Source organism: Ruegeria sp. BF12, from assembly GCF_056538705.1.
Map to the genome: position 1 here is coordinate 114,822 of NZ_JBQFTP010000003.1, position 56,419 is coordinate 171,240.

At 58.5% G+C, this 56,419-nt stretch carries 55 protein-coding genes (2 of these 55 only partly in view); 32 read left to right on the forward strand and 23 right to left on the reverse strand.

Annotated features, from left to right (window positions below; translation table 11 throughout):
- The 5 genes in view from ACR0J0_RS06165 to xdhA are tightly spaced (at most 39 nt apart) and all read right to left on the reverse strand, a layout consistent with a single transcriptional unit that may run on beyond the window.
- Nucleotides 1-189: the 5' end (the start) of an ABC transporter permease gene (locus ACR0J0_RS06165; protein WP_480662117.1), read on the reverse strand. It extends 894 nt beyond the left edge of the window; only the first 189 of its 1,083 coding nucleotides appear in the window; the start codon lies at nt 187-189; its stop codon lies off the left edge, out of view.
- 39 nt (nt 190-228) lie between these two features.
- Nucleotides 229-1,746 carry an ABC transporter ATP-binding protein gene (locus tag ACR0J0_RS06170; RefSeq protein ID WP_480662119.1) on the reverse strand — a complete coding sequence of 506 codons (1,518 nt, stop codon included), beginning with the start codon at nt 1,744-1,746 and terminating at the stop codon, nt 229-231.
- Nucleotides 1,743-2,678, reverse strand: a complete 936-nt coding sequence (gene xdhC / locus ACR0J0_RS06175; RefSeq protein WP_480662121.1) for a xanthine dehydrogenase accessory protein XdhC — start codon at nt 2,676-2,678, stop codon at nt 1,743-1,745. The genes ACR0J0_RS06170 and xdhC overlap by 4 nt, the downstream gene beginning before the upstream one ends.
- Nucleotides 2,678-5,080: a xanthine dehydrogenase molybdopterin binding subunit gene (gene xdhB, locus ACR0J0_RS06180; RefSeq protein WP_480662123.1), complete on the reverse strand. Its 2,403-nt coding sequence runs from the start codon at nt 5,078-5,080 to the stop codon at nt 2,678-2,680. Before xdhB ends, xdhC begins: the two co-directional genes overlap by 1 nt.
- Nucleotides 5,077-6,438 (reverse strand): xanthine dehydrogenase small subunit, encoded by a 1,362-nt coding sequence (gene xdhA, locus ACR0J0_RS06185; protein ID WP_480662125.1) that lies wholly within the window; start codon nt 6,436-6,438, stop codon nt 5,077-5,079. Before xdhA ends, xdhB begins: the two co-directional genes overlap by 4 nt.
- A gap of 344 nt (nt 6,439-6,782) precedes the next feature.
- Between xdhA and dnaE the strand changes: the two genes are divergently transcribed.
- The 3 genes from dnaE to ACR0J0_RS06200 all read left to right on the forward strand — a co-directional run bounded on the left by dnaE (nt 6,783) and on the right by ACR0J0_RS06200 (nt 10,953).
- Entirely contained in the window at nt 6,783-10,283 is a 3,501-nt protein-coding gene (gene dnaE / locus ACR0J0_RS06190; protein ID WP_480662127.1) for a DNA polymerase III subunit alpha, read from the forward strand.
- An 83-nt stretch (nt 10,284-10,366) separates the two neighbouring features.
- Nucleotides 10,367-10,579, forward strand: a complete 213-nt coding sequence (locus ACR0J0_RS06195; protein WP_480662129.1) for a YMGG-like glycine zipper-containing protein — start codon at nt 10,367-10,369, stop codon at nt 10,577-10,579.
- A 5-nt stretch (nt 10,580-10,584) separates the two neighbouring features.
- Complete coding sequence (locus ACR0J0_RS06200) at nt 10,585-10,953, forward strand: hypothetical protein (protein ID WP_480662131.1); 369 nt, start codon at nt 10,585-10,587, stop codon at nt 10,951-10,953.
- Nucleotides 10,954-10,957: 4 nt separating this feature from the next.
- On the opposite strand, the gene ACR0J0_RS06205 is transcribed toward ACR0J0_RS06200, so the two are convergent.
- On the reverse strand, nt 10,958-11,152 hold the full coding sequence (locus ACR0J0_RS06205) for a SlyX family protein (RefSeq protein ID WP_170573549.1): 195 nt from the start codon (nt 11,150-11,152) through the stop codon (nt 10,958-10,960).
- A 129-nt stretch (nt 11,153-11,281) separates the two neighbouring features.
- Here ACR0J0_RS06205 and hisS point away from each other — a divergent pair, with 129 nt between their 5' ends.
- From hisS to hisG, 3 genes are read left to right on the forward strand one after another with little or no spacing between them, the layout of a single operon-like run.
- Nucleotides 11,282-12,769 carry a histidine--tRNA ligase gene (hisS, locus tag ACR0J0_RS06210; RefSeq protein ID WP_480662133.1) on the forward strand — a complete coding sequence of 496 codons (1,488 nt, stop codon included), beginning with the start codon at nt 11,282-11,284 and terminating at the stop codon, nt 12,767-12,769.
- Nucleotides 12,770-12,772: 3 nt separating this feature from the next.
- A complete protein-coding gene (locus ACR0J0_RS06215) occupies nt 12,773-13,861 on the forward strand; it encodes an ATP phosphoribosyltransferase regulatory subunit (protein ID WP_480662135.1) in 1,089 nt (362 codons plus the stop codon).
- Nucleotides 13,858-14,547, forward strand: a complete 690-nt coding sequence (gene hisG, locus ACR0J0_RS06220) for an ATP phosphoribosyltransferase (protein WP_480662137.1) — start codon at nt 13,858-13,860, stop codon at nt 14,545-14,547. Before ACR0J0_RS06215 ends, hisG begins: the two co-directional genes overlap by 4 nt.
- Here hisG and ACR0J0_RS06225 read toward each other — a convergent pair whose 3' ends face one another.
- Entirely contained in the window at nt 14,548-14,979 is a 432-nt protein-coding gene (locus ACR0J0_RS06225; RefSeq protein ID WP_480662139.1) for a DUF1489 family protein, read from the reverse strand.
- A gap of 129 nt (nt 14,980-15,108) precedes the next feature.
- On the opposite strand from ACR0J0_RS06225, the gene ACR0J0_RS06230 reads away from it, so the two are divergent.
- From ACR0J0_RS06230 to rpsD, 3 genes are all read left to right on the forward strand, one after another.
- The gene (locus ACR0J0_RS06230) at nt 15,109-17,391 is read left to right on the forward strand and encodes an adenosylcobalamin-dependent ribonucleoside-diphosphate reductase (RefSeq protein ID WP_480662140.1); all 2,283 of its coding nucleotides are present in this window, start codon (nt 15,109-15,111) and stop codon (nt 17,389-17,391) included.
- A gap of 367 nt (nt 17,392-17,758) precedes the next feature.
- Entirely contained in the window at nt 17,759-18,079 is a 321-nt protein-coding gene (locus ACR0J0_RS06235) for a hypothetical protein (RefSeq protein ID WP_480662142.1), read from the forward strand.
- Between the two features lie 200 nt (nt 18,080-18,279).
- Nucleotides 18,280-18,900, forward strand: a complete 621-nt coding sequence (gene rpsD, locus ACR0J0_RS06240; RefSeq protein ID WP_170763724.1) for a 30S ribosomal protein S4 — start codon at nt 18,280-18,282, stop codon at nt 18,898-18,900.
- Nucleotides 18,901-18,957: 57 nt separating this feature from the next.
- On the opposite strand, the gene ACR0J0_RS06245 is transcribed toward rpsD, so the two are convergent.
- A complete protein-coding gene (locus tag ACR0J0_RS06245) occupies nt 18,958-19,239 on the reverse strand; it encodes a DUF1330 domain-containing protein (protein ID WP_480662144.1) in 282 nt (93 codons plus the stop codon).
- Between the two features lie 55 nt (nt 19,240-19,294).
- On the opposite strand from ACR0J0_RS06245, the gene ACR0J0_RS06250 reads away from it, so the two are divergent.
- Nucleotides 19,295-20,206 (forward strand): LysR family transcriptional regulator, encoded by a 912-nt coding sequence (locus ACR0J0_RS06250; RefSeq protein WP_480662146.1) that lies wholly within the window; start codon nt 19,295-19,297, stop codon nt 20,204-20,206.
- On the opposite strand, the gene ACR0J0_RS06255 is transcribed toward ACR0J0_RS06250, so the two are convergent.
- Nucleotides 20,207-20,668 (reverse strand): Lrp/AsnC family transcriptional regulator, encoded by a 462-nt coding sequence (locus ACR0J0_RS06255; protein WP_480662148.1) that lies wholly within the window; start codon nt 20,666-20,668, stop codon nt 20,207-20,209.
- Nucleotides 20,669-20,771: 103 nt separating this feature from the next.
- On the opposite strand from ACR0J0_RS06255, the gene ACR0J0_RS06260 reads away from it, so the two are divergent.
- The 4 genes from ACR0J0_RS06260 to ACR0J0_RS06275 all read left to right on the forward strand — a co-directional run bounded on the left by ACR0J0_RS06260 (nt 20,772) and on the right by ACR0J0_RS06275 (nt 25,099).
- The gene (locus ACR0J0_RS06260) at nt 20,772-22,187 is read left to right on the forward strand and encodes an aminotransferase class V-fold PLP-dependent enzyme (protein ID WP_480662150.1); all 1,416 of its coding nucleotides are present in this window, start codon (nt 20,772-20,774) and stop codon (nt 22,185-22,187) included.
- 64 nt (nt 22,188-22,251) lie between these two features.
- Nucleotides 22,252-23,337, forward strand: coding sequence for a histidinol-phosphate transaminase (gene hisC, locus ACR0J0_RS06265; protein WP_480662152.1), 1,086 nt, complete (start codon nt 22,252-22,254; stop codon nt 23,335-23,337).
- On the forward strand, nt 23,334-24,254 hold the full coding sequence (locus ACR0J0_RS06270) for a prephenate/arogenate dehydrogenase family protein (protein ID WP_480662154.1): 921 nt from the start codon (nt 23,334-23,336) through the stop codon (nt 24,252-24,254). The genes hisC and ACR0J0_RS06270 overlap by 4 nt, the downstream gene beginning before the upstream one ends.
- Complete coding sequence (locus ACR0J0_RS06275; protein WP_480662156.1) at nt 24,251-25,099, forward strand: extensin-like domain-containing protein; 849 nt, start codon at nt 24,251-24,253, stop codon at nt 25,097-25,099. Before ACR0J0_RS06270 ends, ACR0J0_RS06275 begins: the two co-directional genes overlap by 4 nt.
- On the opposite strand, the gene ACR0J0_RS06280 is transcribed toward ACR0J0_RS06275, so the two are convergent.
- The gene (locus tag ACR0J0_RS06280; protein ID WP_480662158.1) at nt 25,096-26,097 is read right to left on the reverse strand and encodes a DUF2125 domain-containing protein; all 1,002 of its coding nucleotides are present in this window, start codon (nt 26,095-26,097) and stop codon (nt 25,096-25,098) included. The genes ACR0J0_RS06275 and ACR0J0_RS06280 overlap by 4 nt on opposite strands.
- Before the next feature lie 67 nt (nt 26,098-26,164).
- Between ACR0J0_RS06280 and ACR0J0_RS06285 the strand changes: the two genes are divergently transcribed.
- From ACR0J0_RS06285 to ACR0J0_RS06295, 3 genes are all read left to right on the forward strand, one after another.
- Nucleotides 26,165-26,695: a gamma-glutamylcyclotransferase gene (locus tag ACR0J0_RS06285; protein WP_480662160.1), complete on the forward strand. Its 531-nt coding sequence runs from the start codon at nt 26,165-26,167 to the stop codon at nt 26,693-26,695.
- A gap of 68 nt (nt 26,696-26,763) precedes the next feature.
- Nucleotides 26,764-27,942, forward strand: a complete 1,179-nt coding sequence (locus tag ACR0J0_RS06290) for a biopolymer transporter ExbB (protein WP_480662162.1) — start codon at nt 26,764-26,766, stop codon at nt 27,940-27,942.
- Between the two features lie 3 nt (nt 27,943-27,945).
- Nucleotides 27,946-29,646, forward strand: coding sequence for a peptidoglycan -binding protein (locus ACR0J0_RS06295; protein WP_480662164.1), 1,701 nt, complete (start codon nt 27,946-27,948; stop codon nt 29,644-29,646).
- 31 nt (nt 29,647-29,677) lie between these two features.
- Here the strand turns inward: ACR0J0_RS06295 and ACR0J0_RS06300 are convergent, their stop codons facing one another.
- The 3 genes from ACR0J0_RS06300 to gloB form a co-directional block, all read right to left on the reverse strand.
- Nucleotides 29,678-30,565: a YHYH protein gene (locus ACR0J0_RS06300; RefSeq protein WP_480662165.1), complete on the reverse strand. Its 888-nt coding sequence runs from the start codon at nt 30,563-30,565 to the stop codon at nt 29,678-29,680.
- Between the two features lie 164 nt (nt 30,566-30,729).
- On the reverse strand, nt 30,730-33,054 hold the full coding sequence (clpA, locus tag ACR0J0_RS06305) for an ATP-dependent Clp protease ATP-binding subunit ClpA (RefSeq protein WP_480662167.1): 2,325 nt from the start codon (nt 33,052-33,054) through the stop codon (nt 30,730-30,732).
- 171 nt (nt 33,055-33,225) lie between these two features.
- On the reverse strand, nt 33,226-33,993 hold the full coding sequence (gloB, locus tag ACR0J0_RS06310; RefSeq protein WP_480662169.1) for a hydroxyacylglutathione hydrolase: 768 nt from the start codon (nt 33,991-33,993) through the stop codon (nt 33,226-33,228).
- Nucleotides 33,994-34,054: 61 nt separating this feature from the next.
- Here gloB and ACR0J0_RS06315 point away from each other — a divergent pair, with 61 nt between their 5' ends.
- The 7 genes from ACR0J0_RS06315 to ACR0J0_RS06345 all read left to right on the forward strand — a co-directional run bounded on the left by ACR0J0_RS06315 (nt 34,055) and on the right by ACR0J0_RS06345 (nt 40,423).
- Nucleotides 34,055-34,789, forward strand: coding sequence for a class I SAM-dependent methyltransferase (locus ACR0J0_RS06315; protein ID WP_480662171.1), 735 nt, complete (start codon nt 34,055-34,057; stop codon nt 34,787-34,789).
- A gap of 310 nt (nt 34,790-35,099) precedes the next feature.
- Nucleotides 35,100-35,660, forward strand: coding sequence for a F0F1 ATP synthase subunit delta (locus ACR0J0_RS06320; RefSeq protein ID WP_480662173.1), 561 nt, complete (start codon nt 35,100-35,102; stop codon nt 35,658-35,660).
- Nucleotides 35,661-37,199: a F0F1 ATP synthase subunit alpha gene (gene atpA, locus ACR0J0_RS06325; RefSeq protein WP_480662175.1), complete on the forward strand. Its 1,539-nt coding sequence runs from the start codon at nt 35,661-35,663 to the stop codon at nt 37,197-37,199.
- 12 nt (nt 37,200-37,211) lie between these two features.
- Nucleotides 37,212-38,087, forward strand: a complete 876-nt coding sequence (locus tag ACR0J0_RS06330) for a F0F1 ATP synthase subunit gamma (RefSeq protein WP_480662177.1) — start codon at nt 37,212-37,214, stop codon at nt 38,085-38,087.
- An 18-nt stretch (nt 38,088-38,105) separates the two neighbouring features.
- Nucleotides 38,106-39,530, forward strand: coding sequence for a F0F1 ATP synthase subunit beta (atpD, locus tag ACR0J0_RS06335; RefSeq protein ID WP_480662179.1), 1,425 nt, complete (start codon nt 38,106-38,108; stop codon nt 39,528-39,530).
- Between the two features lie 12 nt (nt 39,531-39,542).
- Nucleotides 39,543-39,953: a F0F1 ATP synthase subunit epsilon gene (locus ACR0J0_RS06340; protein ID WP_480662180.1), complete on the forward strand. Its 411-nt coding sequence runs from the start codon at nt 39,543-39,545 to the stop codon at nt 39,951-39,953.
- 119 nt (nt 39,954-40,072) lie between these two features.
- Complete coding sequence (locus ACR0J0_RS06345) at nt 40,073-40,423, forward strand: H-type lectin domain-containing protein (RefSeq protein WP_480662181.1); 351 nt, start codon at nt 40,073-40,075, stop codon at nt 40,421-40,423.
- A gap of 689 nt (nt 40,424-41,112) precedes the next feature.
- Here the strand turns inward: ACR0J0_RS06345 and rpiB are convergent.
- Both rpiB and ACR0J0_RS06355 read right to left on the reverse strand, forming a co-directional pair.
- Nucleotides 41,113-41,562 (reverse strand): ribose 5-phosphate isomerase B, encoded by a 450-nt coding sequence (gene rpiB / locus ACR0J0_RS06350; protein WP_480662183.1) that lies wholly within the window; start codon nt 41,560-41,562, stop codon nt 41,113-41,115.
- A gap of 60 nt (nt 41,563-41,622) precedes the next feature.
- Nucleotides 41,623-42,642, reverse strand: coding sequence for a ribose-phosphate pyrophosphokinase (locus ACR0J0_RS06355; protein ID WP_480662185.1), 1,020 nt, complete (start codon nt 42,640-42,642; stop codon nt 41,623-41,625).
- Between the two features lie 108 nt (nt 42,643-42,750).
- On the opposite strand from ACR0J0_RS06355, the gene ACR0J0_RS06360 reads away from it, so the two are divergent.
- On the forward strand, nt 42,751-43,353 hold the full coding sequence (locus ACR0J0_RS06360; protein WP_480662186.1) for a DsbA family protein: 603 nt from the start codon (nt 42,751-42,753) through the stop codon (nt 43,351-43,353).
- Nucleotides 43,350-44,171, forward strand: a complete 822-nt coding sequence (locus tag ACR0J0_RS06365; protein WP_480662188.1) for an alpha/beta fold hydrolase — start codon at nt 43,350-43,352, stop codon at nt 44,169-44,171. Before ACR0J0_RS06360 ends, ACR0J0_RS06365 begins: the two co-directional genes overlap by 4 nt.
- 38 nt (nt 44,172-44,209) lie before the next feature.
- Here the strand turns inward: ACR0J0_RS06365 and ACR0J0_RS06370 are convergent, their stop codons facing one another.
- From ACR0J0_RS06370 to ACR0J0_RS06395, 6 genes are all read right to left on the reverse strand, one after another.
- Entirely contained in the window at nt 44,210-45,244 is a 1,035-nt protein-coding gene (locus ACR0J0_RS06370; protein WP_480662190.1) for a threonine aldolase family protein, read from the reverse strand.
- Nucleotides 45,244-45,717 carry a YcgN family cysteine cluster protein gene (locus ACR0J0_RS06375; RefSeq protein ID WP_480662192.1) on the reverse strand — a complete coding sequence of 158 codons (474 nt, stop codon included), beginning with the start codon at nt 45,715-45,717 and terminating at the stop codon, nt 45,244-45,246. Before ACR0J0_RS06375 ends, ACR0J0_RS06370 begins: the two co-directional genes overlap by 1 nt.
- Entirely contained in the window at nt 45,714-46,646 is a 933-nt protein-coding gene (locus ACR0J0_RS06380) for a bifunctional riboflavin kinase/FAD synthetase (RefSeq protein ID WP_480662193.1), read from the reverse strand. The genes ACR0J0_RS06375 and ACR0J0_RS06380 overlap by 4 nt, the downstream gene beginning before the upstream one ends.
- A gap of 171 nt (nt 46,647-46,817) precedes the next feature.
- Nucleotides 46,818-47,261, reverse strand: a complete 444-nt coding sequence (locus ACR0J0_RS06385; RefSeq protein ID WP_480662195.1) for a MaoC family dehydratase — start codon at nt 47,259-47,261, stop codon at nt 46,818-46,820.
- A 100-nt stretch (nt 47,262-47,361) separates the two neighbouring features.
- Nucleotides 47,362-48,237 carry an HAD family hydrolase gene (locus ACR0J0_RS06390; RefSeq protein ID WP_480662197.1) on the reverse strand — a complete coding sequence of 292 codons (876 nt, stop codon included), beginning with the start codon at nt 48,235-48,237 and terminating at the stop codon, nt 47,362-47,364.
- An 80-nt stretch (nt 48,238-48,317) separates the two neighbouring features.
- Complete coding sequence (locus tag ACR0J0_RS06395) at nt 48,318-49,244, reverse strand: GlxA family transcriptional regulator (RefSeq protein WP_480662199.1); 927 nt, start codon at nt 49,242-49,244, stop codon at nt 48,318-48,320.
- 91 nt (nt 49,245-49,335) lie between these two features.
- On the opposite strand from ACR0J0_RS06395, the gene ACR0J0_RS06400 reads away from it, so the two are divergent.
- Entirely contained in the window at nt 49,336-49,746 is a 411-nt protein-coding gene (locus tag ACR0J0_RS06400; RefSeq protein WP_480662201.1) for a GFA family protein, read from the forward strand.
- A gap of 44 nt (nt 49,747-49,790) precedes the next feature.
- Here the strand turns inward: ACR0J0_RS06400 and ACR0J0_RS06405 are convergent, their stop codons facing one another.
- Both ACR0J0_RS06405 and ACR0J0_RS06410 read right to left on the reverse strand, forming a co-directional pair.
- Nucleotides 49,791-50,711, reverse strand: a complete 921-nt coding sequence (locus ACR0J0_RS06405) for a manganese-dependent inorganic pyrophosphatase (RefSeq protein ID WP_480662203.1) — start codon at nt 50,709-50,711, stop codon at nt 49,791-49,793.
- Nucleotides 50,712-50,819: 108 nt separating this feature from the next.
- Nucleotides 50,820-51,800: a TraB/GumN family protein gene (locus ACR0J0_RS06410; RefSeq protein WP_480662205.1), complete on the reverse strand. Its 981-nt coding sequence runs from the start codon at nt 51,798-51,800 to the stop codon at nt 50,820-50,822.
- Nucleotides 51,801-51,915: 115 nt separating this feature from the next.
- Between ACR0J0_RS06410 and ACR0J0_RS06415 the strand changes: the two genes are divergently transcribed.
- The 5 genes from ACR0J0_RS06415 to ACR0J0_RS06435 all read left to right on the forward strand — a co-directional run.
- A complete protein-coding gene (locus ACR0J0_RS06415) occupies nt 51,916-52,590 on the forward strand; it encodes a DUF2161 domain-containing phosphodiesterase (protein WP_480662207.1) in 675 nt (224 codons plus the stop codon).
- Between the two features lie 154 nt (nt 52,591-52,744).
- On the forward strand, nt 52,745-53,032 hold the full coding sequence (locus tag ACR0J0_RS06420) for a co-chaperone GroES (RefSeq protein WP_008757222.1): 288 nt from the start codon (nt 52,745-52,747) through the stop codon (nt 53,030-53,032).
- Between the two features lie 54 nt (nt 53,033-53,086).
- Complete coding sequence (groL, locus tag ACR0J0_RS06425) at nt 53,087-54,727, forward strand: chaperonin GroEL (RefSeq protein WP_480662209.1); 1,641 nt, start codon at nt 53,087-53,089, stop codon at nt 54,725-54,727.
- 189 nt (nt 54,728-54,916) lie between these two features.
- Nucleotides 54,917-55,759: a DMT family transporter gene (locus ACR0J0_RS06430; RefSeq protein ID WP_480662211.1), complete on the forward strand. Its 843-nt coding sequence runs from the start codon at nt 54,917-54,919 to the stop codon at nt 55,757-55,759.
- Nucleotides 55,760-55,797: 38 nt separating this feature from the next.
- A protein-coding gene (locus ACR0J0_RS06435) for an alpha/beta fold hydrolase (RefSeq protein ID WP_480662213.1) crosses the window boundary here: on the forward strand, nt 55,798-56,419 show its 5' portion. 152 nt of this gene lie beyond the right edge of the window; only the first 622 of its 774 coding nucleotides appear in the window; it begins with the start codon at nt 55,798-55,800; its stop codon lies beyond the right edge, outside the window.

Here is a 56,419-nt window from a genome sequence, read left to right on the forward strand (position 1 = left end):
CGGGCGATAGTAGAATGCGAACTCGCCGAACAAAGGCTCCCAGAATATCGTACCGATTGCTTCGACCGGGTTCTTGCCCAGAATGGCGAACAGGATGCCGCCGAAGATCATGGTTGCCAGAACCGCGACCAATGGGGTGGCATAGGACCACGCCTTGGACGGCTGAGGCCGTTTCTCCAACACAATCATCTGCTCATCCCCCTGTTTTCATTTCTTTTTTGATTTGTGTTAGACATGGGCCACCTCCATGCCATGGGCGCCGCCCATCATCAGGCCGATTTCGTCCACGGTCAGACCTGTCGTTGTGCGCGGGGCGCTTAGCCGTCCTTCGTTCAGGGCGGCAAAGCTGTCCGAAATTTCCATAAGCTCGTCCAGGTCCTGGCTGATGCAAATGACTGCGGTGCCTTTTGCAGCCAGATCCAGAATGGCCTGACGGATCGAGGCCGCCGCTGCCGCATCCACGCCCCATGTCGGTTGGTTCACCACCAGAACGTCGGGGTTTTGCAGAACCTCACGCCCGATGACGAATTTCTGCAGGTTGCCCCCTGACAGAGATCGCGCGGCGTTTTCAGGTCCGGGCGTACGTACGTCAAAAGCGCTGATGATCTTTTCGGCAAAACTTTTGGTCTCGGCCCATTTCAGAAAGCCGTTACTCTCCAATCCCTCGCGGACCGAACCGGTCAGCAGCGCGTTTTCAGTCAGGCTCATGTCGGGGGCTGCGGCATGGCCCAGCCGTTCTTCGGGCGCAGTCAGTACGCCCAGCTTGCGACGTGCAGTCGGTCCGAGTTTGCCAATCCGTTGACCGTTGAACTTGATCGCATCGGCGGCTGTGAGGATCTCTCCCGAAAGAACGCCCAGCAACTCGTCTTGACCGTTGCCGGCAACACCGCCGATACCCAGAACCTCGCCCTTGCGGACAGTCATGTGGATGTTTCTCAATGCGGTCCCGAACTCGGACGGTGACGGAACCGACAACCCGCTGACATCCAGCGCCACCTCACCAAACTCGCGCCCCGAACGTTCCGGGGTCTGCAGGGTCGATCCGACCATCATCTCGGCCATGTCGCGGGCTGACGTCTCGGCTGGAACACATTCACCCACGTTCTTGCCCAGTCGCAAGATTGTGGCGTGGTCACACAACGTGCGGATTTCCTCCAGCTTGTGCGAAATATAGAGGATCGATGTGCCTTCCGAGCGCAATTTGTTCAGCGTCTCAAACAGGATGTCTACTTCTTGTGGCGTCAGAACCGAGGTCGGCTCATCCATGATCAGCAGTTTGGGCTCTTGCAGCAGACAGCGGATGATCTCGACGCGCTGACGCTCGCCTGCGGAAAGATCACCGACGATGCGATACGGGTCCAGCGGCAGACCATAGGTTTCTGAAACCTCACGGATACGCGCGGCCAGATCACCCATGGCCGGAGGGTTTTCCATCCCCAGTGCTATGTTCTCGGCCACGTTCAGCGCGTCGAACAGTGAGAAATGCTGGAACACCATCGCAATCCCGTCGGCCCGCGCCGCGCGTGGTTCGGGTGGCGCAAAGGGTTGGCCGCGCAGCAGCATCGTGCCGCTGTCGGGCTTCACCAGCCCGTAAATCATCTTCACCAGTGTGGATTTTCCCGCACCGTTTTCGCCCAGCAGGGCGTGAACTTCGCCTTCACCGATGTCGAAAGACACCTGGTCATTGGCCACGACGCCGGGATAGGCTTTGGTCAGCCCTTGCAAGCTTAGAAGTGGAGTGGTCACGCGCTCAGGTCCTTCTTCAATTCATTCTGCCGGGCAGGGCGCAGGATTTGCGCCGCGACACCAACTGCGATCATCTGCGGGTGTTTGCCCAGGGACGGGTCCCCGATTGGGCAGGTGATCCGGCCAATCCGTTCGGGCGTATGCCCCAATGCGGCCAGCCGGGACCGGAATCGCGCCCATTTCGTAGCCGAGCCAATCAGGCCAGCAAAGCGGAAATCATGCAAAAGCAGCCTGTTGCACAGTTCCAGGTCCAAATTGTGTGAATAAGTAAGCACAAGATGCTCGGCATCGGTCGGTGCGTGACGGACCAACTCGGTCGGTTTGATCGCCGGAACCGGTATTACACCGCTCGGTACGACGTCCGGAAACCGCTCTGGCCCGGTATCAACCCAGGTAATTGCCAGATCGGGCAGGGGCGATAGGACATCGACCAGAGCTCGGCCGACATGACCCGCGCCCCAGATCCAAAGGTTGCGCGTGGGTTCGTGAACCGGCTCGATCATCCATCCTTCGATCAACTGCGGGTCGGGTTTTACACCCTGACCGCGGGCCTGTGCCAGCAAGCGCTTGACCGACAGTGGCATGTCACCGCCCGAGGCTGAACGCGCGATGATCGTGTCATTCAGCTGTTCAACTGCCTTGAGGTCATAGATTTCGCTAAGCAGGGTTACAGCCCCACCGCAGCACTGGCCCATATCAGGTCCAAGCGCATGTTGCGTCTGGCGTGCAGGCGCTGTTTGGGACCGCGCCGCCTCGGCCGCTTGAAACTCCAGGGCACCTCCGCCGATGGTACCTGATTGCCCGTCCTCCCAAACAAGCATCGCGGCTCCGACTTCGCGCGGTGACGACCCCTTGATCCCGGCGATGACCACCCGGATCACCTTGCCGTGGGTTTTGACCGCCTCCCTCAAAGCCTCTCGATCAAATCCCATCAGATGCCTCCCTTTATCCTTTGGACACCGTGCCAGACCTCTTCGGCCGTGGCGGGCGCATCCAGTGCCGGATAGCTGTCCCCACAGGCTGCCACCGCGTTCGAAAGTGCCAGCCAGGCAGAGATACCCAGCATGAACGGCGGTTCTCCCACCGCTTTCGAGCGATAAATCGTATCCTCGCGGTTCTGCCCGTCCCATAAGGCGACATTGAAGATGTCCGGACGGTCCGAGCAGGCCGGGATCTTGTAGGTCGAAGGTGCGTGCGTGCGCAGGTTTCCTTTGTCGTCCCAGACCAATTCCTCGGTCGTAAGCCAGCCAGCGCCTTGCACATAGCCACCTTCGACCTGCCCGATATCCAGTGCCGGGTTCAGCGACGCGCCTGCGTCATGCAGGATATCGGTGCGCAGGATGCGGTTCTCACCGGTCAGCGTATCGACTGCGACCTCGGTAACAGATGCACCGTAGGCGAAGTAAAAGAACGGGCGGCCGCGGCCTTTGATCCGGTCCCACTCGATTTTCGGCGTTTTGTAGAACCCGGTTGCCGACAGGCTGATCCGTCCCTGGTAGGCCAGCGCGGCGGCTTCTGCGAAGGTATAGCGTTCTTCTCCGACCGAGACATGGCCATCCGAGAACGTCACCGTTGATGGATCGGCCTGATGCCTTTCGGCCAGATAATCGGCTATCCGGTCACGGATCGTGTCGCAGGCCGCTTTCACCGCCATGCCGTTCAAGTCACTGCCGGAAGACGCCGCGGTCGCCGAGGTATTGGGTACCTTGGCAGTGTCGGTTGCGGTGATCTTCACCATCTCGAGCGGAATGCCAAAGCGCGAGGCCGCGACCTGCGCAACCTTCTGGAACAGGCCCTGACCCATTTCGGTTCCGCCATGGTTCAGGTGGACAGAGCCGTCCTGATACACATGCACCAGCGCACCCGCCTGGTTCAGGTGGGTCAGTGTGAAGGAAATACCGAACTTGACCGGGGAAAAAGCGATGCCTTTCTTGATCACGCTGTTCTCAGCATTCCACTTCTCGATGGCGGCCTTGCGTGACACATAATCGCTGGTTTTCAGCAGCTTCTCGGTCATTCCGTGCAGTTCAAAGTCGCTGACTTCCATACCGTATGGCGTGGTGTTACCGCCTGCGGGCAGGGGGCGCACGGGCGCGTCTCCCATCTCGACCGCGCCACGGCTGGTCAGGTCTTCATGCGGATCGGGGTGGCCCAGTGGTTTTTCTGTAGGCACAGGGTCCGCAACCTTATGCGCCGGTTCGTAATAGTTCCGGCGGCGTAGTTCGACCGGGTCCATCCCCAATTCATAGGCTGCGTGGTCCATGACGCGTTCGATACCAACCATACCTTGCGGACCGCCGAAGCCGCGATAGGCGGTGGCGGATTGGGTGTTGGTCTTCAGCCGGTGGCTTTCGATCCGCGCATTCGGCAACAGATAGGCGTTGTCGGAATGCAGCATCGCACGGTCCGCGACGGGCAGGGATAGATCCTGCGCCCAGCCACAGATTGCGTAGTGGTGGAGCGAGACGCCCTGAAGGTGCCCGTTCTTATCGAACCCGGCCTTATACGAAATCCGGAAAGCGTGACGTTTGCCGGTGATAATCATGTCATCGTCGCGGTCATAACGCATCTTACAGGCCTTGCCGGTTGCCCGAGCAGCGACAGCGCAGGATACGGCCAACGCGTTGCCCTGACTTTCCTTGCCTCCAAATCCTCCGCCCATGCGGCGGGTTTCAACACGAACGGCATGCATGGGAACGCCCAGGGCATCTGCCACTTTGTGTTGAATTTCAGTCGGGTGCTGGGTCGAGCTATGCACCAGCATATCCGCGCCCTCATTCGGCACGGCCAGCGCGGCCTGTCCTTCCAGATAGAAATGCTCCTGCCCGCCGATCTCGAACGTGCCTTCGATGACGCGCGCGGATCCGGCAATAGCTGCATCAGCGTCACCCTTGGCGTAGATGCGAGGGCCATCCTCGAACCGGCTGTCTGCGGCCAGCGCCTCTTCGACCGTCAAGATTGGGGTTTCCTCGGCATACTCGATCTTGCCCAGCCGGGCGGCCTTGCGCGCGGCCAGATGGCTGGTGGCGATCACAAGGAAAACGGGCTGTCCGATGTAGTGAATCGAACCATCTGACAGCAATGGCTCGTCATGGATCGACGGAGAGACGTCGTTTGCAAAAGGCAGATCGTCGGCGGTCATGACCATGACGACACCATCGGCAGCTTTTACCGCTGACAGATCCATCGACGTGATCGAACCCTTGGCAATCGGGCTTAATCCAAAGGCCAGATGCAGCGAGCCTTTTGGTGTTGGAATGTCATCGACATAACGCGCAGTACCAGAGACATGCAGCGGCGCCGCGTCATGGGGGAGGGGTTTGGTCACGCTCATGCCGACACCTCCAATACATTTGTTACTTCACCCTGATCTTCGAGGTAGTACCTTTCGAGCATCGCTTTTGCCGTCTCCAACCGGTAGTTGGCCGAGGCGCGCATATCCGTCATAGGCGTGAAGTCGTTGGCAAAAGCCGGGGTTGCGGCCTGAACCGTCTCACGCGTCCAGGGTTCGCCCGTAAGCGCTGCTTCGACATTCGAAGCGCGCTTTGGAATGCCAGCCATGCCGCCGAACGCGATACGCGCATCGGTGACCACGCCATCCGCCACCGTGATATTGAAACACCCGCAAACGGCCGAAATATCCTGATCGAACCGCTTGCTGAGTTTGTAAGCTTTCAAACGATCCTCCTGACGGGCGAAACTGACCGCTTCGACGAATTCGCCCGGCGCGCGATCCTGCTTGCCGTAGTCGATGAAGAACTCTTCCAGCGGGATTGATCGGCGCGCGTCACCTTTACGCAGATGCAGCGTTGCACCCAAGGCGATCAGGGCGGGCGGGTTGTCCCCGATGGGCGAACCGTTGGCGATGTTGCCACCGACCGTGGCCGCGTGGCGCACCTGTACACTGGCATAACGACGGATCATTTCGGCGTAAGAGGGGTGCAGGTCGGCCAGCGCCTCGCCCATGCGGTTCATGTCGACCATGGCACCAAAGCGGATTTCTTCTTCGGTGATCGTGATCTCTTTCAGATCATCGCAGCGGTTCAGAAAGATCACCGGATCGAGATCGCGCAACTGTTTGGTGACCCACAAGCCCACATCGGTCGCTCCGGCAACCAGTGTCGCATTTGGGTTCTCGGCGTACACAGCCGCCAACTCGTCGGACGAGCCGGGCAGCATCGGTGATGCGGCGCGCGTTGCGACAGGCTTATCCTTCACCCAAACCGGGACGGGCTGTTCCTCTGCCGCCTCTGCCGCTCGAATGATCGGTGCGTATCCGGTGCAACGGCACAGGTTCCCGGCCAGCTGCGTGTCGTGATCCGTTGCGCCGTTGGCGTGGCTTGCAACCATCGACATGACGAAACCGGGAGTGCAGAAGCCGCATTGCGATCCGTGCAGATCAACCATGGCCTGCTGAACCGGATGTGCCTCGCCGTTTGGACCGCTTGCGCCCTCGACCGTGCGCACCGCTTTGCCGTGCAGTTGAGGCAGGAACAGGATGCAAGAGTTCAGCGCCTTGTGGCCGCCTTCATCCGTGACCATGACGGTACAGGCCCCGCAATCGCCTTCGTTGCAGCCTTCCTTGGTGCCGGTCAGGCCGCGATCCTCGCGCAGCCAGTCCAGCAGGGTCGCTGTCGGATCGACATCCGCCAGCTCCACTGTCTCTCCGTTCAGAAGAAACGTGATATTCATTCGAGAAACCCGTCGCCTTACCCGGTTGCGCCCATCGGTACCCTCCTTCGATGCGACGTAGAAAGAGTGGCGGGCGAATAGCTTGCCGTCAGATGTTAGAAAGTGCATAGGTTGTCTGGCAAGAAAAACTGCCTAATTGATACACCAATGGGTGCCAACGGCGTTTGATCGAGATATCCGATTAACGATCAGCTGTTTGAAATTAAAGGTCTTTTGTCTTTTGGTTTGTTCTGATATCCGAAGCACCTTCCAAAAAATCCGAATAATCAAGCCTTATCCTTTTGGCATCTGACGGCCAAGGTTCCTGCTTTTGCACCGTGTCCGACTGGGATAGCGTGGCGGTCATGAGCAGTACACCTCGATTCATTCACCTCCGTGTTCACACCGAATATTCCCTTCTGGAAGGCGCCGTGCGGCTGAAAAAGCTGCCCGGCTTGTGTGAGAAAATGGAGATGCCCGCCGTCGCCGTTACCGACACCAACAGCATGTTCTCTGCCTTGGAATTTTCCGTGACCGCCAGCGGGGCAGGGGTGCAGCCGATCATGGGCTGTCAGGTCGACCTGACCTATGTGAAGGCGCAACCGGGGGAAAAACCAAAAATGCCTGCGCCGCTCGTTTTGCTGGCGCAGTCAGAGGTGGGGTACGAGAACCTGATGAAGCTCAGTTCCTGCCTTTACGTCGATAAAGGTGGGCAGCTACCGCAGGTCACGCTGGAAGAACTCGCGGACCGATCGGACGGCCTAATTTGCCTGACCGGCGGGCCGGATGGACCGGTTGGTATGTTGCTGCAACAGGGGCAGCGCCCCGCCGCTGAAGTCTTGGTGGACCGATTGGCGAGAATGTTCCCGGATCGCTTGTATATCGAACTGCAGCGTCATCCAGGCGAAGGTGGTCAGCCTGAGGCCGAACGCCTGACCGAGCGCGGTCATGTCGAAATGGCCTATGCCAAGAACCTGCCACTGGTCGCCACCAATGACGTCTATTTCCCGACCACAGATATGTATGAGGCGCATGACGCGCTGATCTGTATCGCCGAGGGTGCCTATGTTGACCAGCAGGAAGGCCGCCGTCGCCTGACAGCGCAGCACTACTTTAAGTCGCAGCAGGAAATGGCGACCCTGTTCGCCGATCTGCCCGAGGCCATCGAGAACACGGTCGAGATCGCCAAACGCTGCGCCTTCATGGCCTATCGCCGCGACCCGATCCTGCCGAAATTCGCCGATGACGAGGTGGCCGAGCTGCGCCGCATAGCCAATGAGGGCCTGCAGAAACGTCTGGCGGTGATCCCGCACGCGGTCACGCCTGAAGAATATCAGGAGAGGCTGGATTTCGAACTGGGCATCATCGAAGGCATGGGTTTTCCCGGCTACTTCCTGATTGTCGCGGACTTCATCCAATGGGCCAAGGATCACGACATCCCGGTGGGACCGGGGCGGGGCTCGGGCGCGGGCTCGCTGGTGGCTTATGCGCTGACGATCACCGACCTTGACCCGCTGCGCTATTCGCTGCTGTTCGAACGGTTCCTGAACCCCGAGCGGGTGTCCATGCCTGACTTCGATATTGACTTCTGCATGGACCGTCGCGAAGAGGTGATCCGTTACGTGCAGCAGAAATATGGTCGCGACAAGGTGGGGCAGATCATCACCTTTGGCGCGTTGCTGTCGAAGGCGGCCGTGCGCGATATCGGGCGTGTACTGCAAATGCCTTACGGGCAGGTGGATCGCTTGTCCAAGATGATCCCGGTAGAGGGCGTAAAGCCAGTCTCCATCGAAAAAGCGCTGAAAGACGAACCGCGACTGCGCGAAGAGGCGCGCAACGAAGAGGTCGTCGACCGGCTGCTGACCTATGGCCAGCAGGTCGAAGGGTTGCTGCGAAATGCGTCGACACATGCAGCGGGGGTTGTGATCGGGGATCGCCCTCTGGATGCACTTGTGCCGCTCTATCAGGACCCTCGGTCCGATATGCCAGCCACCCAATTCAACATGAAATGGGTTGAGCAGGCCGGTTTGGTGAAATTCGACTTTCTGGGTTTGAAGACACTGACCGTGATCCAGAACGCGATGGATATTATCTTCAAGTCCGGGCGACCTTTGCACGTGTCGGCCGATGGCACTGAGCTCTATGAACCCGCCGACGGAGCCGAGAACCAGATCAACGCCATCCCGCTGGATGATGAGGCTACGTACAAGCTCTATTCGGCGGCCAAGACTGTCGCGGTGTTCCAGGTGGAATCCTCGGGCATGATGGATGCGCTCAAGCGCATGAAACCCACCTGTATCGAGGACATCGTGGCCCTCGTGGCGCTGTACCGTCCCGGCCCGATGGAGAACATCCCGACCTATTGTGAGGTCAAGAACGGGCTGCGCAGGATCGAATCCGTGCATCCGCTAATCGATCACATCCTAGAGGAAACCCAGGGCATCATCGTCTATCAGGAACAGGTGATGCAGATCGCGCAGGTCATGGCGGGTTACAGCCTTGGTGGCGCCGACCTGCTGCGCCGCGCAATGGGTAAGAAGATCAAAGAGGCGATGGATGCCGAACGCCCCAAGTTCGAAAAGGGAGCGGGCGAGAATGGCGTAGACGCCAAAAAGGCCAGCGAGGTTTTCGACCTGCTGGAAAAATTCGCCAACTACGGCTTCAACAAATCCCACGCTGCGGCCTACGCGGTGGTTAGCTATCAGACGGGCTGGCTAAAGGCGAACCACCCGGTTGAGTTCATGGCGGGCGTCATGAACTGCGATATCCACCTGACCGACAAGCTGGCGATTTATTTTGAGGAAGTCCGCAAAGGGTTGGAACTGCCCTATGTACCGCCCTGCGTGAACCGCTCATTGGCGACATTTGATGTGGTCGATGGTCATCTGGTCTACGCGCTGGGCGCGCTCAAAAACGTGGGCGTCGAGGCGATGAACCTTGTGGTTGCTGGACGTGAGGACAAGCCGTTCGTCAACCTGTTCGACTTCGCGCGCCGGGTCGATCTGAAGAAGGTCGGCAAGCGCCCGCTTGAGATGATGGCGCGGGCGGGGGCTTTTGACCAGCTCGACAAGAACCGCCGCCGCGTCTTCGAAAGCCTTGAGCAACTGGTGCAGTATTCGGCTGCGATCCACGATCAGAAGAACTCGAACCAGGTGTCTTTGTTCGGTGAAGCGGGCGATGACCTGCCGGAACCCCGCCTGTCGCCGACGCCGGATTGGCTTCCGGCTGAACGTCTTAGCGAAGAATTCAAGGCTATCGGATTCTACCTCTCTGGCCATCCGCTGGACGACTACATGCCCGCTTTGAAACGCAAGCAGGTTCTGACGCTGGACGAAGTGACCGAAAAGGCGCGTTCCGGTCCGCTGATCGCCAAGATGGCGGGCGTGGTCGCCGGGCGTCAGGAACGGAAATCCGCGCGCGGCAACCGGTTCGCTTTTGCGCAATTGTCAGATCCGACCGGCGCTTATGAGGTCACACTGTTCTCGGAAACGCTGGAGAAATCCCGCGAGTTTCTGGAAACCGGCGCGCAGGTCGTCCTGACCGCCGAAGCAACGATGGAGGCCGATCAGCTCAAACTGCTTGGTCGTTCAGTCGGGCCGGTGGACTCGGTCGTGGCGGAGGCCGGTGCGACCGGTTTACGCATCTTCGTGGACGAACCAAAGGTGCTGCCGACAGTTGCCAAAGTGCTTGAGGACGCGGCTGGCGCGGCCAAAGGGGCGGCGAAAGGGCCGATCCATTTGTGCCTGCTTGATCCCGGTCTGCCGGGAGATGTCGAGATGGACCTTGGGCAGGACTTCCCGATCAACCCGCAGATCAAAGGGGCGATCAAATCCCTGGACGGCGTCATGTCGGTCGAGGAAATCTGACACAGCGTTTTGTTGCCACAGGCAAATCACGCCGCTAGGCTGATACCATATCTATTTGAAGACCGTCATAGGAGGGTTCCGATATGACACACTCTGGTATTGGTTTCAGAGCATTCACGTTGGCCGTTGTTGCGTCCCTGGCGATGGCGTCGGCCGCGATGGCGGATGACAAGAAGAAAAAGAAAACCATCGAAGGCGCGCTGATCGGCGCAGGCGTGGGCGCACTGGTTGGTGACGGCAAAGGCGCTGCAATCGGCGGTGTGGCCGGTGCTATCATCGGACATAACTGGAAGTGATGGCGATGCGGTTTATCAAACTCAGAATGTCCGCTTGTGCCGCAATTCTGGCGGCTCCGTGTATGGCCACAGCGGATGACGCGGCTGAACAGATGGTACAGGAGGCTTTGCCTGTGATGCACTATACCTGCGCCTCGATTGCTGAAGAGGCGGATGGTGACGAAGCCTTTGTTGTTGCTGTCGTCGGAAAGATGACGGCCCTCTCGCTCTACAATCGCCAGATCAATATCGAAGATCATGCGATCACGGATGAGGAAAAGGCCCAGCTGCGTGAAGCATTCATAACCGCGCTGTCAGAAGGATGCGCCGCGGATAAGGATGCCCTTTTGGGCGGAGTGGTGGATAACGCAGTGAAAACAACGCTGGGATTTTGAACGCTCAATAATGCGGCGGGCGTTCATCTCCGAATACGACCCCGCCTGATCCTTCCTGCGCCCGTTCGGCCTCACGCTGCAGTAACATCTCGACCCGGCGGGTCAGGCGGTCGATTTCGCCTTGCTGGCGGGTGACGACTGTGTTCAGTTCTTCAACCGTGCGGGTCAGGTGGGCGATCTGTTCTTCCAGATGCTGCATTGGCGACTCCTGTGTCTTGTGCTGGTCATAGCGACCCTGTGACGCCGTGGCCAGCGAAAGCGCGCCTTGCCCCGATGCGGGCCATGGGATAGACCGCGCGCGGAACATGACCCGTGAAGGACGCCCCCGATGGCCAAGCCCAAGAAACAGCCCCGCCCTAAGGCAATTACGCCCAAAGGGTTCCGCGACTATTTCGGCCAGGAAGTCACGCAGCGCACCGAGATGCTGCGGGCTATTGCGGACGTCTATCATCGTTACGGGTTCGACGCCCTGGAAAGCAGCGCGGTGGAAACCGTTGAGGCGCTGGGCAAGTTCCTGCCCGACGTGGATCGCCCGAACGAAGGCGTGTTCGCGTGGCAGGAGGTCGATGAGAATGACAAAGGCGACTGGATGGCCCTGCGGTATGACCTGACCGCGCCGCTGGCCCGTGTTTACGCGCAGCACCGCAACGACCTGCCGACGCCCTATCGCCGGTATGCGATGGGTCCGGTCTGGCGCAACGAAAAGCCGGGGCCGGGGCGCTATCGTCAGTTCTATCAGTGTGATGCGGATACGGTGGGTACGGCTTCGATGGCCGCAGACGCCGAGATTTGCGCCATGCTGTCAGACACGCTGGAGACCGTCGGCATCCCGCGTGGCGACTATCTGGTTCGCGTCAACAACCGCAAAGTTCTGAACGGCGTGCTTGAGGCGATGGGTCTTGGCGAAGACGCTGCCGCCCGCGACAACGTCCTGCGCACCATCGACAAATTCGACAAGGTGGGTAAGGCTGGCGTGCGCGAGTTGCTGACCAAGGGCCGTCTGGATGCGTCCGGCGCGTTCATCGATGGCGTTGGGCTCAGCGACGACCAGGCAGAGCCGGTGATTGCTTTCCTGACCTCCAAGGCTGCGGATGCGGCCGGAACGTTAGCCAACCTGCGCGCCGCCGTCGGCGACAGCAAGATCGGTGCGGACGGGATTTCCGAGCTGGAACAGATCGGCACCTTGCTGGATGCGGGCGGCTACGGCGCGGACCGGATCGAGATCGACCCTTCAGTCGTGCGTGGATTGGGCTACTATACTGGTCCCGTCTACGAGGCTGAACTGACTTTCGAGATTTTCGACGAGAAAGGCCGCAAGCGGCAGTTCGGTTCGGTTTCGGGTGGTGGGCGTTACGACGATCTGGTCAAGCGGTTCACCGGACAAGAGGTGCCCGCGACTGGCGTCTCCATCGGTGTTGACCGTCTGCTGGCCGCCCTGCGCGAAAAGGGTCGGATCGCCGCACAGGCCACCGGCCCTGTGGTGGTCACCGTCATGGATCGCGACCGCATGGCCGACTATCAGGCGATGGTGGCCGAACTGCGCAACGCAGGTATTCGGGCCGAGGTGTATCTTGGTAACCCCAAAAACTTTGGCAATCAGTTGAAATACGCGGACAAGCGGAACTCTCCGATCGCAGTGATCGAAGGTGGCGATGAAAAGGCCAATGCGATCGTGCAGATCAAAGATCTGATCCTTGGCGCGAAAATCGCCGAAAGCGCCACGCTGGAGGAATGGAAAGAACGTCCCAGTCAGTTCGAAGTGCCGCGCGGCGATCTGGTCGCCAAAGTGCGTGAAATTCTGGACAGTCAGGACTGAGCCATGGCCAACCGTTCTCAGATACAGGCCCGCGCCGCGATGATGCGCGTCCGGTTCGAGGCCGCAGGGGCGCAGGTCGTGGATACGCCTTTGCTGCAACCGGCGGAAATACTGCTGGACCTCTATGGTGAAGACATTCGTGCCCGTGCTTATGTGACGTCGGACGCCTTGCGCGGCGAGCAGATGCTGCGCCCCGACTTCACGCTGCCGGTTGTGCAGATGCACATGAACGATGGGGCCGAGCCCGCGCGCTATACCTATTCGGGCGAGGTTTTCCGGCGGCAGGAGCACGACCCGGACCGGTCCAACGAGTACATTCAAGTCGGGTACGAGGTCTTTGACCGTGACGATCCGGCCGGGGCGGATGCCGAGGTGTTTTCGCTGTTTGCCCTGCAATTGCGTGGGCTGCCCCTGCGCGCCGCCACCGGCGATATCGGCATTCTGACTGCGGCTGTTCAGGGTCTTCGCACCACGGATCGCCGTAAAGCTGCTTTGATGCGCCACCTGTGGCGTCCGCGTCGGTTTCGTATCCTGCTGGATCGCTTTTCGGGGCGAAAGCCCGAACCAGAAAACCGCGCAAAACTGTTGGACGCAGAAGATCCGATGCGTGTCGACGCGCCGTTGATCGGCAAACGCCGTGCGGCCGAGATTGAGGCCCGTATCGACGCTTTGCGCGAAGATCGCGAGACGCCACCGATTTCGGATAGCGAACTCGCGGGGCTCGAGTCACTGTTGGCGGTGCGGGAAACCATGCCCTTTGCTCTTGAACAGTTGCGGGACGTCGCGGTTGATCTGCCGCAGATCACGCCGGCGCTGAACCGGCTCGAGGCCAGAATAGCGGCCCTGCAGGCGCGCGGCGTGGATGTCGAGACGCTGGATTTCGAGGCCGCCTATGGGCGCACGTCCATGGAATATTACGACGGGTTTGTTTTTGGGTTCTATGCCGAGGGTCGCCCGGACCTGCCGCCGATTGCCACCGGCGGTCGCTATGACGCGCTGACGCGTCAGTTGGGCAACGGGGCGGAAATTCCGGCCGTTGGTGGGGTTCTGCGCCCCGACCTGATGCTGGAAATTGAGGAGGATGCGCAATGAGCCTGAAACTTGGCGTGCCCTCCAAGGGCCGGTTGATGGAGAAAACCTTTTCGTGGTTCGAAAAGCGCGGTATCACCTTGTCGCGCAGCGGATCAGACCGGGAATACGCTGGTAAGGTCGAGGGGATCGATGGCGTCTCGTTGATCTTGCTGTCCGCCGGGGAAATACCCCGCGAACTGGCAGCGGGCCGCATTCATATGGGTGTGACCGGGACAGACCTGGTACAAGAGAAACTGCCACGCTGGGAGCAGCAGATTGAGGAAGTTTCACAATTGGGGTTCGGCAAAGCCGATCTGATCATCGCGACACCCGCATGCTGGGTCGACGTGGAAACCCTGGATGATCTTGATGCCGCGGCTGCGGCGTTCCGCAAAACCCATGGCCATCGTTTGCGTATTGCGACCAAATATCACCGACTGGTGCGAGAGTTTCTGATTGATGCGGGCGTTGCCGATTACACACTGGTTGACAGCCAGGGCGCGACCGAAGGCACCGTGATGAATGAAACCGCCGAGGCGATTGCCGATATCACATCGACAGGTGAAACCCTGCGGGCCAACCACCTCAAGATCCTGTCGGATGGTCTGATCCTGCAATCGCAGGCAACGCTGTGGCGTAGCCGTGTAGCTGATTATGATGCGGGTGATAAAGAGATTCTGACTGAACTCTTGGATCGGCTGAGCTGATTACAGCACGCCGATCTCGGCCAGCGCGCGGTTCAGATCATCGGGTAGAGAATCGTCCTCTGCCCTCCCTTTAGGAAGGTCGGCGGGAGTATCCTCGGGTTTCAGATATCTCCAACCCTGGAATGGGCGTTTCAAAGCGTTCTGGGTGCGGTGCACCTCTGGGTCCAGCACGATGGCGCAGCGGCGGATGCCGTCTTCGCCGCGCACTTCGTCCAGCCGCAGGATCTTTTGGCGACATTGCACGACGCCCTTGATCACCCAGTAGATTGATCCGCCGTTCAGAATCTCGGTTTCACGCTTGGGCCACATGCGGGTGACGTGGCGCGGGCACCCGTCCTCATAGAGCGGCTTACGGCTGTCCTGCCACGCGATCAGCGTCTCGACGCTTTCCGATCCGACCGAAAGTTTTATGAGGTTTACGTACTTATCCACAGCTTTCCCACAGAGTCGTCCCGAGGCTCATCTTTATATTGTAGCTCTCTGGTGGCTGTCATCAAGGTGTTGTGGTGCGCATGTGAATTGGGATAGTCTGGATACCTCTTTCAAGACAGGGAATCACCAATGAGCCGCTTTGCCGCCCCCATCGCCGAGCAGATCTGGGATATGAAATACCGTTTCAAAAAGGCGGATGGCACGCCCATCGACCAGACTGTCGAGGACAGCTGGCGGCGCATCGCACGCGACCTGGCGCGGGTGGAAAAGGACCTGGGTCATTGGGAAGAAAAATTCTACAAGGCGCTTGAGGATTTCAAATACCTCCCAGCCGGGCGTATCACTGCGGGTGCGGGCACGGCACGGCAGGTGACCCTGTTCAACTGCTTCGTCATGGGCACCGTGCCCGACAGCATGGGCGGCATCTTCGATATGCTGAAAGAGGCCGCGCTAACCATGCAGCAGGGTGGGGGGATCGGTTATGATTTCTCGACCATCCGCCCACGTGGCGCGGATGTAAAAGGGGTGGCGGCAGATGCCTCGGGGCCATTGTCGTTCATGGATGTGTGGGACGCGATGTGTCGCACCATCATGTCCGCAGGCTCGCGCCGCGGGGCGATGATGGCAACCATGCGCTGCGACCACCCGGATATCGAATACTTCATCACCGCCAAATCCGACCCGGCCCGCCTGCGCATGTTCAATATGTCGGTGCTGGTGACGGACGCCTTTATGGAGGCGGTCAAGGCCGATGGCCCGTGGGAGTTGGTGTTCGGTGACAAGGTCTATCACACCGTTCAGGCGCGTGATCTGTGGAACAAGATCATGCAGGCAACCTATGACTTTGCCGAACCGGGCGTGATCTTCATCGACCGGATCAATCAGGCCAACAACCTCAGCTACGTGGAAACCATCGCGGCGACGAACCCCTGTGGCGAGCAACCCTTGCCGCCTTATGGCGCCTGTCTTCTGGGCTCGATCAATATGGCGCGTCTGGTGGCTGAGCCGTTTGAGAAGGGCGCGCATCTGGACGAAGCCGTGATGCAGGACTTGGTCGCCACAGCCGTTCGGATGATGGACAACGTCGTGGATGCATCGAAATTCCCGCTACCCGAACAAGCCGCCGAGGCGCAGGCCAAACGCCGTATCGGTTTGGGTGTGACCGGGCTGGCGGATGCTCTGCTGATGGTGGGTCTGCGTTACGGTTCGGACGAAGCGGCGCGTCAGACCGAGCGCTGGTTGCACGCGATTGCCCGCGCCGCGTATCTGGCGTCGGTTGACTTGGCAAAGGAAAAGGGGGCGTTCCCCTTGTTCGACGCCGAGAAGTATCTGGCCAGCGGCACCATGCAGCAAATGGATGACGACGTGCGTGACGCAATCCGCGAACATGGCATCCGAAATGCGCTGCTGACGTCGATTGCGCCCACTGGGACGATCTCGCTTTATGCCGGTAACGTTTCGTCCGGGATTGAGCCGGTGTTTGCCTATGCCTACACACGGAAAGTGCTGCAGAAAGACGGTTCACGTACGGAAGAGGAAGTCGTGGATTACGCCGTGCAAATGTGGCGCGACAAATTTGGCGACAAGGAATTGCCGGATTACTTTGTCAACGCACAGACCCTGTCTCCGTCCGATCATGTCAAGATGCAGGCGGCGGCGCAGAAATGGATAGACAGTTCGATCTCGAAGACGATCAATTGCCCCGAGGACATCAGCTTTGACGCCTTCAAGGATGTCTACATGCAAGCCTGGGATCAGGGATGCAAAGGGTGCACCACCTATCGTCCCAATGATGTGACCGGATCGGTCCTGACGGTGTCGGAGAGCGATGACAAGGCACCGGGGGAAAGCGCCGATGCCCCGCATGAGGTGGATGGCGGAGACGTGATTTATATGTCCGAGCCATTAGATCGCCCGCAATCTCTGGAGGGGTCGACTTACAAGCTGAAATGGCCCGATAGCGAGCACGCGATTTACCTGACCATCAACGACATCGTAATCGGCGGTCGCCGTCGTCCGTTCGAGGTGTTCATTAACTCCAAGAACATGGAACACTACGCCTGGACATTGGCGCTTACCCGGATGATCTCGGCCGTTTTCCGACGGGGTGGAGACGTGTCCTTTGTTGTCGAAGAGCTGAAGGCGGTGTTCGATCCACGGGGCGGTGCGTGGGTTCAGGGAAAATACATCCCTTCGATTCTGGCCGCTATTGGTGGCGTGATTGAACAGCACATGATCAATATCGGCTTTCTCGAAGGCGAAGGCATGGGGCTGAAATCCGATCCACAAGCTCAGGTCGTCAACATGGACGCACCACGCGGTAAGGCCTGCCCGTCTTGCGGCCAGTTTGACATGGTGATGATAGAGGGTTGCATGACTTGCCGCAGTTGTGGGTACTCAAAATGTGGTTGACGACTCTGTCGTTTTCTCCCTAGGGTTGTATAAAGTGCCGCCGGAGTCTCATTTTAAAATGACTCTCCGGCAACATTTTCGTGATTGCTGCATTTCCGTCTCTTTTCCGACAGAATCTGCCCTGATAAGAATAGCCCAGTGAGCAGTGATTTGTTGAAAGGTACAGGCGGGCACAATGAGAGCCGGGCATAGCGGTCGTATAGCCATTTCGTGGACGCAGACAGAGTTGGATGGGCTTGAGGCGGCGCCTCAGTCTTTTTTGAAGGTTGGTGCCGCGTGGTCGTGGCGTGGACAAGTACATTCGTTGGCTGAATCCTCCCCACAAAGTCTAGCTCTATCGGGGCAGGCCCAAGAGAACACCGCAAAAATGTTGAAGAGCTTAGTGCCTTCGCTGGAAGCGGCTGACGGCGCGATGGGTGTTGTCGTTCTGACCAACGGAGCGCAAACGTTTACAGCGCACCTGTATTTGGTTACCGGAGAAGCGGACCCTGTCCTGGTTTTCGAAGACGGATGCCCTGTCCGTGATCAGGATTTCTGGATCGGCGCGTATACCGAATTTGAAGATCAAAGCGATTCGCTTCAGCTGGATCGAACTGTCGTCGCATTCCCAACACGGGCGCGAGCCGATGAAGGCTGGGGAAAATCGGCTGATCGTCCTGCCGTTTGTGCCAGGACCATGGCGGACTGAGCGCACGAGCCGATCGGTTCTTTGATCATTAGCAAAACTTCCCAAGCCGTGTTGACTCTGCCAGTTCTGCGGATATAAGCGCGGCTTCATTGGTGTTGGTGGCCCCCGCAAGGGGATGCCTGTCATGGGGGAAACCTCAAGAGGACAACGCCCTTCATAGTGGCCTGCACAGGCCTCGACCTAAACGAAGGAGATCAGCCGTGACCAAACGCACGTCTGCCAAGTACAAAATCGACCGCCGGATGGGCGAAAACATCTGGGGTCGTCCGAAATCCCCGATCAACCGTCGTGAATATGGCCCCGGCCAGCACGGTCAGCGCCGCAAGGGCAAACTGTCGGACTTCGGTCTGCAGCTGCGCGCCAAGCAGAAGCTGAAAGGCTACTACGGCGACCTGACCGAGAAGCAGTTCCGCCGTATTTACGCCGAAGCCGAGCGTGTCAAAGGCGACACCGGTGAAAACCTGATCGGTCTGCTGGAGCGCCGCCTGGACGCTGTTGTTTACCGTGCCAAGTTCGTCCCGACCGTGTTTGCTGCACGTCAGTTCGTGAACCACGGCCACGTCAAAGTGAACGGCAAGCGGGTCAACATCCCGTCCTACCGTGTCAAAGAAGGCGACGTCATCGAAGTGCGCGACAAGTCCAAGCAGCTGGCTGTTGTTCTGGAAGCTGTTGCTCTGGCCGAGCGTGATGTTCCTGACTACATCGACGCCGACCACTCGAAAATGACCGCGACTTTCGTACGCGCACCGGGCCTGGGCGATGTGCCTTACCCGGTCATGATGGAACCGAACCTGGTCGTCGAATTCTACGCGAAGAACTAATCTTCGCCGATCCGGCCGAAATTCAGAGCCGCGCTTCCCAGCGCGGCTCTTTTTCTTTCATCCCAGCAAAACGATGACCGATGCTCCGGTGCTGCGGCGCAGATCGTGAAGCTCTTTCAGGTCCGGGTCGTTGATCCAGCCAAGGGCCGCGTCCTTGTCCGGAAAGGACAGTAGGGCAGCAACGTCAGGCAGATCGGGTGTGCCGTCCAACGCCGTTGTTTCGGTAGTGGCCTGTTCGACCTTGCCGCCGTGACGGGCCAAGGCAGGGCCTGCCTGCTCGCGATAGGCGACCAGAGCGTCGGGGTTCTGCACTGTGAGTTTGGCGTATGCGTAGATCATGGTTTTGGTCCTCATTTGTGTGACGCAAAACTAAGTCTCGTGCCGGTTGGCGAAAATGCGTGCTTTTGCATTCATCATATGCAATTTTGCACGCATGAACATTCACTGGGATGACTATCGCGCAGTTTTGACAGTTGTGCGCAGGCGGACCTTGTCCGCTGCTGCCGAGGATCTGGGGGTAAACTATACCACCGTTGCGCGCCGCATTTCCCGGGCAGAGACCGCGACAGGAGAGGTGTTGTTCGAAAGATTGGCTGACGGGTATCGGCCCACTGAAGCGGGAAAACTGGTTGCCCGCCATGCGGCCGAGATGGAGATCGCAGAGCATGCCATGCTGCGCGGGTTATCCGGGCGCGACCAAAAGCTGGAAGGAGAGTTGACGCTAACCGCGCCCCAACTGCTGATCGCCCATGTATTAGCTCCGGTTTTGGATGCGTTCAGCAAGAAGCATCCAGACGTCACTTTGCGGGTCCGAGCAGCGAACGAAATCCTCGACCTCAACAAGCGTGAAGCCGATATCGCCATCCGTATCAGTCGCAATCCCGGCGATTCCTTGAAAGGGTTGCGCCTGGCGGAACAACATGCGGCCAGCTTTGCCACACCAGAACTGGCCGAGCAAATTGCCAATGATCCAGAGGGCGTCGTGGATTGGTTGGCTTACGAACGCCGACAGGACCTGCCTGAACATGTACGCACGTCACGCCCCGGATCCCGTATCAAGATGCGGTTCGATGACATGGTCGCAATGGCCGCCGCTGCACAGGCCGGGTTGGGCGTGGTCAGGATGCCCGTGTTTCTGGGGCGGTCGCTGCCGGGGCTGGTTCAGGTGCCCGAGTTTCAAACGCGACCTTACGCGGATATCTGGATCGTCGCGCATCCGGATGTCTGGCCTTCAGCCAAACTTGAGGCGTTTCGTGCCATCGCCGTTCCATTCTTTCGCGAAAAACGCCCAATGTTCGTGGCCTGATCAAATCGGCAGTGGGCGCCCTTCGGCGATGGCCTCCATCGCGAAATAGGACGTCACGCTGTCCAGTTCTACTTTGTCGATCAGTCGCTGATAGACCTTGTCATAGGACGCCATGTCCTGCGTAACGACTTTCAACTGATAGTCATAGTCGCCGCCGATGCGGTGAAAATCCACCACTTCGGGGATCGTCAGAACATGCCTTCGAAAGGCCTGCAGCCACTCTGCCGAATGGTGCCGTGTGCGCAGCATGACAAATACAACGAGGCTCAGCCCCAGCTTTTCACGCGCGATCCGTGCGGTCGAGCCGATAATGACCCCATTCTCATTCAAGGCTTTCAGGCGTCGCCAGCAGGCGTTCTGCGATAACCCAACCCGATCCGCCAGCTCACGCTGAGACAGGGTGGCGTCTGTTTGAAGCTCACGAAGGATGCGCTTGTCAATTTGATCTATTTTTTCATCCATTCCGAAGCATATGACACAACATTTTGGAAATCCATCCAAAGAAAGGTGAAGTTTCCCCACCGTGCATCAATCATATTTGATAGTGCAATACGGAGATTTAACCATGACCTTGTCCAAATTTCGCGCAGACCTCCAATCCACCACTCGCAATTCCACCCTGCGCGATGGGCTGATCGGAGAAAATGTTCTGATCCCCGGTCTGAATGGGGACGTGCCGCTGGTTTACGCGGATTACGTCGCTTCGGGTCGTGCGCTGCAGCAAGTAGAGGATTTTGTTGCCCATGAGGTGCTGCCTTTCTATGCCAATAGCCACACCGAAGCCTCCTATTGTGGGTCTTTCATGACCCGTCTGCGCCGCGAAGCGCGCGCAGAGATAGCCCGCATTGTTGGAGCGAACGAAAAGGACGCGGTGATCTTTACCGGTTCCGGCGCCACTGCGGGTCTTAACCGGCTGGTCAGTTTGATGGGAGTTGAAGGGGCTGACCGGCCGGTTGTCTTGATTGGACCATACGAGCATCATTCGAACATTCTGCCGTGGCGTGAAAGCAAGGCGCAGGTGATCGAAATCCCCGAAGCACCTGAAGGTGGCGTCGATTTAAAGGCGCTGGAAAAAGCATTGGTTGAAAACGCCGGTTCCGATTTGATCATCGGGTCTTTTTCAGCGGCGTCCAATGTGACCGGCATCATCACCGATCCGGATCCGATCACCCGCCTTCTCAAGTCTCATGGTGCTGTTTCGATCTGGGATTACGCCGGGGGGGGACCTTATCTGCCGATGGACATGGGGCCAGAGGGTGCGCGCAAGGACGCCATCGTTGTTTCCCCTCACAAGTTTCCGGGCGGCCCGGGCGCATCCGGAGTGTTGATCGTCAACGAGAACGCGGTGCGGCGCACATGTCCCAGCTGGCCCGGCGGTGGCACTGTCAGTTTTGTTTCGCCCTGGCGCCATGACTACAGCGAAGATCTGGCAACGCGCGAAGAGGCCGGAACGCCCAACGTCATCGGTGATATTCGCGCGGCGCTTGCCTTCATCGTCAAGGACGTTGTCGGTACCGATGAGATCGCCAAACGCGAAGCGCGATACAACGAGATGGCATTGAAAGGGTGGGGCGACAATCCGAACCTGACATTGCTGGGCACAGACAATCCGCACCGTTTGCCGATCTATTCTTTCCTTGTGCGGGACAATTCCGGCAAGCCTGTGCACCAGCAACTGTTCACCCGGATGCTCAGTGACATCTACGGTATTCAGGCGCGCGGTGGTTGCGCTTGCGCCGGGCCATATGCGCACCGCCTGCTGGAGATTGACAAGGAATCGTCCACGGAGCTTCACGCGGCTTTGGCCGCAGGGGAAGAGATGAAGAAACCGGGATGGGTCCGCCTGAACTTCTCTTACCTGATGAGCGAAGAGACTGTTCAGTTCATCATCGACAGCGTCAATGAACTGTCCCACCGGACTGAGGAATTCACGCGCTTTTACAACGCGGACCCGGCGACCGCCCGCTTCAAGGCGGCGTGACGGAATTGCCGCTTTTCTCAATCCGTTGAGACAGGTATGAGAGGCTCCAACAACGGAGCCTCTTATGAACAAGATCACCCCACAACCCGGCATTATGGACATCGCGCTCTATCAGGGCGGCCAGTCGCATGTGGCCGGGGTGGAGCATGTGATCAAGCTCAGCTCGAACGAAAACCCGTTCGGCCCCAGCCCCAAGGCGATCGAAGCTGTTCGGGAAAGCGCGGTAACCCTGCATCGTTACCCCAGCACCGATCACGCCAGCTTGCGAGCAGCGATTGGTGAGTGTCACGGGCTAGACCCGGCGCGGATCATCTGCGGCGTCGGCAGTGACGAAGTGCTGCAATTTATCGCTCAGGCCTATGCGGGGCCGGGGGATGAGGTGATCTATACCGAGCATGGGTTCTCGATGTACCCGATCATCGCGCGCATGGCCGGCGCGACGCCCGTTATGGTGGCCGAACGCGCGCGCCATGTGGACGTCGACAACATTCTGGCTGTCGTGAATGGCCAGACGCGTATCGTGTTCGTGACCAACCCGGGCAACCCGACCTCGACTATGATCCCCGAGGCGGAACTGGTGCGACTGGCCGAGGCGCTGCCGCCGACTTGCCTGATGGTAATCGACGGGGCCTATGCCGAGTTTGTCGATGGGTTCGACGGTGGCGCGTCCTTGGTGGACCGGTTTGAAAACGTGATCATGACCCGGACCTTTTCCAAGGTGTACGGCCTGGGCGGGATGCGTGTCGGCTGGGGCTATGCTGCGCAGTCGATCATCGACGTGCTGAACCGGGTGCGTCAGCCGTTTAACCTATCTTTGACCGCGTTGGCAGCGGCAGAGGCCGCTGTGAAAGACGTGGAGTTTCTGTCTTTCTGCCAATCCGAAAACGCGCGTTTGCGGGTTTGGTTGTCAGAGGAATTGGCCAAGATCGGAGTGCCTTCGGACGCGTCCTGCACCAATTTCATCCTCGCCCGCTTTGCCGATCAGGCCGAGGCCGAGGCCTGTGATGACTTTCTGAAGACCCAGGGTTTGATCGTGCGCCGTGTGGCGGGCTACAACCTGCCAAACGCCCTGCGGATCACCGTGGGCGATGAAGAAGCCTGCCGCCGCGTTGTTGCGGCCATCACTGCGTTCAAAGGGGGCGCCGCATGAGCCAAGTTTATGATCGTGTGGCCTTGATCGGGCTGGGCCTGATCGCCTCGTCCATGTTCTGGGCCATCAAACGCGCAGGACTTGCTGGCGAAGTGACCGGCTATGCCCGGTCCGAGGCAACCCGCGAGACCGCCCGCCGGATCGGCCTGTGCGACCGCGTGTGTGACACCGCGAAAGAGGCAGTCGAGGGCGCCGACCTCGTCGTGCTTTGTGTTCCCGTGGGCGCAATGGGCGCTGTCGCCCAGGATATTGCTCCGGCCCTCAAACCGGGGGCCACGGTGACCGATGTAGGTTCGGTTAAGCGGCATGTCATCCAAGCTGTGACTCCGTATATTCCCGAAGGTGTGCATTTCATCCCCGCGCACCCATTGGCGGGGACCGAACATTCCGGCCCTGAGTCCGGCTTTGCCGAGCTGTTTGACAATCGCTGGTGCCTGCTGGTGCCGGTCGAAGGCTCGGACCCGGATGCAATCGCCCGCCTGCGTGCGCTTTGGGAGGGCATGGGCTCGAACGTGGATGAGATGGATGCGGATCACCATGATCTGGTTCTTGCCGTCACTTCGCACGCGCCGCACCTGATCGCTTACACGATGGTTGGCGTGGCCGACGATCTGCGCCGGGTGACGGACACCGAAGTCATCAAGTATTCCGCAGCTGGTTTCAGGGACTTCACTCGTATTGCAGCCTCGGACCCGACTATGTGGCGAGACGTGTTCCTGACCAACAAGGACGCAACGTTGGAGATCCTCGGCCGGTTCACCGAAGAGCTGTTTGCCTTGCAGCGCGCGATCAGAACAGGTGACGGCGAGCAATTATTCGACTATTTCACTCGCACACGCGCGATCCGGCGCGGAATCATCGACGCCGGGCAGGACACGGACAAGCCCGATTTCGGACGGGGAAAAACGAACCCATGAGACACGGCTGGAGAACCTTTCTGATCGGACTGGCGGCAATTTGCGCCTCATCTTCTCAGGCCGGCTCTCCAGAGCGCTCTCTGTTCCCGGTTTCGCGCCCCGGCACGACTCCAGTAGTTGAGGCCGTCGCTTTCCTAAGTACCGCGCCGCAGTTGGCGCTGCCAAACACGCGACCTGAGTTGCGTCCGGTTTCACCGCAGGTGCTGGCCGTTGCGGCCCGCCCAGCCGAATTGCCGCTTCTTGGCCCCGACACCTCTCTGATGCCTTACCTGCGGCCCAAATCTCTGGAACAGGAGGCTCTGTTCAAAAAGCGCAAACTGCGCAAGGGATCTGTCTGCGGTGATATTGATATTCAGGGCAAGGCGGTGGGCAAGGTGCCGGGCAAGATAAATGCCTGCGGTATCAAAGACGCTGTTCAGGTCACCTCGGTGTCGGGTGTCACGTTAAGCCGGCCATCCACGATGGATTGTGGTACGGCAGTCGCGCTGAACAATTGGGTCGAGAAGACGGTCAAGCCGACGTTCAAGCGGCGCGGGCCGGTGGTCGAATTGCAGGTCGCTGCGCATTACGCTTGCCGGACGCGGAACAACCGCAAGGGTGCCCGCATTTCAGAGCATGGGAAAGGCCGGGCAATCGACATCTCGGCCTTCAAAATGGCGGATGGAGAGGTCGTGACGGTCCTGAATGGCTGGCGCAAAAATCCGTCGCAAAGCCAGTTGACCAAAGTCTGGCGCGGGGCATGTGGCCCGTTTGGAACCGTTTTGGGGCCGAATGCCGACCGCTACCACCGCGACCATTTCCATCTGGACACGGCCCGCCACCGCCGCGGTCCATATTGTCGTTAGCGCAGGATCAGACGCGGGGCAGGCCCAAGGGGCAATGGACCGAGTGCCACGAAGCCGTCCCGAAAGTTCAACTGCAGGTCCAGCGCATTAGGATTGCCGCCTAGCCCGGCCATGAAATTCAGCGCCCGCGTAACAGGATCAACGGCCTGATCGGGCAGAGCACCCGCTGCGTTGGCCATGGCAATCATATCCCGCCAGTTCTCGGCCTTGACTGCGATTTCACCGGTGGGAATGCCCTGAGCGTCCACATCCAACTGACCCGCCGCAAACAGGCGCAATTCGCCCCACTTGATCTCGGCCAGTTGCAGATCGATCTTCACCGGTTGCGGTCTGCTCTGTTCCAGAGCCGTTCGATCCCAGGCTTTGTCGAACGTGACCGTCATGTCCATCTCAAGCGTTTCAAACGCTTGAGGCAGAGTTGTGGCCGAACGCATTAGCTCCCGCAGATTGTCCCCCGGCGTGAACCCATCGATCCTGGCGCCGACTGCATATGCCTCGGGAACGGATGTCTGCTCCATGACCAACGTTAGCGTGTTGCCCCCCGCCAAAGCTTCGGCATCGTCTGTGATCGACCACGGACCCGCGGTCAGCGCCATCTTTTCCAGTACTAGCGCGACACCCGGCTGCAATTGCAACTCGGCCTGCAGATCACTGGCTTCGATGGTCGCGGTCTGGTCGAAATACGACAGGCGTTGTGGCGTATCCGCAAAGCGCAGCACCTGCCGTCCGGGCCAAATCGCGGGGCTTTGGAACTCGATCCAGTCTGCGCTCCAGGCCGTGCCATTCACAGGATCGGCCAGTGCCGGGCTGTTCAGACGCGTAACGTGGTGAAACGGATACCCAGCGGTCGAGACATCCGAAAACTCCGCCTGCCATCCTCTTTCCTGCTGATTGTCGAACCAGGTGGTGATCGCGTTTCGCAATCCGAATCCGGCGACGAACCAATAGGCGCTCCAGACAACCGCCAATAAAATGATTACTCGTATAAGACCGCGCATGGCAGTTGGCCCTTTTTCCCGCGTTGAATTTGATGTTTATAGACGCAAACGGGCAAGGACCAGAGCTATGACGATGTGGGTTTTCGGATATGGATCGCTGCTGTGGAATCCGGGTTTTCCCGTGGCCCGCAGTGAACACGCGACATTGCAGGGCTATGCGCGCTCCTTTTGCATGAGCTCGATCCACCATCGCGGAACCGAAGAACACCCCGGTCTTGTGCTGGCGCTGGACGAACAGGCGGATGCCAATTGCCAGGGTCTGGCGCTTGCGGTCGAGGCGGGTCACGAAGACCGAACATTGCATGAGTTGCGCGAGCGTGAACTGATTTCTTCGGCCTACGTCGAAAAGATGCTGGACGTGCGTCTGGACAATGGCGAGATCGTTAACGCCGTGACCTACGTGATAGATGCAGACCATGTGCAATATTGCGGCGGTCTGCCACTTGAGGAGCAGGCACAGATCATCGCTCATGCGGTTGGTGGGCGCGGGCCGAATAAGGAATACCTGTATAATACTGCCGAACATCTGGCCGAGATCGACCTGCGGGATCCTGATCTTGAGTGGTTAGCGCAACGGGTGCGCAGCATCACCGCATAAACCCTTGGCGTCACCGGCTGATTTTCGCTAGATTCGGGCAAGAGCAGGCAAAATCAGGATCAACGCGCATGGCGCAGGCACATCAGGGCGCGAGACCCCATTTCTCGCATCCCATTCGTCAGATTGTGATGATGTTAGTCGCAATTGGCCTAGCGGGCTTGGGCGTCTTCATGGCGTTGCCCTATGTCATGCCGGTTTTTCAGGCAAACCCGTACCTGAACGGCTTTATCATTCTGGTGTTTGTGATCGGCGTATTCGCCTGTTTCTATCAGGTGACGCAATTGATCGGTTCGGTCCGCTGGATCGAGGCCTTTGTCGGCGGAGTCGTCCGCGAAGATGACCGTACGCCCCAATTACTTGCACCGCTGGCCTCGTTGTTGCGGGAGCGGGGCGCGCGGTCGCAGATCAGTTCAACGTCCACACGCTCGATTTTGGATTCGGTCGCGGAACGGGTTGAAGAAGAGCGTGAGATCACGCGCTATATCACGAACGTGCTGATTTACCTTGGCCTTTTGGGCACGTTCTTCGGTCTGGCAACCACGGTTCCAGCCATCGTCGATACGATCCGCAGCCTGAACCCGCAAGAGGGCGAAGAAGGACTGGCCGTGTTCAACCGCCTGATGGTCGGGCTTGAGGCGCAATTGCAAGGCATGGGCGTGGCGTTCGGCTCATCCCTTTTGGGTTTGGCCGGATCATTGATCGTCGGTCTTCTGGAACTGTTTGCAGGCCATGGGCAAAACCGGTTCTACCGAGAGCTTGAGGAGTGGTTGTCCTCGATCACTCGGGTCGGCTTTGCCGCAGGCGATGAGGGCGGCGCGGAAATCGCTGTGCTGACGCCCGTTCTGGATGCCATGTCCGAACAGATGGATGCGCTACAGGATCTGTTCTCGGCGCAGGAGGCGGACCGGGCTACGGTTTCGTCCAAGTTGGGTCAGTTGGCTGACGCGATTGGGGAAATGAATATCCGGCAGTCCGATAGCGAAGGTGTAACGGCCGCGCTGGAACGCGTAGCCCTTGGGCAGGATGCACTACTGGATCATATGCGCGAACAGGGCACCGGTGATGGCATCGACGCCGAAAGCCGGATGCGCCTGCGATCGATGGACGTGCAGCTGCTGCGCATTCTCGAAGAAATTTCGGCTGGTCGGCAGGAAAGCATGAGCGAGATGCGCAAAGATATCGAATTGCTGGTCAAAGCCCTGACATTACCTCGAGGCGCCGTTCGCACCGCTCCGGAAGGAGAGTAACTTATGGCTCTGTCCCGCCGCACAGGTCAGCGTTTTCAAGGATCGGTTTGGCCGGGCTTTGTTGACGCGATCACAGGGCTGTTGATGGTGCTGACCTTTGTGCTGACCATCTTCATGGTGGTTCAGTTCGTGTTGCGCGAGACCATCTCCGGACAAGAGGACGAACTGACCGCGCTATCCGATGAGGTCGCGGCGCTGGCAGGGGCATTGGGTCTGGAAGAGCGTGAAAACAGCCGGTTGCAGGCACGTCTCGGGGCGTTGAACGCAACCCTGTCGCAAACCGAGGATACACTGGCGCGGGCCGAGGTTGATCTGGCCCTGTCACAGGCGCGCATCACCGATTTCGAGGCGCAGGTTACCGCACTGCTGGCAGATCAGGAACGTGCGCGCGGTGCAATCGCCACTTTGGAATCTCAACGTGCGGAATTGCTGGATGAACAGCAGGCGCTGAATCTCGCATTGGCGCAAAGTCGGGCCGAGATCGACGAGCAGACCGAAGCTGCGCGGCTTGCTGCTGCCCGGCGTGAGGCGTTGGAAGCTTTGGTCTCGGACCTGGAGCAAAGCGAAGCGTCACAGGCCACACGGATCGGAGAGCTGGAGGAACAGCTGAGCGCGGAAGAGGCCGCTAAACTGGCCGAGGCCGCCGCTGCCGAAAACCTGCGTAACCGACTGCAAGATGCCGACGCTGAACTGACGGCCATGACGCTGGCTTTGGAAGCACAGCGTAAAGAAGCCGAGGATACGCTGACATTGCTAGCTGCCGCGCGTGCGGCCAAAGCGGAGCTTGAGCGCCAGTTTGGTGCGTTGAATACCGAAGAGTTGCTGGACCAGCTACAGGCCGCACTTGCCGCACAAACTGAAGCACAGGCCGAAGCGCAAACCCAGCGATCGCTGGCGGAAGAGCGTTCGGCCCTGTTGGCTGTTGCCCGCGATGCGATTTCTGCCGAGAAGGAGATTTCCGCCGAAGCGCAACGCGAAACTGCATTGCTGAACCAACAGATGGCTGCGCTGCGCCAACAGCTGGGCGGGTTGCAAGCGATTCTGGACGACTATGAAGAACGCAATGCCGCCGCCGATATCCGCATTCAGACACTGGGTCAGGACCTGAACGCAGCGCTGGCCCGCGCGGCCTCGGAAGAGCGTCGCCGCCGTCTACTGGAAGAGGCCGAACGCGCACGGCTGGAGGCCGAGGCCGAAGCTCTGTCCGGTCAGAACGAGGAACTGGCTGCTCAAGCCGAAGATCTGCAGCGCTACCGCTCGGAGTTCTTTGGCCGTCTACGTGATGTCCTGGGGGATGAGGAAGGCGTTCGGATTGAAGGTGACCGCTTTGTGTTCTCGTCGGAGGTTCTGTTTGACACAGGCTCGGCCGTGTTGTCACCGATTGGGCGGCAAGAGGTTGCCAAAGTGGCCAACATCCTGCGTGGCGTGGCAGCCGAAATTCCCGAAGGTCTGAACTGGGTGATCCGAGTCGACGGTCACACGGACAACGTGCCGCTGGCCGGATCCGGGCGATACCGCGACAACTGGGAACTGAGCCAGGGCCGGGCATTGTCAGTTGTGCGTTACATGGTCGACGCGCTGGGTATTCCGCCCAACAGACTGGCCGCCAACGGGTTTGGTGAGTTCCAGCCTGTCAATCCGGCGGATACGCCGGAGGCACGGGCGCAGAACCGGCGGATCGAGCTGAAACTCACCGAAAGGTAACAGCATACTTGTTAACCACGTCAGGTTCTGGTCAGCGCCGCCCGAACCGAAAGCTGTCGTCTGGCGTACCGGCAAAGCAGCGCGGCACGACGGGATAAGTCTCGGTCAGGAAATAGGCGTATGTGCCTGAGGGGTATTCTGGCGATACCGTGAAGGCCCCATTGCACGCGTCCAGATTTCCGGCGCCAGCGACATACACGTAGTCTTCATTGAACGTTCCGTCGTGCTTTCCGTCAGGTGCGCTGCCGCCGGGGCGATTGCCGCTCTTCAAACGATAGGATGACGTCATTTGCGTCACAGTCCCATTCACGACACCAGTCATTGCGTAAATCGGGAAACCGTCTGCCGCATAGCCGATCAGCGGCGAATGACGGTTTGGCGCATAATCCAACAGTTCGACCAAACCTGTGGGAATGCCGTGGTAATGGTATTTCCCGTTGGGTTGCACATGGGCATAGTTTTCGTCGAGCCCCAGAGCGACTGCGCCACCCAGCGCATTGTACGACCAGCCCGAGCGAGGGTTCCCCTGCCAAAACTCGGCGGCCAGCGGGTCAAACACGACCCCGTTCAACGACACGCCAAAATTCCACCCCAGATCAAGCGGCGAGATAGACCCATTGCGTTTAGGGTTGGCAGGTATCTTCAGATTGACCTTTTGCTCGGAAATCTGGTGGGGATTCCCCCGGTTTGGGAACTTGCCTACCAGGTGATCCGGAATGCCATTGGCCGAGACACGCAAATTGGTTCGGGACTCCTTTACCTCCGAGCGGCTGATCCCGGGGTCGACCGTTGCCGGTTGCAAGGCCAGCGGTCTGGTTTCCGTTTCATCGTGATAGCGAAACCTTTGCTGAGCGGTCGCTATGGCGGCAACGGTGGTAAGGGCGAATGCAACGCTCCAAACGGTTATGATTTTGGTCATGAAAATCCCCTGTGCGGTTCGACTATAAAATTGACACGCGCTGTGCTTGGGATTCCGTCGAAAAAACCATCAGTGGATGGCAACCTGTGTTGGTCGTTGCACAAATGGAAATCGCCCGGTTGATGGGTCAACCGGGCGATCAGATTAGGCAATCAGTACGCGGATCAGTCCGCTGTCAAAAGCGGGGGCTTGTCGCCCGGAATGCGCGGCTGATCGGGGCCAAGAATCTCCAGGTTCAATTCGCCCTTCTTGACGGACACGCGGACCACACCGCCTTTGGCCAACTTGCCGAACAGCAGTTCTTCGGCCAGAGGTTTCTTTATGTGCTCCTGAATGACACGGCCCAGCGGACGCGCACCCATCTTGTCGTCATAGCCTTTGTCCGCCAGCCATTCAGCGGCCTTGGGCGTCAGGTCGATGGTCACGTTGCGATCCAGCAATTGTGCTTCAAGCTGCAGCACGAACTTTTCGACCACCTGTAGGATGACCTCTTTCGGCAGCGGCGCGAACGAGATCACGGCATCCAGGCGATTGCGGAACTCCGGCGTGAACATCCGTTCGATCGCGGCGGTATCCTCGCCCTCGCGACGGTCACGGCCAAAGCCGATGGCGGCTTTGGCTTGTTCCTGCGCGCCTGCGTTCGAGGTCATGATCAGAACCACGTTGCGGAAGTTCACCGTGCGGCCGTTATGATCGGTCAACTCACCGTGGTCCATCACCTGCAACAGAATGTTGAAAACGTCCGGGTGAGCTTTTTCGATCTCGTCCAGCAGCAGCACGCAATGCGGGTGCTGATCGACACCGTCGGTCAGAAGACCGCCCTGATCAAAGCCGACATAGCCCGGGGGCGCGCCGATCAGACGGGAAACTGCGTGCTTTTCCATGTATTCCGACATGTCAAAGCGTAGCAGTTCCACACCCAGCGTATCTGCCAGCTGTTTCGCAACTTCGGTCTTACCCACACCGGTCGGACCGGCGAACAGGTAGTTGCCGATGGGCTTCTCAGGCTCACGCAGTCCGGCACGGGCCAGTTTGATCGCGCTGGACAGCGCTTCAATGGCCTCGTCCTGTCCAAACACCACCCGTTTCAGCGAGGCTTCGAGGTCTTTCAGTACCTCGGCATCGTCCTTGGTGACGTTCTTGGGCGGAATGCGCGCGATCTTGGCGACGACCGCCTCGATCTCTTTAACGCCGATGGTCTTACGGCGCTTGCTTTCCGCGACCAGATGCTGTGCGGCACCGGCCTCATCAATCACGTCGATGGCCTTGTCGGGCAGCTTGCGGTCATTGATATAGCGCGCCGAAAGCTCAACAGCGGTCTTGATCGCATCCGCAGTGTATTTGATCTCGTGGTGCTTTTCGAAATAGGGCTTCAGGCCGCGCAGGATCTTTACACTGTCCTCGACCGAAGGTTCGTTCACGTCGATCTTCTGGAACCGGCGGCTGAGCGCGCGGTCCTTCTCAAAATGCTGACGGAATTCCTTGTATGTGGTCGAGCCCATGGTGCGCAGCTTGCCGCCTTGTAGGGCAGGTTTCAGCAGGTTCGACGCATCCATCGCGCCACCCGAAGTGGCACCAGCACCGATGACGGTGTGGATTTCGTCGATGAACAACACCGCGTCGGGGTGATCTTCCAACTCGGTCACGACTGCCTTCAGGCGTTCCTCAAAGTCACCGCGGTAGCGAGTGCCCGCAAGCAGAGCCCCCATATCCAGAGAATAGATAGTGGTGTGGGACAGTACTTCAGGGGCTTCCCCACCGACGATTTTATGTGCCAGTCCCTCGGCAATGGCGGTTTTGCCTACGCCCGGATCACCCACCAGCAGCGGGTTGTTCTTGCGGCGACGGCAGAGAACCTGAATGCAGCGCTCAACCTCGTCGGCGCGACCGATCAGCGGATCGACATCGCCTGCGCGGGACTTGGCGTTCAGATCAATACAGTACTTACCCAGCGCGCTTTCTTTCTGCTCGCCTTCACCTGCGCTCGCCTGAACTTCTTCCTCGACCTGATCCGCGCCGGAAACCGAGCGGTTCTCGCCATAGGCCGGATCCTTGGCCACGCCATGCGCGATGAAGTTCACCGCGTCGTAACGGGTCATGTCCTGCTCCTGCAGGAAATAGGCCGCGTTACTTTCGCGTTCGGCAAAGATTGCAACCAGTACATTGGCCCCTGTCACTTCGGTGCGGCCAGAGCTTTGGACGTGAATAGCCGCGCGTTGAATGACGCGCTGGAAAGCGGCCGTTGGCACGGCTTCGGAGCCGTCGATATCTGTCACCAGGTTCGACAGATCTTCGTCGATGAATTCGACCAGCGTGCTGCGCAGTTCATCCAGATCAACGCTGCAGGCTTTCATGACGCGAATGGCGTCGGGTTCTTCCAGCAGCGCCAGCAGCAGATGCTCAAGCGTAGCAAATTCGTGGCGCCGTTCATTCGCAGCCGCCAGGGCCGCGTGAATGGCTTGTTCTAATGTGCTCGAGAATGAAGGCACGCGGGTGCTCCTCTGTCTTGGGTCGAAAGGGGCAGCCTTTGGCCGGCACCCCATCCAACCATGTCCTCATACTATTAGAGTTTGGTTGATCGTGGCGCGGCTTCAAGGGTTTTCTTTCACTTGACAGTCACATTTCACGTGACCGTGGCCGTGAAGAAGGCGATTTAGGCACTAGAAGCGGTCTTTTCTAGCCCGAATTTCCGCAAAAACTTGTGCAGGGTCGGCATTCGGCATCCCCAGATGCGCCTGAATCGCCGGATCGTTGGCGCGTAAAAACGGGTTTGTTGCTTTTTCCAAGGCCAGACTCGACGGTACGGTGGGCTCTCCGGCGGCGCGTGCACGGTCAATATCCGCCATGCGCTGCTTCAATGCCTTGTTGTCGGGATCGACGGTAATGGCAAACTTTGCATTGGATTGTGTATATTCGTGTCCCGAGCATACCATAGTTTCATCCGGCAACACAGCCAGTTTGCTGAGCGAGGTCCACATCTGCGGTGCCGTTCCCTCGAACAGGCGGCCACAACCCAACGCCATGAGACTGTCGGCGGTAAAGACGACCGCGCTTTCCGGCATATAGTAAGCGACATGTCCGACGGTATGGCCGGATACGTCCATCACGTGCACAGGCTCGCCGCCGATTTTGAATGTGTCTCCATCGCTGACCTGCCGATCCAGCGGGGGCAGGCGGTGCGCGTCCGCTGCGGCACCGATCACCTTGGCCGGTTGTTTTTCCAGAATACCGGCCGACCCGTCGACGTGGTCCCAATGGTGATGAGTCAGCAGGACATGAGATAGGGTCCATCCGCGCTTGTCCAGTTCGGCCAGAATGGGCTCGGCCTCGGGCGCGTCGATCAGTGCGGTGTTGCCGCTAACGGCATCATGCGCCAGAAAGGCGTAGTTGTCGCTGAGACAAGGAATGGTAACGATCTCAAGAGGCATGGCCTTTTGCCCTTTCGTTGCTAGACTGCGCCCAGCTAAGCCGATTGACCGGGTGTCCGCAATGCATCTTGATGTGCAGGATCTGAGGAATTTCTATTATCGCAGTACCCTGGGCCGCGCGGCGCAGGCGGCGATCCGTGGACGATTGCTCCAACAGTGGCCCGAGGCGAAGGGGCAAACCGTTGTGGGTTTCGGATTCGCGGTGCCGTTGCTGCGCCCCTATCTGCCCGATGCACGGCGCGTCATTGGCCTGATGCCGGGTCCGCAAGGTGTTATGCCGTGGCCGGCCGGCATGGCCAATGTGTCCGTTCTGACCGAGGAAACACTGTGGCCTATCGAAACCGGTCATGTTGACAAGCTGATTGTCATGCACGGGCTGGAGACGTCGCAACGGCCCAGTCAGTTGCTGGATGAATGCTGGCGCGTACTGGGGCCGGGTGGTCGCGCGTTCTTTATCGTTCCGAACCGGGCAGGGCTGTGGTCACGAACGGACAAGACCCCTTTTGGCTTCGGTCGGCCCTATTCGGCTTCGCAACTGGAGAGTCAGCTCAAGGCGCATCACTTTATTCCGGAGCGCCATTGTTCGGCGCTCTACCTGCCGCCGTCCTTCCGTCGTTTTTGGCTGAAATCGGGCAGTCTGATCGAAAAGACCGGGCAGCGTTTGCCGACGATCATGGCGGGCGGGGTGCTGATGGTCGAGGTCACCAAACATATCAGGCCCCCCAGCGGCAATGTCACAAAAGACGCGGAGCGCCGGCCGATCAAGGCGCTGGATGGTCTGCTGAAACCGGCCTGAGACGTCAGGCCCTTTTCCCGCATCAAATTGCGAAAATTGAGGGAAAAAGGCCACAGGAATCGCAAAAACCTACACTTTCGTAACATTTTTCGCCCGTCTCAGCCGGATAAAAGGGTCGCACCTGTCTTAAGTGGCTGAAATTAAACGTTTTGTGGATAAAGTGTTTACCGTGATAATATATTGCTAGCTGGGTTCTGCTCTGCTACATCCCCGGTGATTTTGATCCCCGCCCTTTATGGACGGGGTTTCCTCACGCCCCGGGTAGCGGCCGCTACGCGAAATCGGGGCCTCAAATATCGGAAGGGTGGACGTGTCCGAACCAGCTTCGATTTCCACTGGCATTGCCGAGCGCTATGCCACAGCGATCTTTGAGATCGCCAAAGAGAATAATGACCTCTCAGGTCTGGAATCCGGCATCAACGATCTGGCGGCAGCTCTGGGCGAAAGCGCCGACTTGCGCAACCTGATCGCATCACCGCTGGTTTCCCGCGCGGAACAAGAAGCCGCAATTACCGCAGTTGCCGACAAGATGGGGCTGCACACCATCCTGCGCAACACGCTGGGTCTGATGGCTGAAAAACGTCGCCTGTTCGTGATCCCGCAGCTTGTGCAGGTTCTGCGCGACATGCTGGCAGATGAGCGTGGCGAAGTGACCGCCGATGTCGCCTCGGCCAAGGCGCTGACCAAGACGCAAATGGATAAACTGTCCAAGACGCTGTCCGAGCGTGTGGGCAAGACCGTGACAATCAATGCGACCGTTGATGAAAGCCTCATCGGCGGTCTTGTCGTTAAAGTGGGCTCGAAAATGATCGATAGCTCGATCCGTTCGAAGCTGAACTCCCTACAAAATGCAATGAAAGAGGTCGGATAAATGGGAATCCAAGCTGCAGAGATTTCTGCAATCCTGAAGGACCAGATCAAGAATTTTGGTCAGGAAGCCGAAGTGGCCGAAATCGGCCGCGTGCTGAGCGTCGGTGACGGGATTGCCCGTGTATACGGCCTGGACAATGTGCAAGCCGGTGAGATGGTCGAATTCCCTGGCGGCATCATGGGAATGGCGCTGAACCTGGAAAGCGACAACGTTGGTGTCGTTATCTTCGGTTCTGACCGTGACATTAAAGAAGGTGACACGGTCAAGCGCACCAACTCAATCGTGGACGTTCCGATCGGTGACGAACTGCTGGGCCGCGTTGTTGACGGTCTGGGTAACCCGATTGACGGCAAGGGTCCGATCAACGCAACCAAGCGTGGCGTTGCAGACGTAAAAGCCCCTGGCATCATCCCGCGTAAATCGGTGCACGAGCCGATGGCGACCGGTCTGAAATCGGTTGACGCGATGATCCCGATCGGCCGTGGCCAGCGGGAACTGATCATTGGTGACCGCCAGACCGGTAAAACCGCTGTGGCTCTGGACACCATCCTGAACCAGAAAACCTACAACGACGCGGCAGGCGACGACGAGTCGAAGAAACTGTACTGCGTTTACGTTGCGGTCGGTCAGAAGCGTTCGACCGTTGCACAGCTGGTGAAGAAGCTGGAAGAGTCCGGCGCGATTGACTACTCGATCGTTGTGGCCGCAACCGCGTCCGACCCGGCGCCGATGCAGTTCCTGGCACCTTATGCCGCAACCGCGATGGCCGAATACTTCCGTGACAATGGCCGCCACGCGCTGATCATCTATGATGACCTGTCGAAACAGGCTGTGTCCTATCGTCAGATGTCCCTGCTTCTGCGCCGTCCGCCCGGACGTGAAGCCTATCCTGGTGACGTTTTCTACCTCCACTCCCGTCTGCTGGAACGTTCGGCGAAGCTGAACGAAGATTTCGGTGCAGGCTCGCTGACCGCTCTGCCGGTTATCGAAACTCAAGGTGGTGACGTTTCGGCGTTTATTCCGACCAACGTGATCTCGATCACCGACGGTCAGATCTTCCTTGAAACCGAACTATTCTATCAGGGTATCCGGCCTGCCGTGAACACCGGTCTGTCGGTTTCGCGTGTGGGCTCTTCGGCTCAGACCAACGCGATGAAGTCGGTTGCTGGTCCGGTTAAGCTGGAGCTGGCTCAGTACCGCGAAATGGCGGCCTTTGCGCAGTTTGGTTCGGACCTCGACGCCGCAACCCAGCAGCTGCTGAACCGTGGCGCACGTCTGACCGAGCTGATGAAACAGCCGCAGTACTCGCCGCTGACCAACGCTGAAATCGTTTGCGTCATCTTCGCCGGCACCAACGGCTATCTCGACAAGATCGACGTATCTGACGTTGGCCGCTATGAGGCTGGCCTGCTGTCGCACCTGCGCGGTAAGCACGCTGAACTGCTGAAGTGGATCACCGACGAAGATCCGAAGATCAAAGGTGACGCAGCAGACAAACTCAAGGCAGCGATCGACGAATACGCCGCGACCTTCGCGTAAGAGGAGGTTCCGATGCCTAGTCTGAAGGACCTTAAAAACAGGATCGAGTCGGTCAAATCGACCCGCAAGATCACCAAGGCCATGCAGATGGTCGCGGCTGCAAAACTGCGCCGCGCCCAGGAATCTGCCGAAGCCTCGCGCCCATATGCCGAACGGTTCAATGCCGTGATGGCGGGGCTGGCGGCGTCGGTCGGGGGCAGCGACAGCGCCCCCAAGCTGCTCCGTGGTACGGGCAGTGATGATGTCCATCTGCTGGTTGTGTTGACAGCTGAACGCGGCCTGTGCGGCGGCTTCAACTCGAACATCGCCAAACTGGCCCGCCAAAAGGCGGAAGAGCTGCGCCTGAAGGGCAAGACAGTCAAAGTTCTGACCGTCGGCAAAAAAGGCCGCGACGCGCTCAAGCGTGATTTTGGCGAGCTGTTCGTTGGACATATCGACCTGAGCGAGGTCAAGCGTCTGGGTTATACCAACGCGCAAGACATCGCGAAGGACATCCTGTCCCGCTTCGACGGGGGTGAGTTCGACGTTGCCACGATCTTCTACTCGAAGTTCGTCAACGTTGTGACCCAGATCCCGACGGCACAGCAGGTCATCCCCGCCTCGTTCGAGGAAACCGAGGGTGACGACAGCGGTGCCATTTTCGACTACGAGCCCAGCGAAGAGGCCATCCTGGCCGACCTGCTGCCCAAGGGGGTTGCGACCGCGATCTTCTCGGCTCTGCTCGAAAACGGAGCGTCTGAACAGGGTGCACGGATGTCCGCGATGGACAACGCGACACGCAACGCGGGTGAGATGATCGACAAGCTGACGATCCAGTTCAACCGCTCGCGTCAGGCCGTGATCACCAACGAGCTGATTGAAATTATTTCCGGCGCCGAAGCGCTGTAAGAAAACCGGAGACGAAACATGGCGAATGCAAAAGGCAAAGTCACACAGATCATCGGGGCCGTCGTGGACGTGCACTTCGAAGATCAGCTGCCTGAAATTCTGAACGCGCTGGAAACCACCAACAACGGCAAGCGCCTGGTATTGGAAGTTGCTCAGCACCTGGGTGAAAACACTGTCCGCACCATCGCGATGGACGCGACCGAAGGTCTGGTCCGTGGCGAAGAAGTGACCGACATGGGCGCGCCGATCTCGGTTCCGGTTGGCAACGCCACTCTGGGCCGCATCCTGAACGTTGTTGGCGACCCCATTGACGAAAAGGGCCCGGTTGAGGCAACCGAATCCCGCGCAATCCACCAGCCTGCGCCGACCTTCGCAGAACAGTCGACCGAGTCGGAAGTTCTGGTCACAGGCATCAAGGTTGTTGACCTGCTGGCCCCTTACGCCAAAGGCGGTAAGATCGGCCTGTTCGGCGGTGCCGGCGTTGGTAAAACCGTTCTGATCATGGAACTGATCAACAACATCGCAAAAGTGCACTCGGGCTTCTCGGTGTTTGCGGGCGTTGGTGAACGGACCCGTGAGGGCAACGACCTTTATCACGAGATGATCGAATCGAACGTGATCAAGCCGGACAACCTGTCGGAATCGCAGGTGGCGCTGGTTTACGGCCAGATGAACGAACCTCCGGGAGCACGTGCGCGTGTTGCTCTGACCGGTCTGACCCTGGCCGAGCAGTTCCGCGACCAGTCCGGTACCGACGTTCTGTTCTTCGTCGACAACATCTTCCGCTTCACGCAGGCGGGCTCCGAGGTTTCGGCTCTGCTGGGTCGTATTCCGTCAGCTGTGGGCTATCAGCCGACACTGGCCACCGACATGGGCGCCCTGCAGGAACGCATCACCTCGACCAAGTCGGGCTCGATCACCTCGGTTCAGGCGATCTACGTGCCTGCGGACGACCTTACCGACCCTGCGCCGGCAACCTCGTTCGCTCACTTGGATGCGACCACCGTTCTTAACCGTGCGATCTCGGAAAAGGGTATCTACCCTGCGGTTGACCCGCTCGACTCGACCTCGCGTCTGCTTGACCCGGCCATCGTCGGTGAAGAGCACTACAAGGTTGCGACCGACGTTCAGCAGATCCTCCAGCGCTACAAGTCGCTGCAGGACATCATCGCCATCCTCGGCATGGACGAACTGTCGGAAGAGGACAAACTGACCGTGGCCCGTGCCCGTAAGATCGAACGCTTCATGTCGCAGCCGTTCGACGTGGCCCAGGTCTTTACCGGTTCGCCGGGCGTTCAGGTACCTCTGGATGTGACCATCGCGTCGTTCAAAGCGGTTGTCGCCGGCGAATACGATCACCTGCCCGAAGCAGCCTTCCTGATGGTTGGCGGCATCGACGAAGTGATCGCCAAAGCGGAAAAGATGGCCGCAGAAGCCGCCTAAGGAGTATCCCTGATGGCAAACACGATGCAATTCGACCTCGTCAGCCCCGAGAGGAGCCTAGCTTCGCTCGCGGTTACCGCGGTCCAGATTCCCGGCGCGGACGGGGACATGACGGCAATGCCCGATCATGCCCCTACCATCACCACGCTGCGCCCCGGTCTGCTGAAGGTTGAGGCACCCGAAGGAGCCAGCGAATACCTGGTCACCGGCGGGTTTGCCCAGATCAACGGTGATAGCCTGTCGGTTCTGGCCGAAAAGGCCATTCCGGTTGCCGAAGTGACCCGGTCGCATCTGGACGACCTGATTGCCGAGGCCCGCGCTTCGCACGAAGCGGCGAAGAACGGCGACGATCAGACCATCGTCGACGACGCCGCCAAGCTGCTGGCCGACATGGAAGCCCTTGGAACGCACATGAGCCTGTAAGGCCAGTCGCGTTCGATTGATCAAGAAAAACGGCCCCGTAGATGCGGGGCCGTTTTTTTGTAGTGTTTTTATCGAAATACCGGGTTAACCTCTGGGGGTTCATTGATAAAGTCGAATGAATGAAGACATTTAGAACCCACCCGATTGGTATAGACCAAGGCGAGGCCGTATTATTTTCCGAGTTCGCTGATGGTGGCGAAATGTGGACGGGTGAAGGTCCGCGCCAGCGCCGGTCGGCTATCATGTTCAGCCAACCGTTCCGGTCGATTCCCGTGGTTCAGATTGGCGTTTCGCTGTGGGACGTGGACACCTCGTCGGCCCTGCGTGCCGAGGTGGCAGCCGAAGACATCACACCCGAAGGTTTTAGCGCGGTGTTCCGAACTTGGTCGGACACACGGATCGCCAGAATACGTGTCACGTGGACCGCGATTGGCGAAGTTGCGCATGAGGATGATTGGGATATTTCTTAGTAATCGGGGCCAATCGGACGGCGAATTCTATGTTTCCCTTTGCTCGTCGTTACTGCAAAACGGAATAGAAGTACTCCATTAATTGCGCGGGCAATCCTGTAAAAAGGACTATCGAAAAAGTCGCCGACGCGCCGATTGCAAAATACACCGGAACTCGGCCTAGCGCATATCCACGCAGAAATACGCCAACGAGTCCGATGAGTATCGAAGATACAAGCAAAAAATCGAAATCACTAAAGCACTCTGAAAGACCTCAAACGCGGTCTCAGTTGCAACTCTTGTAGCTATCACCCCTGATAATAAGCTAACGCATGCACCAACACCGAGTATGAGGCCGAAAACCGAGCTTAGCGTCTGCGCCTTGCCCGATGCTCTTAGGATTTGGCGTTGATGCGCCGAATGCGATCATGAAAATTAGCGTTCGACATAAGGCGAGTTCTTTAAGTTTCGAAATCGATTATAACTTGCCGCGAAAAGGTGGTGACAATTGGTCAGCAGGCAGGGCACAAGAAAAAAATGCTTAGCCCGCACAGTTGCAGAATCTTGTTGAAATCGGGTGTATGAATTGGACAGGTGGCTAGCCTCAAGCACCTGCCCAACTCATTGGAACCTGGGCGAAATGTATTTGCGTCTGGGGTTTGACCGTCGACGAATTCGGTGTCGATTTGGCAGGTTTTGGGGTAGAAACCCTAACCGTCTTGTCCTTCAATCATATCCACCCGCGTCGCGTGACGGCCCCCCTCGAATTCGGCGCTAAGGAATGCGTCCACGATATCCAGAGCCTGACCTTCACCCACGACTCGGGCGCCAATCGATAGCATGTTGGCGTTGTTATGCGCGCGGATCATGCGGGCCGAGAAAGCGTCAGAACACACGCCACAGCGAATGCCCGGAACCTTGTTGGCCGCCATCATGATCCCTTGGCCCGTGCCGCACAGGACGATGCCAAGTTGGCAATCGCCCGAAGCTACAGCCTGCGCTGCGGCTTTGCCGTGAACTGGATAATGGGTGCTTTCAGGCGTTTTGGGACCGATGTCTACGACCTCCCAGCCTTGCGCTGCGATGTGATCGGCGACCGCCTGGCGCAACTCGATGGCTGCGTGGTCGCTGGAAAGAACAATACGTTTTGAAGTTGTCACGAGAATGTCCTGCCTTGTTATGTTGACGAAAATGGGCGGCCGTTAAGCCGCCCAACTCGGTCAGTCCATGTGATACATCGACTCGTAGATCGGTATCAGCGTCTTATCCTCAAACAGCGAAGACACGCTCGTTCCGTTCCAGATGTTCAGAATGGCCTGCGTAAAAATCGGTGCGGTTGGTACGATGCGAATGTTTTTGGCATTGGCGACTTCTTTGGTTGGCTGGATCGTGTCGGTCAGGACCAGCGACTTCATCACCGAGTTGGTCACACGCTCAACCGCAGGACCGCTCATCACACCGTGGGTGATATACGAGTGCACTTCCTTAGCGCCGTTATCCAAAAGAACCTGAGCCGCTTTACACAGCGTGCCGGCGGTGTCGCACATGTCGTCCACGATTAGGCAGATCTTGTCTTTGACGTCGCCGATAACGGTCATCTCGGCAACTTCACCCGCCTTTTCGCGGCGCTTGTCCACGATCGAAAGGGGCGCGTTGATGCGCTTGGCCAATTCACGTGCGCGGGCCACGCCGCCCACGTCGGGCGATACGACCATGAGCTCGTCCAGGTTGTCCTGGAATTGGTGTTTCACATCCAGCGCAAAAATCGGCGATGCATAGAGGTTGTCGACCGGCATGTCGAAGAAACCCTGGATTTGCGCTGCGTGCAGGTCCATGGTCAGGATCCGCTCGATCCCGGCGCCGGTCAGCATGTTGGCCACCAGCTTGGCGCTGATCGGTGTGCGAGCCTTGGTGCGGCGATCCTGACGGGCGTAACCGAAATAGGGGATCACGGCGGTGATCCGCTGGGCCGACGAACGGCGCAGAGCGTCAGCGATGATCAGCAGCTCCATCAGGTTGTCGTTCGCTGGGTTCGACGTTGGCTGGACGATGAACATGTCCTCGCCGCGTACGTTTTCGAACACTTCGACGAAGATCTCGCCGTCATTGAAGCGTTCGACCCGCGCATCGACCAAGTTCTGATCGACGCCGCGATACAGGCTCATGCGTCGCGAAATGGATTCGGCAAGAGGAAGATTAGCGTTCCCAGCGATTAGCTTGGGTTCGTTGAGTGTCGGCATCGGCTGAGGTCCCCGGGCAGCAATGGCAAATGTGACAGATTCGTGATGTTGACACCGCTTAGCATGGCCTTACCGTCTCGCAAAGATAACGCAGCGGAGAAAGTGCACATGGCCAACATTGACTACTATTTTGCGACACTCTCGCCCTATACCTATCTGGCGGGTATGCGACTGGAGGAGATCGCGGCGAAACACGGTGCAACGATCAACTACAAACCGCTGGATATCGTGGCGCTGTTCGGACGTACGGGGGGAACTCCACCCAAGGATCGCCACATCTCACGCATAGAATATCGCGCGCAGGAACTACAGCGTCAGTCAAAGAACCTCGGGATGGCGTTCAATCTGCAGCCGGCGCATTGGCCGACCAACGCGGCACCATCGTCCTACGCGATCATTGCTGCGATCAAGGACGGTACGGGCGATGTTGGCAAACTGGCCCACTCCTTCGTGCGGGCCTGCTGGGCCGAGGAAAAGGACATCGCGCAAGACGATGTGATCCGCGATTGCTTGACCCAAGCGGGCTTTGATCCGGGGCTTGCCGATAGTGGCTTGCTCGTCGGGGCCGAAACCTACGCAGCCAATCTTGAAGAGGCCGTGGATCGCGGCGTTTTTGGCGCGCCGTTCTATATCACTGAAGACGATCAGCGGTTCTGGGGACAGGATCGGTTGGAGGATCTGGACCAGCACCTCACGGAATTGAAAGGGTGAAAGACGAACCCTTGTCAAACGACGTGTTCGTCAGAACGCTGGGGCAGGGCGCGCGCGAGGTGCTTGCTCTGCACTGCACCATCGCGCATTCCGGGGCGTGGTCTGGGCTGGCGTCAGCGTTGGGCGGGCAAGCGACTTTGATCGCCCCCGATATGCCATCCCATGGCCGAAGCCCTGACTGGGACGGGCAAGGCGATTTGTTTGACCTCGTGGCGGGGGCGTCGGCGGCGCAATTGACCAAGCCGATGGACATTATCGGGCACTCTTTTGGCGCTGTGGTCGCCTTGCACTTAGCGGTCCTATTCCCGGAACTGGTCCGCAGCGCCGTGCTGATCGAGCCTGTGTTTTTTGCCGTTGCGGCCCAGGATGCGCCGGAAGTGATTCAGCAGCATGATGGGGAAGTAAGACCCGTTACCGATGCGTTTGCTGCCGGGGATATGGCGCTGGCGGCCAGACTGTTCAACCGGATGTGGGGCGCAGATGCCGGTCCGCGCTGGCCCGATCTGCCTGAGAAAACACGAGCGGCCATGACCCGCGGGGTTCACGTTGTTCCGGCCGTTGATGACGTTCTGTTTCGGGACCAAAAGGGGGTTTTGAACGCTGGCGTTCTGGATCGGGCCAATATGCCGATCCTGATTGTGACTGGGGCTGAAACGCACCCGGTTGTGCCTGCAATTGGCGAAGGTCTTTGCCGACGGCTTCCCAACGCCCGAACTGAAGTTGTGTCAGGCGGTGGGCACATGGTGCCAATCACGCATCCCCAGCATGTGGCTAGCGTCGTCCAGCGGTTCTGGAGTGGTGTGCCTCAGTCGTTTTGATGCAATGAGTTTTGGGGGGATATCCCCCCGATTGCTTATCAAAGCAACGCCAGGAACCGATCAATATCGTTTGAACTGATCGACCAGTCACAGACCAAGCGGCAGGCCAGAATTTCATTGTCATCTGTGCCGTCCAATTCCGCACCCCAAAGGTGATAGACCGCGCCCGCCTCGTGCAGTTGCTTATGCCGTGCGCGGGAAAATTGCGCAAAGATCATGTTGGCTTGCGGTTCGTGCAGAAAGGTAGCCCCCTTTGCGCGTAGCCCATCGGCAAGATGCGCGCAGTTAGCATTGGCCATTCTCGCCAATTGTAGCCACAGGTCGTCATTCAGATACGCATCCATCTGGGCCGACAAATAGCGGTGCTTTGAAAACAGATGCGCACCGCGCTTGCGGCGTAGCTCGAATTCCCAGGCTTTGGATTCGTCAAAGAAAACGACGGCTTCGACACCCATCAATCCGTTCTTTGTGCCGCCAAAGCTGACTGCGTCGACCCCTACCTTCCATGTCATCTCGGCTGGTGAACAGTTCAGCGCCACCAGAGCGTTGGTGAAACGCGCGCCGTCCAGATGCACAGGCAGGCCGTACTCCTTGGCGACCCCGCACAGCGCCTGCAATTCGGCCAGCGAATAGACTGACCCCCGTTCCGTCACTTGCGTGATCGAGACCGGCCCGCGTTGGGGACCGTGCACGCCGCGCGTTTCTTCGGCTAGAATAGAGCGGCGCAGGGCCTCGGGGTCCATCTTGTCGCCGCCTGGCACCAGCGTCAGCTTGGCGCCTGTGTAGAATTCCGGCGCGTTGCATTCATCCTCGTGGATGTGGGCCACGGGCGAGCAAAACACCGTTTCCCACGGCTGGGCGAGCGTTGCTAATGCAAGCGAGTTCGCCGCCGTGCCGGTGGCCACCAGATACACTGCGGCACCCGGCGCTTCGAAAATCCCACGAATGCGATCCCGGACTTCGTTCATCAGAGTGTCCGCGCCATAGGCCATCTGATAGCCCTGATTGGCTTCGTTCAAAGCGGCCATAACCTGCGGATGAACTGGCCCGGAATTGTCAGAAGCGAAATACATCAGCTGGGCTCCTCAATAATATAGTCTTCCCACTCTTCCATGGGCGTTTCGAACTCGGACACCGTGCGCCCCTGAACCGAGACACCAGCGTCGTGCACGCTGTCCGGCGTACCTGATATCAAAGGATGCCAGTCGTAAAGAGGTTTGCCTTCCCACAAAAGCCGATAGGCACAGGTCTGCGGCAGCCAATAGGCGTGATCGTCGATGTTTTCGGGCTTCATCACGATACATTCCGGCACGAACTGGTGGCGGATGTCATATTGCGTGCAGCGGCAGCTTTCATCATCCAGCAGACGGCAAGCAACGCAGGTCAGAGCGACCTCGCCGGTATCCTCGTCCTCAAGCTTGTTCAGACAGCACTTGCCGCAGCCGTCGCACAGTGCTTCCCACTCGCGCTGATTCATCTTGGTCAAGGGTTTGCGTTCCCAGAACCGGGGCGACAGCCCACCGCGATCAATCGGGTCGGTGCTCATAGTGCGGCCAGAAGGGTGCGGGCTTTGTCGCAATCGGCATTCATCTGGGTGACCAACTCGTCCAGCCCGTCAAACGTCATTTCGGGGCGCAGATACTCGACCAGTCCGACAGAAAGCGTCGACCCGTAAAGGTCACCCGAGAAATCAAACAGGAAGGTCTCGATGTTGGGGACTTCGCCGTTGAACATCGGCCGCGTCCCGACCGAGGACGCGCCGCAATAGCTACCCTGGTGGGGCCCATCCAATACATCAACCAGCACGGCATAAACACCGAACTTTGGCGGGTGAAGTCCTTCGATGGACATGTTGGCGGTTGGGAAACCCAGTTCACGCCCGCGTTGTTCGCCGCCGATCACTTCGCCTTCGACTCGGTGCCAATGGCCCAGCATTGCAGCGGCGTCGCGGGGGCGGCCATCGGACAGTGCCTTGCGGATCGCGGTTGAGGAAACGACGTCATCAGAGCGTTCCATCAGCGGCGCTATGGTGACGCCAAAACCCATTTCCTGCCCGAAGCGAGCCATGTCTTCGGCGGTGCCACTGCGCCCCTTGCCGAAACAAAAGTCCGCGCCGACCACTACATGTGACAGGCCAAGCCCGTCGCAGATGACATTGCGGGCAAATTCTTCGGGCGTCAGGCCGGCAAGGGCGGCATTGAACGGCAATTCGTACAGCTTTTGCACGCCCAGTTTTTCCAACCGGTGCGCACGTGCGTTTCCGCGCATAAGACGAAAAGGTGGGGCGTCGGGTGCAAAATACTCGCGCGGATGCGGTTCGAAGGTCAGAACGCCAAGCGGTGCATCCGGCGCCACGCTTTTCGCTAGCTCAATCACTGACCGATGGCCGACGTGAACGCCATCAAAGTTGCCGATTGCCACACTGGCGCCTCGGTGTTCTGGCTCGACAAACTGGAAATCCCGGATGATCTGCATAGAGCTTGCCTAGCGGGACTGGAGACCGGGTTCAAGCATCTGATTGGCACAATGGCTCGCTTCAGCAGCAAGAGGTATCAATCCACACCAGAACGATGGGCATTCGAAGGTCGCAATACAAAAAAGGCGCCGTTTTCCGGCGCCCTTCGAATGCGTTGTGGTGCCGTTGCCTCAGTCGAATTTGCGCGACGGGGCCAAAACCATGGCTTCACCCACCAGCACCTTTTTGCCATCGACCGCGCAATGGCAGTCCAGTTTCACACGGCGCTTGGCAAAGTCGATGTCGATGACCTTGACCTCGGCATAGACCATGTCGCCGGGACGCACCGGGGCCAGAAACTTGAGCGACTGGCCCATATAGACTGTGCCGTGGCCCGGAAGTTGCTCACCGATAACGGCCGAGATCAGACCCGCCGTCAGCATGCCGTGGGCAATGCGCCCCTCAAAGATAGTGTCGCGGGCATAGTCGTCGTCCAGATGCACAGGATTCCGGTCCGTTGAGACCTGCGCGAACATCTCGATATCTTCGTCCGTCACCATTTTGCGCAGGTGGCGGGTCATGCCCATTTCGATGTCTTCAATACAGATCGTGCCGCGTGGAAGATTATCCAACATGTCGCCCTCACTCGAGTTCAGTGGGCAACAAAACAACGCAAGTCGCCCCCGTTGGGCAACTTTATTACTTCGCAACTGCAGAAAATCAAGTCTTTTTTGACTATCTCAAACGGCCGATCGTGTAGGTCGGGTTTATCTTTTCCCTTGCAATATAATCACTTAGAGATTCGTGGTGCGGATGGTGCTCAGTTTTTGTTTCCGCTGCGGCCAGACCACCCGAGATAAACAAAGAATCAATCCCTTCACCCATACCGCCCAGAATGTCCGTGTGGGGGCCATCACCGATCACGAGAATGTCGCCATCCGGGATATCATGACCGAGTTCCTGCAGCCTGCGCCGCGCCAGATCATAGATCGGCGGGTGGGGTTTTCCGAAGTACAGGCTCTCGCCGCCCATTTCGGTATACAGCTTGGCCAGCGCCCCGGCGCACCACTCGCGCACCTCGCCCCGGTCCACGACAATGTCCGGGTTGGCGCACAGCAACTTCATGCCTTTTTGCTTGGCGTACAGGAAATCGGGGCGGTTGACAGCGGGGTCTGCCATCGGATCAAACGGCCCGCAGCATACGATACCCTCGGCCTCGTCTAGCGGGACGCGTTCGATGTGGATCGGGTGGTGCAATAGTTTCAGGGGTTCAAAGAAACCCGCATCGCGCTCCCATTCGCCCATGAAAAAGACTTTTTCTCCGACCGCACCACGGAACATGGCGGACCGTGCCGAGTCACCGCTGGTGGCGATAGTGTCATAAGCGTCAGAAGGGACGTTAAATTGCCCAAGTTGTTCAGCCACGCCCGCCCTAGGTTTGGGCGAGTTGGTGACCAGCACAACAATACCGCCTTGTTCCCGGTACTTCTGCAGGGCCGCAACCGCTTCGGGGTACGCAGTGATGCCGTTGTGGACGCATCCCCACAGGTCAACAAACAGCGCCTTATAGCGGTCTGAAATCTCGGAGAGTGTGTGGATGATCTGTGTCATTGCGCGGTGGTCCGATTGTTGCCTGCGTCAAGTGCTGTATGCCGCATGACAAAGTAGAAGGCCATTGAAATCAAAACGTGTCACTTGCGAAAGCTCTCCAATGTCTGGCCTGTGCGTTTGCGCATGGCCCGACGCAGTACGGTTGCATCCGCGTAACCGACCCGAGCCGCGATTTCATCATGGTTCAACGCACTGGTGCGGGCCAATCGAATTGCTTCCGTGACACGAACGGTTTGAATGAAGGTGGAGGGTGTCATCGCCGCTGCACGCGACAAGCGGCGCGCAAATGTTCTGGTTCCCAGCCCCGCAGAGCTTGCCAGATCCGCAAGAGTAACTTGATGAACGATATTCCGACGCAGATGTAATTCTGCCTTTTGCAGGGCCGGATCGCCGGCAATCATCGCCGCAACGGACATGTAAGGTAGCTGGCTTGGTCGACTGTCGGCCATCAGGAACCGACGGCAATCCTCGGCGACTGCAAATCCGGCAAAATGTTCGATCAAGAATAGCATCAGGTCAATCTGGGAGAAGGCAGCCCCGGCCGTGACCACATTGCCGTCGTGCAGAACAATCTCACTGGATATAGGTCGTGCTGAAGGGAACATGTTTTGAAGTGCTGGGATCAGCCACCAAGACGTTGTCACCTTGCGGCTATCCAACAGTCCCGCCGCGCCAAGGGCAAAACAAGCAGAACACGCTCCAGATACGACCGTCGGTGCGCCCTTGAGTTCCGTCAAAACGGTGACAAGTCGTTTAAACGCCTCTGTTTTCATGGCCGCCTGCAACTCTCGTTCGGTTGTCAGTCCAAGCCCCGGCAAAATTACCAAATCGGGTTTCTTTTCGCCTGGCCAACAACGGTCAGGCGTCAACGTCGTAAAGGTGAAGGCATCACCCCTTCCGTGCAAACGGGATACTCTGTTCGCCGCGTCCAATGTTTCGCTGGCAATGAAAAGGCTCGATTTCTGGCACGGGTCGGGGTGCAATATGATGGTCTTTATGGGTGGCATTTGTCAAAAATGGCATGTTTAATGTCAGACGTGACACTGCAATTTCTCATTCGACTTGTCCATTGTTTTGCCAACAATCAGGAGAAAACGAATGAAACTGGAAGGTGGTTGCTTTTGTGGTGCGTTGAGATACGAGGCCGAAGGGAAGCCGATATTCAAAGGGCAGTGCCATTGCCGGGCCTGTCAGCACGTGTCCGGCGGTGCCCCAAATCTGTTCATGTTGATGCCGCGAGAGGGATTCCGATACACATCAGGTGAACCCAAAACATATATACGTCCTGATCGTGCCAATCCGGTCACGCGAGAGTTTTGTGCAGATTGCGGAACGCATGTGGCAACGCACAGGCCGGGTCTGGACCCGGTTATTGTCAAAATTGGTACACTGGATGATCCTGCAGTATTTCGGGGGCCAAAGGCCGCATTGTTTGTTGCGGAAAAGCAGGAGTTCCACGTGATCCCAGAAGGCATGCCAAGCTTTGAGGCCATGCCGCCGATGGCATAAGAAAAGGCGCCCAATAGGGCGCCTTGTTCCATCGATCTTTCGGATCAAACCTTGAGGTTTGGGATAATCTGTTTTTTCCGGCTCATGATGCCGGGCAGGACGACGGCGTCGCCGTCAACTGTTGCACCAAAGCTCTTTTCGGCAACACCTTTGACCAGATCGTTGGGTACCAGCAGGGTGGCTTCTTCGTTCAGGATGTCGACCACAAAGAGCAGGACCTGATCGACGCCGTCTTCCTTGGCTACGTCGACCATCGAGTTCGCCAGGCTGGCCTTGCGGTCCAGCACAACGCCCGGTGCGGTGGTTTCCAGAACCGAAACACGGAATTTAGTGCCGTCGACCTCGTATTCTTTGCTGTCCATACGGATCAGTTCGGCGTCCGAGAACGAGGATACGTCGGATTTCGCCGCGAACATGTCAGCGGCATAGGCCGGGATATCCAGACCCAGATCGGCTGCCAGCTTCTCGGCCACGGCGCGATCGTGTGCTGTGGTCGTGGGCGAGCGGAATTCCAGCGTGTCCGACAGGATACAGGTCAGTGCTGCGCCCTTAATGGCCTCGGGCATCTTGGCGGTGTCATCGCCGATCAGGTCCATCATGATGGTCGCCGTGCAGGCCAGCGGGCGCACGGTGATGTCAATCGGGCCCTTGGTTTCCAGGCCACCGACCAGTTTGTGGTGGTCGATGATGGCACGAATGTCCGCGCTGTTGATGCTGGCGGGCAGCTCGGCCGGGTTGTTTGTGTCCACGATGACGACAGGGGCATCCGTTTCGACATCTTCGATGATGCGCGGCTTGGGCAGGTCCCAGCGTTGCAGCAGGAACGCCGCTTCGGTGTTGGGCTCGCCCAGCAGAACGGGCTCGGCCTGTTCGCCTTTGATTTCATTTAGGTACCAGGACCACAGGATCGGTGAGCCTGTGGAATCGGTGTCGGGGGATTTGTGGCCAAATACGAGCGTTGTCATGTCAGCGTCCTGAGGATGATCATTTTGCGCGCCTTATAGGGCGGTCCGCGGGGGTTGTCACCCGGCAGTAAATACGCTGCGACGGTTGGTCTGACTTTGGCTGAAAGATCAGAACGGAGCGCGCGACAGGGAATACCCTGCCTGCTGCAACTGGTTCAGCAACCCGTGTGTATCCCCCAGGTGCCCGGCACCGACAGCGATCACGACGGTCTGATCCTGAATGTCCAGAATGTGCTGCATCCAGTTGTTGTTGCGCTCGACCAGCAGTTGCTGCTCGAAGCCGGTCCATTCCTCGTCGAAAACGTCCGGAGAAAGGCCAGACTCTTCCAGCCCCTGCAAACGGGCAAGCTGGATGATTTCGACGTGCTTTTCCTCCAGATAGGCATTTACCATCGTGGCTAGTTGATCCTCGCTGCCGCCTAACGCACCGGCCATCCGCACAAGAGACTGGACCTGCTCTTCGATGGGGTGGCTGTCGAACATGGCCATCAAATCGGCAATCTGTTCCAGCGAGTATTGAGGGGTGCCAAATTCGATTGCCAGATCGTTCAGGCGTGCATCCATCCCATGGTTCGCGTCAGGGTCATGCATCATGCAAGGCGGGATACCCAGCATCATGCTCAGAAACCAGGGCCGCATCTTGGCCGCCATCCATCCGGGGATACCCCGGTCGGCCAGCCCGCTGGATAGGGCGGCCCAGTCATCCTCGGACATCAGATCGATAAGAGACGGGCCCGAAGTGATCATCACGGGGCTCATATCTACAGCCAGGTCCTTTTCGAACGCGTCCATCTCGTCCTGTGTGACCTCAAAGAAAAACGCGTCAGCCTGTTTCAGCGTCGGCATCAGGCCTTCCACCACGGCGTCCATCCGCGGGTCATTGGTGTGCAGCGTCCCGATCAGGTGCAATACCGTTTCGCCCTTGGTTGCGATCCAGTGGTTGCCTTCGGGAAACGGGATGCCCGCCACCGCCTGATGCAGTTCAGCCCGTTCCTCGGCCGTCAGATCCGGTCGAAGGTCGCGCCCTTCGCACGCGGCCTGAACCGAAACGGGCAGCAGAAGACAAATCAGTAGTGCAATCAGGCGCATCAAGATTATCCCGGAACCATAAGTGTTGTCGCGACATTGCCTTGGTCCAGCTACCTGTTCAACCCGCTCACAGGTGATGTCTGGCGTTCGCGGCAAATTTGCATAGCATGGCAGGATGAACCGCGAGCAGGATTTATACCCTCCGATCAAGGCGCTGCTAGAGCGTCAGGGATACACCGTCAAAGGCGAAGTCGGCGCAGCCGATATCGTTGCTTTTCGCGATGGCGGTGAACCGGTGATTGTTGAGTTGAAGCTGCGGTTCTCACTTGCGCTGTTTCATCAGGCCGTCACGCGGCTCAAGGTGACCGACCTGGTCTATATCGGCGTGTGCAAGCCAAAGGGTCGAACCGCGCGGCGCGCGCTGAAGGATAATTTGGCGCTGTGCCGCAGGCTTGGCCTTGGGCTGATCACCGTGCGAAGTGATGGTGCGGTCGAAGTCCAATGTGACCCCGGACCCTATGCGCCACGCAAGAACAAGGCAAAAGCCGCGAGGCTGCTGCGCGAATTCGACCGGTTGCAGGGCGACCCCAATGCCGGAGGGGCCACCCGGCATGGGATTGTGACGGCCTATCGTCAGGATGCCCTGAAATGTGCTGCCCATCTGGCTGAATGCGGAGCCACCAAGGGATCAGAGGTTGCCAAGGCGACTGGTGTGTCCGGGGCTACGCGTTTGATGCGGGACAATCACTACGGTTGGTTTGAGAAGGTTGAAAAGGGCGTCTATTGCCTGACCGGCACCGGGCAGGAAGGCTTGAAACACTGGGCTTATAGCTGGGAAGAGATCAGCTGAGCCCCGCTGTAAAAAAAAATCCATCACAGCTTGTTGACTCGGGGTTTCTGACCCCCTAGCTATTCGTCGTTATCACTCTCTACCCTTGAGTGCTAACGCCTCGCCAGATGGCGAGGGGAGGATAAACAAACTTTGAGCCCAAGGAGCTGCAAAGATGGCATTGAAACCGCTTCATGACCGCGTGCTGGTTCGCCGTACCGAAAGCGACGAAAAAACCGCTGGTGGTCTGATCATTCCCGATAGCGCAAAAGAAAAGCCCAGCGAAGGCGAAGTCGTCGCAACTGGCGAAGGCGCACGCAAGGACAGCGGCGAACTGATCGCAATGGCTGTAAAAGCTGGCGACAAGATCCTGTTCGGCAAATGGTCGGGCACCGAGGTCAACGTCGGCGGCGAAGAGCTGCTGATGATGAAAGAAAGCGACATCATGGGGATCATCGAGTAGGCCCGCGCGCTTCTCTGATCTTCTTTCCAATACATTTTCTCAAGGAGAAACGACATGGCTGCAAAGGACGTCAAGTTCGACACCGATGCCCGCAACCGTATGCTGAAGGGTGTCAACATCCTGGCTGACGCGGTTAAAGTGACCCTGGGCCCCAAAGGCCGCAACGTGGTTCTGGACAAATCCTTCGGCGCGCCGCGCATCACCAAAGACGGTGTTTCGGTTGCCAAGGAAATCGAACTGGAAGACAAGTTCGAAAACATGGGCGCGCAGATGGTGAAAGAAGTCGCCAGCCGCACCAATGACGAAGCAGGCGACGGTACCACCACCGCAACCGTTCTGGCACAGGCCATCGTCAAAGAAGGTCTGAAGCAGGTTGCAGCGGGCCTGAACCCGATGGACCTGAAGCGCGGCATCGACCTGGCAACTGCCAAGGTTGTTGAAGGCATCAAGTCGGCTTCGCGCGAAGTCAAAGACTCGGCAGAAGTTGCTCAGGTTGGCACCATTTCGGCCAACGGCGAAGCCGAAATTGGCCAGCAGATCGCAGACGCGATGCAGAAGGTTGGCAACGAAGGCGTCATCACCGTCGAAGAAAACAAAGGTCTGGAAACCGAGACAGATGTTGTCGAAGGTATGCAGTTCGACCGTGGCTACCTGTCGCCTTACTTCGTCACCAACGCAGACAAGATGATCGCAGAGCTCGACGACTGCATGATCCTGCTGCACGAAAAGAAACTGTCCTCGCTGCAGCCGATGGTTCCGCTGCTCGAGCAGGTGATCCAGTCGCAAAAGCCGCTGCTGATCATTGCCGAGGATGTTGAAGGCGAAGCGCTGGCAACTCTGGTTGTCAACAAACTGCGCGGCGGCCTGAAAATTGCTGCTGTCAAAGCACCGGGCTTCGGTGATCGCCGCAAAGCCATGCTGCAGGACATCGCGATCCTGACCGGTGGTCAGGTCATCTCGGAAGATCTGGGCATGAAGCTCGAGTCCGTCACCATGGACATGCTGGGCACCGCCAAGAAAATCGAAATCACCAAAGACGAAACCACCATCGTCGACGGTGCTGGCGAGAAAGCCGAGATCGAAGCACGTGTTGCTCAGATCCGCACTCAGATCGAAGAAACCTCGTCGGACTACGACCGTGAGAAACTGCAAGAGCGCGTTGCCAAACTGGCAGGCGGTGTTGCCGTTATCCGCGTCGGCGGCATGACCGAAGTTGAAGTGAAAGAGCGTAAGGACCGTGTGGACGATGCTCTGAACGCAACTCGCGCTGCTGTTCAGGAAGGCGTTGTTGTCGGCGGTGGTGTTGCCCTGGTTCAGGCCGGTAAAGCACTGGAAGATCTGAAGGGTGCAAACGCTGATCAGGACGCAGGCATCAACATCGTTCGTAAGGCAATCGAAGCGCCGCTGCGCCAGATCGCTGAGAACGCAGGTGTCGACGGTGCGGTTGTTGCTGGCAAAGTCCGTGAATCCGCTGACGCAGCATTCGGCTTTAACGCACAGACCGAAGAGTATGGCGACATGTTCTCGTTCGGCGTGATCGACCCGGCCAAAGTTGTCCGTACCGCTCTGGAAGATGCGGCATCGGTTGCTGGCCTGCTGGTCACCACCGAAGCGATGGTTGCCGACAAGCCGCAGAAAGACGCACCTGCCGCTGGCGGCATGCCCGACATGGGCGGCATGGGCGGCATGATGTAAGAACGGCGAATTTCCGTCAGGAAATTCTGCTGATACCGACAGGCGCTTGGCCGCCAGGCCAGGCTGCCGAAAGGGAAAGCCCCAACACAGTTCAGCGGGGTCGCCTTCAGGCGGCCCCGTTTTTTGTGTTTCAAGTCTCGCGCAGGAATGTGAGTGTCCAAGGAACAGTGAAACCACTATGCGGCTGATATGAGACTGCTTCTACTCACCTCACTTACGATGTGCGCCTTTGCGGCCAACTCAATCCTGAACCGTCTTGCGATAGACAGCGGTGCCAGTGATCCCATGACCTTTGCCGTTGTGCGCGTTCTGGCTGGGGCCGTGGTTCTGGCCGGGCTGGTTTTCCTGAGAGGGGGGCATCTGCCCTTGATTAACCACCGCAGAATTGCGGGCGCAGGATCTTTGTCCTTGTACATGATCGGGTTCTCGGTCGCCTATCTGACCCTGGATGCCGGTCTGGGTGCGCTGATCCTGTTTGCGGTGGTGCAGATCACGATGTTCACGGTGGTGTCGATCACAGGTGTTATGCCGACCAGTCGGCAGATCGCGGGTGCGGCGATCGCTTTATTAGGCCTGGCTTACGTGCTGTGGCCGTCCGGGGCGGTGCAGGTCAACCTGGTTGGGGCCGCGTTGATGATTGCTGCGGGTGTGGGCTGGGGGGTCTATTCGCTTGTTGGCAAGTCCGAGCCGGACGCGTTGTCCGGGACGGCCGCCAATTTCGTCGTCGCGCTACCCATGACAGCGCTGGCCTTGCTGGCGACCGGCGGGGTCTGGAACATGACGGCCAGTGGGTACGTTCTGTCCGCGCTGTCGGGTGGCATCACCTCGGGATTGGGTTATGCGCTTTGGTATCGCGTCTTGCGGCAGTTGACCCCCACAACGGCTGCAGTCGTACAACTCAGCGTTCCGATCATCGCCATTGTCGCCGGTATTATCCTGCTTGGCGAAACCGCCAGCCTGCGCTTGTTCTTGGGTGCCGCACTGGTTCTGGGCGGGATTGCGCTGGCCGTTCTGCGAGCGACCCCGCGCTAGGGGTTTATTCGGGCGTCTTTTGTCCTTATCTGGCGGATATGCGCTATTTTCTCGCCCTCTTTCTGATATTGGCTCCGACCCTCGCGCACGCGAAATGCGTCGTGCTGCTGCACGGGCTGGCTCGGACCGAGGCATCCTTTACCGTCATGGAGCAACTGTTCAAGGCGCACGGCTACACTGTTGTTCGACCGGGCTATCCGTCAACTGACCTGCCCATTCCGGAACTGGCGACGCAGACCCTGCCTCATGCCTTTGCGGAATGCGGGGACGACACTGTGAACGTGATAGCACATTCGATGGGTGGTATTCTGTTGCGCTATTGGATGCAGGACAACCATCCTGACAATCTGGGCCGCGTTGTCATGCTGGGGCCGCCCAATCAGGGCAGCCAGTTGGTGGACGAGCTTGGTGCGTATGAGGTGTTCGGCATGCTGCACGGCCCCGCCGGTCTGGCGCTGGGAACGGGCCCCGAAGGAATCCCGAGGCAACTGCCGCCTGTCGACTTCGAACTGGGGGTGATCGCGGGGGAGAATTCGCTGAACCCGTTGTTTTCCTCGATGATCGATGGGTCGGATGACGGGAAAGTTTCGGTGGAAACCACCAAGGTCGAGGGGATGGCAGACCACATCGTTTTGCCCGTGACCCATACATTCATGATGA

Excerpts from the sequence above, each read along its gene's own strand:
- ACR0J0_RS06275 (WP_480662156.1), top strand. The coding sequence starts at position 24,251 with ATGAGACACGGCTGGAGAACCTTTCTGATCGGACTGGCGGCAATTTGC.
- atpD (WP_480662179.1), top strand. The coding sequence starts at position 38,106 with ATGGCGAATGCAAAAGGCAAAGTCACACAGATCATCGGGGCCGTCGTG.
- ACR0J0_RS06200 (WP_480662131.1), top strand. The coding sequence starts at position 10,585 with ATGCGGTTTATCAAACTCAGAATGTCCGCTTGTGCCGCAATTCTGGCG.
- ACR0J0_RS06230 (WP_480662140.1), top strand. The coding sequence starts at position 15,109 with ATGAGCCGCTTTGCCGCCCCCATCGCCGAGCAGATCTGGGATATGAAA.
- ACR0J0_RS06420 (WP_008757222.1), top strand. The coding sequence starts at position 52,745 with ATGGCATTGAAACCGCTTCATGACCGCGTGCTGGTTCGCCGTACCGAA.
- ACR0J0_RS06415 (WP_480662207.1), top strand. The coding sequence starts at position 51,916 with ATGAACCGCGAGCAGGATTTATACCCTCCGATCAAGGCGCTGCTAGAG.
- ACR0J0_RS06315 (WP_480662171.1), top strand. The coding sequence starts at position 34,055 with ATGCATCTTGATGTGCAGGATCTGAGGAATTTCTATTATCGCAGTACC.
- hisS (WP_480662133.1), top strand. The coding sequence starts at position 11,282 with ATGGCCAAGCCCAAGAAACAGCCCCGCCCTAAGGCAATTACGCCCAAA.
- ACR0J0_RS06380 (WP_480662193.1), bottom strand. The coding sequence starts at position 46,646 with ATGCAGATCATCCGGGATTTCCAGTTTGTCGAGCCAGAACACCGAGGC.
- ACR0J0_RS06270 (WP_480662154.1), top strand. The coding sequence starts at position 23,334 with ATGAGCCAAGTTTATGATCGTGTGGCCTTGATCGGGCTGGGCCTGATC.
- ACR0J0_RS06395 (WP_480662199.1), bottom strand. The coding sequence starts at position 49,244 with ATGCCACCCATAAAGACCATCATATTGCACCCCGACCCGTGCCAGAAA.
- ACR0J0_RS06345 (WP_480662181.1), top strand. The coding sequence starts at position 40,073 with ATGAAGACATTTAGAACCCACCCGATTGGTATAGACCAAGGCGAGGCC.
- ACR0J0_RS06285 (WP_480662160.1), top strand. The coding sequence starts at position 26,165 with ATGACGATGTGGGTTTTCGGATATGGATCGCTGCTGTGGAATCCGGGT.
- ACR0J0_RS06400 (WP_480662201.1), top strand. The coding sequence starts at position 49,336 with ATGAAACTGGAAGGTGGTTGCTTTTGTGGTGCGTTGAGATACGAGGCC.
- ACR0J0_RS06235 (WP_480662142.1), top strand. The coding sequence starts at position 17,759 with ATGTTGAAGAGCTTAGTGCCTTCGCTGGAAGCGGCTGACGGCGCGATG.
- ACR0J0_RS06295 (WP_480662164.1), top strand. The coding sequence starts at position 27,946 with ATGGCTCTGTCCCGCCGCACAGGTCAGCGTTTTCAAGGATCGGTTTGG.
- hisG (WP_480662137.1), top strand. The coding sequence starts at position 13,858 with ATGAGCCTGAAACTTGGCGTGCCCTCCAAGGGCCGGTTGATGGAGAAA.
- gloB (WP_480662169.1), bottom strand. The coding sequence starts at position 33,993 with ATGCCTCTTGAGATCGTTACCATTCCTTGTCTCAGCGACAACTACGCC.
- ACR0J0_RS06250 (WP_480662146.1), top strand. The coding sequence starts at position 19,295 with ATGCGTGCTTTTGCATTCATCATATGCAATTTTGCACGCATGAACATT.
- ACR0J0_RS06260 (WP_480662150.1), top strand. The coding sequence starts at position 20,772 with ATGACCTTGTCCAAATTTCGCGCAGACCTCCAATCCACCACTCGCAAT.
- ACR0J0_RS06430 (WP_480662211.1), top strand. The coding sequence starts at position 54,917 with ATGAGACTGCTTCTACTCACCTCACTTACGATGTGCGCCTTTGCGGCC.
- ACR0J0_RS06360 (WP_480662186.1), top strand. The coding sequence starts at position 42,751 with ATGGCCAACATTGACTACTATTTTGCGACACTCTCGCCCTATACCTAT.
- atpA (WP_480662175.1), top strand. The coding sequence starts at position 35,661 with ATGGGAATCCAAGCTGCAGAGATTTCTGCAATCCTGAAGGACCAGATC.
- dnaE (WP_480662127.1), top strand. The coding sequence starts at position 6,783 with ATGAGCAGTACACCTCGATTCATTCACCTCCGTGTTCACACCGAATAT.
- ACR0J0_RS06300 (WP_480662165.1), bottom strand. The coding sequence starts at position 30,565 with ATGACCAAAATCATAACCGTTTGGAGCGTTGCATTCGCCCTTACCACC.
- ACR0J0_RS06410 (WP_480662205.1), bottom strand. The coding sequence starts at position 51,800 with ATGCGCCTGATTGCACTACTGATTTGTCTTCTGCTGCCCGTTTCGGTT.
- ACR0J0_RS06375 (WP_480662192.1), bottom strand. The coding sequence starts at position 45,717 with ATGAGCACCGACCCGATTGATCGCGGTGGGCTGTCGCCCCGGTTCTGG.
- ACR0J0_RS06330 (WP_480662177.1), top strand. The coding sequence starts at position 37,212 with ATGCCTAGTCTGAAGGACCTTAAAAACAGGATCGAGTCGGTCAAATCG.
- xdhA (WP_480662125.1), bottom strand. The coding sequence starts at position 6,438 with ATGAATATCACGTTTCTTCTGAACGGAGAGACAGTGGAGCTGGCGGAT.
- ACR0J0_RS06355 (WP_480662185.1), bottom strand. The coding sequence starts at position 42,642 with ATGCCGACACTCAACGAACCCAAGCTAATCGCTGGGAACGCTAATCTT.
- ACR0J0_RS06245 (WP_480662144.1), bottom strand. The coding sequence starts at position 19,239 with ATGATCTACGCATACGCCAAACTCACAGTGCAGAACCCCGACGCTCTG.
- ACR0J0_RS06215 (WP_480662135.1), top strand. The coding sequence starts at position 12,773 with ATGGCCAACCGTTCTCAGATACAGGCCCGCGCCGCGATGATGCGCGTC.
- ACR0J0_RS06290 (WP_480662162.1), top strand. The coding sequence starts at position 26,764 with ATGGCGCAGGCACATCAGGGCGCGAGACCCCATTTCTCGCATCCCATT.
- ACR0J0_RS06195 (WP_480662129.1), top strand. The coding sequence starts at position 10,367 with ATGACACACTCTGGTATTGGTTTCAGAGCATTCACGTTGGCCGTTGTT.
- ACR0J0_RS06280 (WP_480662158.1), bottom strand. The coding sequence starts at position 26,097 with ATGCGCGGTCTTATACGAGTAATCATTTTATTGGCGGTTGTCTGGAGC.
- ACR0J0_RS06370 (WP_480662190.1), bottom strand. The coding sequence starts at position 45,244 with ATGTATTTCGCTTCTGACAATTCCGGGCCAGTTCATCCGCAGGTTATG.
- ACR0J0_RS06205 (WP_170573549.1), bottom strand. The coding sequence starts at position 11,152 with ATGCAGCATCTGGAAGAACAGATCGCCCACCTGACCCGCACGGTTGAA.
- ACR0J0_RS06255 (WP_480662148.1), bottom strand. The coding sequence starts at position 20,668 with ATGGATGAAAAAATAGATCAAATTGACAAGCGCATCCTTCGTGAGCTT.
- hisC (WP_480662152.1), top strand. The coding sequence starts at position 22,252 with ATGAACAAGATCACCCCACAACCCGGCATTATGGACATCGCGCTCTAT.
- xdhC (WP_480662121.1), bottom strand. The coding sequence starts at position 2,678 with ATGGGATTTGATCGAGAGGCTTTGAGGGAGGCGGTCAAAACCCACGGC.
- ACR0J0_RS06405 (WP_480662203.1), bottom strand. The coding sequence starts at position 50,711 with ATGACAACGCTCGTATTTGGCCACAAATCCCCCGACACCGATTCCACA.
- xdhB (WP_480662123.1), bottom strand. The coding sequence starts at position 5,080 with ATGAGCGTGACCAAACCCCTCCCCCATGACGCGGCGCCGCTGCATGTC.
- ACR0J0_RS06390 (WP_480662197.1), bottom strand. The coding sequence starts at position 48,237 with ATGACACAGATCATCCACACACTCTCCGAGATTTCAGACCGCTATAAG.
- ACR0J0_RS06385 (WP_480662195.1), bottom strand. The coding sequence starts at position 47,261 with ATGTTGGATAATCTTCCACGCGGCACGATCTGTATTGAAGACATCGAA.
- ACR0J0_RS06340 (WP_480662180.1), top strand. The coding sequence starts at position 39,543 with ATGGCAAACACGATGCAATTCGACCTCGTCAGCCCCGAGAGGAGCCTA.
- groL (WP_480662209.1), top strand. The coding sequence starts at position 53,087 with ATGGCTGCAAAGGACGTCAAGTTCGACACCGATGCCCGCAACCGTATG.